This is a genomic window from Kitasatospora sp. NPDC090091 (assembly GCF_044747365.1).
GTDB lineage: Bacteria > Actinomycetota > Actinomycetes > Streptomycetales > Streptomycetaceae > Kitasatospora.
The window spans coordinates 1-56,780 of the sequence record NZ_JBIVDY010000028.1; the positions used below are offsets into that span (position 1 = coordinate 1).

At 75.4% G+C, this 56,780-nt stretch carries 51 protein-coding genes (1 of these 51 running past the window's edge); 27 read left to right on the forward strand and 24 right to left on the reverse strand.

Translation table 11 applies throughout. The features are described from left to right. From ACIPSC_RS33835 to ACIPSC_RS33860, 6 genes are all read left to right on the forward strand, one after another. Nucleotides 1-324, forward strand: a 324-nt coding sequence (locus tag ACIPSC_RS33835) for an electron transfer flavoprotein subunit beta/FixA family protein (RefSeq protein WP_400831999.1), incomplete at its 5' end; no start/stop codon positions are given. A 45-nt stretch (nt 325-369) separates the two neighbouring features. After that, a complete protein-coding gene (locus tag ACIPSC_RS33840) occupies nt 370-1,332 on the forward strand; it encodes an electron transfer flavoprotein subunit alpha/FixB family protein (RefSeq protein ID WP_400832001.1) in 963 nt (320 codons plus the stop codon). A 188-nt stretch (nt 1,333-1,520) separates the two neighbouring features. Next, nucleotides 1,521-2,939, forward strand: coding sequence for an acyl-CoA synthetase (locus tag ACIPSC_RS33845; protein ID WP_400832003.1), 1,419 nt, complete (start codon nt 1,521-1,523; stop codon nt 2,937-2,939). 253 nt (nt 2,940-3,192) lie between these two features. Next, nucleotides 3,193-4,083, forward strand: coding sequence for a C40 family peptidase (locus ACIPSC_RS33850; RefSeq protein ID WP_400832005.1), 891 nt, complete (start codon nt 3,193-3,195; stop codon nt 4,081-4,083). Nucleotides 4,084-4,516: 433 nt separating this feature from the next. Further along, the gene (locus tag ACIPSC_RS33855; protein ID WP_400832007.1) at nt 4,517-5,584 is read left to right on the forward strand and encodes an NUDIX domain-containing protein; all 1,068 of its coding nucleotides are present in this window, start codon (nt 4,517-4,519) and stop codon (nt 5,582-5,584) included. Nucleotides 5,585-5,703: 119 nt separating this feature from the next. Then, the gene (locus ACIPSC_RS33860) at nt 5,704-6,549 is read left to right on the forward strand and encodes a DUF4184 family protein (RefSeq protein ID WP_400832010.1); all 846 of its coding nucleotides are present in this window, start codon (nt 5,704-5,706) and stop codon (nt 6,547-6,549) included. A gap of 70 nt (nt 6,550-6,619) precedes the next feature. Here ACIPSC_RS33860 and ACIPSC_RS33865 read toward each other — a convergent pair whose 3' ends face one another. Continuing rightward, nucleotides 6,620-7,987, reverse strand: coding sequence for a dipeptidase (locus ACIPSC_RS33865; RefSeq protein ID WP_400832015.1), 1,368 nt, complete (start codon nt 7,985-7,987; stop codon nt 6,620-6,622). Nucleotides 7,988-8,158: 171 nt separating this feature from the next. Here ACIPSC_RS33865 and ACIPSC_RS33870 point away from each other — a divergent pair, with 171 nt between their 5' ends. After that, nucleotides 8,159-9,436, forward strand: a complete 1,278-nt coding sequence (locus tag ACIPSC_RS33870) for a geranylgeranyl reductase family protein (RefSeq protein ID WP_400832017.1) — start codon at nt 8,159-8,161, stop codon at nt 9,434-9,436. A 197-nt stretch (nt 9,437-9,633) separates the two neighbouring features. Here the strand turns inward: ACIPSC_RS33870 and ACIPSC_RS33875 are convergent, their stop codons facing one another. Further along, a complete protein-coding gene (locus tag ACIPSC_RS33875; RefSeq protein ID WP_400832020.1) occupies nt 9,634-10,626 on the reverse strand; it encodes an ArsR/SmtB family transcription factor in 993 nt (330 codons plus the stop codon). Nucleotides 10,627-10,735: 109 nt separating this feature from the next. Here ACIPSC_RS33875 and ACIPSC_RS33880 point away from each other — a divergent pair, with 109 nt between their 5' ends. Further along, complete coding sequence (locus ACIPSC_RS33880; protein WP_400832022.1) at nt 10,736-12,163, forward strand: MFS transporter; 1,428 nt, start codon at nt 10,736-10,738, stop codon at nt 12,161-12,163. Between the two features lie 49 nt (nt 12,164-12,212). Here ACIPSC_RS33880 and ACIPSC_RS33885 read toward each other — a convergent pair whose 3' ends face one another. Then, nucleotides 12,213-12,644: a RidA family protein gene (locus ACIPSC_RS33885; RefSeq protein ID WP_400832025.1), complete on the reverse strand. Its 432-nt coding sequence runs from the start codon at nt 12,642-12,644 to the stop codon at nt 12,213-12,215. 113 nt (nt 12,645-12,757) lie between these two features. Beyond that, nucleotides 12,758-13,555, reverse strand: coding sequence for an ATP-grasp domain-containing protein (locus ACIPSC_RS33890; protein ID WP_400832026.1), 798 nt, complete (start codon nt 13,553-13,555; stop codon nt 12,758-12,760). 190 nt (nt 13,556-13,745) lie between these two features. Between ACIPSC_RS33890 and ACIPSC_RS33895 the strand changes: the two genes are divergently transcribed. Further along, nucleotides 13,746-14,519, forward strand: coding sequence for an enoyl-CoA hydratase family protein (locus ACIPSC_RS33895; protein ID WP_400832028.1), 774 nt, complete (start codon nt 13,746-13,748; stop codon nt 14,517-14,519). Between the two features lie 107 nt (nt 14,520-14,626). On the opposite strand, the gene ACIPSC_RS33900 is transcribed toward ACIPSC_RS33895, so the two are convergent. Then, a complete protein-coding gene (locus tag ACIPSC_RS33900; RefSeq protein WP_400832030.1) occupies nt 14,627-15,424 on the reverse strand; it encodes a maleylpyruvate isomerase family mycothiol-dependent enzyme in 798 nt (265 codons plus the stop codon). A 154-nt stretch (nt 15,425-15,578) separates the two neighbouring features. On the opposite strand from ACIPSC_RS33900, the gene ACIPSC_RS33905 reads away from it, so the two are divergent. Further along, a complete protein-coding gene (locus ACIPSC_RS33905) occupies nt 15,579-16,337 on the forward strand; it encodes an acyltransferase (RefSeq protein ID WP_400832032.1) in 759 nt (252 codons plus the stop codon). Between the two features lie 38 nt (nt 16,338-16,375). Here ACIPSC_RS33905 and ACIPSC_RS33910 read toward each other — a convergent pair whose 3' ends face one another. Continuing rightward, nucleotides 16,376-17,653 carry a PucR family transcriptional regulator gene (locus tag ACIPSC_RS33910; protein WP_400832034.1) on the reverse strand — a complete coding sequence of 426 codons (1,278 nt, stop codon included), beginning with the start codon at nt 17,651-17,653 and terminating at the stop codon, nt 16,376-16,378. A gap of 201 nt (nt 17,654-17,854) precedes the next feature. Here ACIPSC_RS33910 and ACIPSC_RS33915 point away from each other — a divergent pair, with 201 nt between their 5' ends. Further along, nucleotides 17,855-18,736 (forward strand): esterase/lipase family protein, encoded by an 882-nt coding sequence (locus ACIPSC_RS33915; RefSeq protein ID WP_400832220.1) that lies wholly within the window; start codon nt 17,855-17,857, stop codon nt 18,734-18,736. Nucleotides 18,737-18,822: 86 nt separating this feature from the next. Here ACIPSC_RS33915 and ACIPSC_RS33920 read toward each other — a convergent pair whose 3' ends face one another. After that, nucleotides 18,823-19,434: a HutD family protein gene (locus tag ACIPSC_RS33920; RefSeq protein ID WP_400832037.1), complete on the reverse strand. Its 612-nt coding sequence runs from the start codon at nt 19,432-19,434 to the stop codon at nt 18,823-18,825. A 170-nt stretch (nt 19,435-19,604) separates the two neighbouring features. Continuing rightward, nucleotides 19,605-20,843, reverse strand: coding sequence for an MFS transporter (locus tag ACIPSC_RS33925; protein WP_400832042.1), 1,239 nt, complete (start codon nt 20,841-20,843; stop codon nt 19,605-19,607). An 83-nt stretch (nt 20,844-20,926) separates the two neighbouring features. On the opposite strand from ACIPSC_RS33925, the gene ACIPSC_RS33930 reads away from it, so the two are divergent. From ACIPSC_RS33930 to ACIPSC_RS33940, 3 genes are all read left to right on the forward strand, one after another. After that, nucleotides 20,927-22,225, forward strand: a complete 1,299-nt coding sequence (locus tag ACIPSC_RS33930; protein ID WP_400832044.1) for an ROK family protein — start codon at nt 20,927-20,929, stop codon at nt 22,223-22,225. A gap of 151 nt (nt 22,226-22,376) precedes the next feature. Further along, complete coding sequence (locus ACIPSC_RS33935; RefSeq protein ID WP_400832048.1) at nt 22,377-23,495, forward strand: PLP-dependent cysteine synthase family protein; 1,119 nt, start codon at nt 22,377-22,379, stop codon at nt 23,493-23,495. A gap of 259 nt (nt 23,496-23,754) precedes the next feature. Beyond that, the gene (locus tag ACIPSC_RS33940; RefSeq protein ID WP_400832050.1) at nt 23,755-24,345 is read left to right on the forward strand and encodes a TetR/AcrR family transcriptional regulator; all 591 of its coding nucleotides are present in this window, start codon (nt 23,755-23,757) and stop codon (nt 24,343-24,345) included. A gap of 85 nt (nt 24,346-24,430) precedes the next feature. Here ACIPSC_RS33940 and ACIPSC_RS33945 read toward each other — a convergent pair whose 3' ends face one another. The 11 genes from ACIPSC_RS33945 to ACIPSC_RS33995 form a co-directional block, all read right to left on the reverse strand. Further along, nucleotides 24,431-24,808, reverse strand: a complete 378-nt coding sequence (locus tag ACIPSC_RS33945) for a DUF6191 domain-containing protein (RefSeq protein ID WP_400832052.1) — start codon at nt 24,806-24,808, stop codon at nt 24,431-24,433. Between the two features lie 100 nt (nt 24,809-24,908). Beyond that, complete coding sequence (locus tag ACIPSC_RS33950; protein WP_400832055.1) at nt 24,909-27,338, reverse strand: right-handed parallel beta-helix repeat-containing protein; 2,430 nt, start codon at nt 27,336-27,338, stop codon at nt 24,909-24,911. Between the two features lie 272 nt (nt 27,339-27,610). Next, complete coding sequence (locus tag ACIPSC_RS33955; RefSeq protein WP_400832057.1) at nt 27,611-28,489, reverse strand: MOSC domain-containing protein; 879 nt, start codon at nt 28,487-28,489, stop codon at nt 27,611-27,613. 238 nt (nt 28,490-28,727) lie between these two features. Beyond that, nucleotides 28,728-29,543: a DUF6643 family protein gene (locus ACIPSC_RS33960; RefSeq protein ID WP_400832059.1), complete on the reverse strand. Its 816-nt coding sequence runs from the start codon at nt 29,541-29,543 to the stop codon at nt 28,728-28,730. Between the two features lie 453 nt (nt 29,544-29,996). Beyond that, nucleotides 29,997-30,455, reverse strand: a complete 459-nt coding sequence (gene mscL, locus ACIPSC_RS33965) for a large conductance mechanosensitive channel protein MscL (protein ID WP_400832061.1) — start codon at nt 30,453-30,455, stop codon at nt 29,997-29,999. A 130-nt stretch (nt 30,456-30,585) separates the two neighbouring features. Beyond that, entirely contained in the window at nt 30,586-31,779 is a 1,194-nt protein-coding gene (locus ACIPSC_RS33970; RefSeq protein ID WP_400832063.1) for a DegT/DnrJ/EryC1/StrS family aminotransferase, read from the reverse strand. After that, entirely contained in the window at nt 31,776-33,416 is a 1,641-nt protein-coding gene (locus tag ACIPSC_RS33975; protein WP_400832065.1) for a hypothetical protein, read from the reverse strand. The genes ACIPSC_RS33970 and ACIPSC_RS33975 overlap by 4 nt, the downstream gene beginning before the upstream one ends. Continuing rightward, nucleotides 33,416-34,474: a GNAT family N-acetyltransferase gene (locus ACIPSC_RS33980; RefSeq protein WP_400832067.1), complete on the reverse strand. Its 1,059-nt coding sequence runs from the start codon at nt 34,472-34,474 to the stop codon at nt 33,416-33,418. Before ACIPSC_RS33980 ends, ACIPSC_RS33975 begins: the two co-directional genes overlap by 1 nt. Before the next feature lie 58 nt (nt 34,475-34,532). Then, a complete protein-coding gene (locus tag ACIPSC_RS33985) occupies nt 34,533-35,678 on the reverse strand; it encodes a glycosyltransferase (protein ID WP_400832069.1) in 1,146 nt (381 codons plus the stop codon). Next, complete coding sequence (locus ACIPSC_RS33990) at nt 35,675-37,627, reverse strand: P-loop NTPase (protein WP_400832072.1); 1,953 nt, start codon at nt 37,625-37,627, stop codon at nt 35,675-35,677. Before ACIPSC_RS33990 ends, ACIPSC_RS33985 begins: the two co-directional genes overlap by 4 nt. Before the next feature lie 329 nt (nt 37,628-37,956). Continuing rightward, nucleotides 37,957-39,075 carry a glycosyltransferase family 4 protein gene (locus ACIPSC_RS33995; protein WP_400832074.1) on the reverse strand — a complete coding sequence of 373 codons (1,119 nt, stop codon included), beginning with the start codon at nt 39,073-39,075 and terminating at the stop codon, nt 37,957-37,959. A gap of 321 nt (nt 39,076-39,396) precedes the next feature. Between ACIPSC_RS33995 and ACIPSC_RS34000 the strand changes: the two genes are divergently transcribed. The 6 genes from ACIPSC_RS34000 to ACIPSC_RS34025 all read left to right on the forward strand — a co-directional run bounded on the left by ACIPSC_RS34000 (nt 39,397) and on the right by ACIPSC_RS34025 (nt 45,958). Next, nucleotides 39,397-40,527 (forward strand): glycosyltransferase family 4 protein, encoded by a 1,131-nt coding sequence (locus ACIPSC_RS34000; protein ID WP_400832078.1) that lies wholly within the window; start codon nt 39,397-39,399, stop codon nt 40,525-40,527. Between the two features lie 133 nt (nt 40,528-40,660). Then, complete coding sequence (locus tag ACIPSC_RS34005; RefSeq protein ID WP_400832081.1) at nt 40,661-41,566, forward strand: slipin family protein; 906 nt, start codon at nt 40,661-40,663, stop codon at nt 41,564-41,566. Between the two features lie 200 nt (nt 41,567-41,766). Further along, complete coding sequence (locus ACIPSC_RS34010; protein ID WP_400832083.1) at nt 41,767-42,453, forward strand: thiol:disulfide interchange protein DsbA/DsbL; 687 nt, start codon at nt 41,767-41,769, stop codon at nt 42,451-42,453. 204 nt (nt 42,454-42,657) lie between these two features. Further along, nucleotides 42,658-43,563 (forward strand): ABC transporter permease, encoded by a 906-nt coding sequence (locus ACIPSC_RS34015; protein WP_400832085.1) that lies wholly within the window; start codon nt 42,658-42,660, stop codon nt 43,561-43,563. Then, complete coding sequence (locus ACIPSC_RS34020; protein ID WP_400832087.1) at nt 43,553-44,752, forward strand: polysaccharide ABC transporter ATP-binding protein; 1,200 nt, start codon at nt 43,553-43,555, stop codon at nt 44,750-44,752. Before ACIPSC_RS34015 ends, ACIPSC_RS34020 begins: the two co-directional genes overlap by 11 nt. A 3-nt stretch (nt 44,753-44,755) precedes the next feature. Further along, a complete protein-coding gene (locus ACIPSC_RS34025; protein ID WP_400832089.1) occupies nt 44,756-45,958 on the forward strand; it encodes a glycosyltransferase family 4 protein in 1,203 nt (400 codons plus the stop codon). An 87-nt stretch (nt 45,959-46,045) separates the two neighbouring features. Here ACIPSC_RS34025 and ACIPSC_RS34030 read toward each other — a convergent pair whose 3' ends face one another. Both ACIPSC_RS34030 and ACIPSC_RS34035 read right to left on the reverse strand, forming a co-directional pair. Beyond that, the gene (locus ACIPSC_RS34030) at nt 46,046-46,792 is read right to left on the reverse strand and encodes an SAM-dependent methyltransferase (protein ID WP_400832091.1); all 747 of its coding nucleotides are present in this window, start codon (nt 46,790-46,792) and stop codon (nt 46,046-46,048) included. Between the two features lie 23 nt (nt 46,793-46,815). Further along, complete coding sequence (locus tag ACIPSC_RS34035) at nt 46,816-47,955, reverse strand: glycosyltransferase (RefSeq protein ID WP_400832094.1); 1,140 nt, start codon at nt 47,953-47,955, stop codon at nt 46,816-46,818. A gap of 57 nt (nt 47,956-48,012) precedes the next feature. On the opposite strand from ACIPSC_RS34035, the gene ACIPSC_RS34040 reads away from it, so the two are divergent. Next, nucleotides 48,013-48,789 (forward strand): glutamate racemase, encoded by a 777-nt coding sequence (locus ACIPSC_RS34040; RefSeq protein WP_400832096.1) that lies wholly within the window; start codon nt 48,013-48,015, stop codon nt 48,787-48,789. Nucleotides 48,790-48,898: 109 nt separating this feature from the next. Here the strand turns inward: ACIPSC_RS34040 and ACIPSC_RS34045 are convergent, their stop codons facing one another. Next, entirely contained in the window at nt 48,899-49,714 is an 816-nt protein-coding gene (locus ACIPSC_RS34045) for a polysaccharide deacetylase family protein (RefSeq protein WP_400832098.1), read from the reverse strand. A gap of 747 nt (nt 49,715-50,461) precedes the next feature. On the opposite strand from ACIPSC_RS34045, the gene ACIPSC_RS34050 reads away from it, so the two are divergent. From ACIPSC_RS34050 to ACIPSC_RS34075, 6 genes are all read left to right on the forward strand, one after another. After that, complete coding sequence (locus ACIPSC_RS34050; protein WP_400832101.1) at nt 50,462-50,734, forward strand: hypothetical protein; 273 nt, start codon at nt 50,462-50,464, stop codon at nt 50,732-50,734. A 331-nt stretch (nt 50,735-51,065) separates the two neighbouring features. Further along, nucleotides 51,066-51,917, forward strand: a complete 852-nt coding sequence (locus ACIPSC_RS34055) for a polysaccharide deacetylase family protein (RefSeq protein WP_400832104.1) — start codon at nt 51,066-51,068, stop codon at nt 51,915-51,917. Then, on the forward strand, nt 51,910-53,133 hold the full coding sequence (locus ACIPSC_RS34060) for a glycosyltransferase (protein ID WP_400832108.1): 1,224 nt from the start codon (nt 51,910-51,912) through the stop codon (nt 53,131-53,133). The genes ACIPSC_RS34055 and ACIPSC_RS34060 overlap by 8 nt, the downstream gene beginning before the upstream one ends. A 38-nt stretch (nt 53,134-53,171) precedes the next feature. Beyond that, entirely contained in the window at nt 53,172-53,960 is a 789-nt protein-coding gene (locus tag ACIPSC_RS34065; protein ID WP_400832110.1) for a sugar transferase, read from the forward strand. Nucleotides 53,961-53,986: 26 nt separating this feature from the next. After that, entirely contained in the window at nt 53,987-54,718 is a 732-nt protein-coding gene (locus ACIPSC_RS34070; RefSeq protein ID WP_400832114.1) for an acetyltransferase, read from the forward strand. 10 nt (nt 54,719-54,728) lie between these two features. Then, the gene (locus ACIPSC_RS34075; protein ID WP_400832118.1) at nt 54,729-55,217 is read left to right on the forward strand and encodes an NUDIX hydrolase; all 489 of its coding nucleotides are present in this window, start codon (nt 54,729-54,731) and stop codon (nt 55,215-55,217) included. A gap of 6 nt (nt 55,218-55,223) precedes the next feature. Here ACIPSC_RS34075 and ACIPSC_RS34080 read toward each other — a convergent pair whose 3' ends face one another. Beyond that, entirely contained in the window at nt 55,224-56,153 is a 930-nt protein-coding gene (locus ACIPSC_RS34080; RefSeq protein ID WP_400832122.1) for an NAD-dependent epimerase/dehydratase family protein, read from the reverse strand. 251 nt (nt 56,154-56,404) lie between these two features. Continuing rightward, on the reverse strand, nt 56,405-56,780 hold the 3' portion of the coding sequence (locus ACIPSC_RS34085; protein ID WP_400832124.1) for a PTS-dependent dihydroxyacetone kinase phosphotransferase subunit DhaM. Its footprint extends 164 nt past the window's final position; 376 of the gene's 540 nt are visible here — the last part of the coding sequence; its start codon lies off the right edge, out of view — the gene reads right to left on this strand; the stop codon is at nt 56,405-56,407.

Below are 56,780 nucleotides of genomic sequence, written 5' to 3' on the forward strand. Positions count from 1 at the left end.
GTGGTCAAGGGCCGTCGCGACGGTGACGCGGCGACGGAGCTGGTGGAGGCCGCGCTGCCGGCGGTGGTCTCGGTGACGGACCAGTCGGGTGAGGCCCGCTACCCGTCGTTCAAGGGGATCATGGCGGCGAAGAAGAAGCCGGTGCAGTCCCTGGACCTGGACGACCTGGGCATCGAGGCGGACGAGGTCGGCCTGGCAGGTGCGTGGACGGCGGTCGAGTCGGTGGCGGCGCGTCCGGCGCGCACCGCGGGCACGGTCGTCAAGGACGAGGGCGAGGGCGGCAAGCAGCTCGCCGCGTTCCTCGCCGACCAGAAGTTCATCTAATCCCACCCGTTCGCGATCCCAACGATCGATCAGGAGCAACGAATCATGGCTGAGATCCTGGTTCTCGTGGACCACGCCGACGGTGTGGTCCGCAAGCCGGCCCTGGAGCTGCTGACCCTGGCCCGCCGGATCGGCGAGCCGTCGGCCGTCGTCCTGGGTGCCGGTGCGGCCGCCGCCGACATCGCCGCCAAGGCCGCCGAGTTCGGCGCGGCGAAGGTGTACGTCGCCGACGGCGCCGAGTTCGCCGACCAGCTGGTCGTCCCCAAGGTGGACGCGCTGGCCCAGATCGCGAAGGCCGCCGAGGCCGCCGCGGTGCTGGTCACCTCCTCCGGTGAGGGCAAGGAGGTCGCCGCCCGCGTCGCGCTGCGGATCGGCTCCGGCATCATCACCGACGCCGTCGACCTGGAGGCCGGCGCGGACGGCCCGGTCGCCACCCAGTCGGTGTTCGCCGCCTCGTTCCAGGTGAAGTCCAAGGTGTCGCACGGCGCCCCGGTGATCACGGTCAAGCCGAACGCCGTCGCCCCCGAGGCCGCCCCGGCGGCCGGCGCGGTCGAGAACGTCACCGTCGCGTTCACCGGCAACGCCGCCAAGGTCACCTCGCGCACCCCGCGCGTCTCCACCGGCCGCCCCGAGCTGACCGAGGCCGCCATCGTGGTCTCCGGCGGCCGCGGCGTCGGTGCCGCCGAGGGCTTCGGCGTGGTCGAGGAGCTCGCGGACGCGCTCGGCGCGGCCGTCGGTGCCTCGCGTGCCGCCGTCGACGCCGGCTGGTACCCGCACACCAACCAGGTCGGCCAGACCGGCAAGCAGGTCTCCCCGCAGCTCTACATCGCGGCGGGCATCTCCGGCGCGATCCAGCACCGGGCCGGCATGCAGACCTCGAAGACCATCGTGGCCGTCAACAAGGACCCCGAGGCCCCGATCTTCGAGCTGGTCGACTACGGCGTGGTCGGCGACCTGTTCGCCGTGCTGCCGCAGCTCACCACCGAGGTGAAGGCCCGCAAGGGCTGATCCGCCGACAGGCGCATGCGCAGGGCGCGTCCGGGACTCCCCGGGCGCGCCCTGCGGCGTTCCGGGCGGTGCACCCGGCCCGCGGAGGCGGCCCGTAGAGTCGGCCCGGACCGGTGGCGACGCGACCGGTGGCGCCGGGCCGGCCGAGGCCGGGCGGCACACCCGCGAGCGAGGGCGAGGGCGAAGGCATGACACTCCTGACGGCACTTCAGGGCGACTACGGGGACTCCGGCGACGCACTGCGCGTCGACGGGCGGGCGCTCTCCCGCGAGGAGCTGCTCGGCGCGGCGACCGTGGTGGCCGACCGGGTGGCCGGCGCGCCCGGGCTCGCGGTGCTGGCCCGGCCTACGGTGGAGACCGTCGTCGCGGTGGTCGGCGGCCTGCTGGCGGGGGTGCCGGTGGTGCCGCTGCCGCCCGACTCCGGCCCCAAGGAGCGCGCGCACATCCTGCGGGACTCCGGTGCGGCCCTGCTCGCGCACGCCGCCGGGGACGCCGTGCCGGAGGACGCCGGGATCGCCGCGCTGCCGGTCGATCCGGCCGAGCGCTCGGCCACCACGTACACCGAGCCCGACGCGGCGGCGACCGCGTTCGTGCTCTACACCTCGGGCACCACCGGGGCGCCGAAGGGGGCGGTGCTGCGCCGCTCGGCCGTGGGCGCCGACCTCGACGCGCTGGCCGAGGCCTGGGGGTGGACCGCCGAGGACACCCTGGCGCACGGCCTGCCGCTGTTCCACGTGCACGGCCTGGTGCTCGGCGTGCTCGGCGCCCTGCGCACCGGCAGCCGGCTGGTCCACACCGGACGGCCCACCCCGGCGGGGTACGCGGCCTCGGGCGGCAGCCTCTTCTTCGGCGTGCCGACCGTCTGGTCCCGGCTGGCCGCGGACCCGGAGGCCGCCGGGCAGCTGGCCTCGGCCCGGCTGCTGGTCTCCGGCAGCGCGCCGCTGCCGGTGCCGGTCTTCGAGAAGCTGGCCGCGCTGACCGGCCACGCGCCGATCGAGCGCTACGGCATGACGGAGTCGCTGATCACCGTCTCCACCCGGGCGGACGGCGAGCGCCGCCCCGGCAGCGTCGGCCTGCCGCTGACGGGCGTGCGGACCCGGCTGGTCGGCGAGGGCGGCGAACCGGTGGCCCCCGACGGCGAGAGCGTCGGCGAGCTGCAGGTCGCCGGGCCGACGCTGTTCTCCGGCTACCTCAACCGGCCGGACGCCGACGCCGAGGCCTGGACCGCCGACGGCTGGTTCCGCACCGGCGACGTCGCGGTGATCGGGCCGGACGGCTTCCACCGGATCGTCGGCCGCGCATCGGTCGACCTGATCAAGAGCGGGGGCTACCGGATCGGCGCCGGCGAGGTGGAGGCCGCGCTGCGCGACCACCCTGCGGTCGCCGATGCGGCCGTGGTGGGCGCACCCGACGAGGACCTGGGCCAGGCGGTGGTCGCCTACGTCATCCCGGACGGCCCGGTGACGGGGGACCAGCTGGCGGCCTTCGTGGCGGAACGGCTCTCGGTGCACAAGCGGCCCCGGAAGGTGGTGCTGGTACCCGAACTGCCCAGGAACGCCATGGGGAAGGTGCTGAAGAAGCAGCTGCTCGCGGGGTCCGCGGGGTGATGGCACCCGAGTGACGGGCGGTCATCCGATGACGGTCGCTCACCTGATCGCCCGTCGGGGCGCTCACCAACCGTGAACCCTTCCTTTGGCGCACTCCACTGCGCGCTGTGAGCGGACGCGTGCTTAACGTGACACGCAGGCAGAAACCGAATAGCTGGACGACGTGCCGCGGCTTCCGGTCGCAGGACCGGAAGCCGCGGCACGTCGGCCGGAGCGGTTCTGCGGTTCCCGTTCAGCAAAGGAAGACAGCAGGATGACGACCGTCAACACCGGCGCACCGGGCGCCGCCGACGACCCGACCGGGCAGCACGCCGCCACCGACGGGCGGACCCGTCCCGCCCGTCCCACCCGGGGGGCGCGGATCCGCCGCGGGATAGCCATGGTGGCCGTGGTCGCGGCCGGAGCCGGCGTGATCGGCCTCGGCACCGGCGTGGGCACCGCTGCCGCCGAGGCCGCGCCCGCCCACGCCGGGTGGGACGGCTCGCGGTACTGGTTCAAGAACAGCAAGGGCGAGTGGCGCTGGACCACCCACTACGACATCTACAAGGCCCGGACCGGCGGCTCGGCCTCCGCGGCCACGTCCTCGACGTCCTCCTCGTCCTCGGGCGGGATCAAGCAGGGCTGGGACGGCTCGCGGTACTGGTTCAGGAACAGCAAGGGTGAGTGGCGCTGGACCACCCACTATGACATCTACCTGGACCGCACCGGCGGCGGCTCCTCCTCGTCCTCGTCGGGCTCCTCCACCTCGGCCTCGGCGGACTCCGCCGCGCCGGCGGCCGACGGGGACGTCGAGACGGCGGTGCAGTTCGCGCTGGCCCAGCTCGGCAAGCCGTTCCGGACGGCCGGCAACGGCCCGGACGGCTACGACTGCTCCGGCTTGGTGCAGCAGGCCTTCCGACGCGGCGGGATCGAGCTGCCGCGGGTGGCGAACGACCAGTACGCGGCGACCACGCCGATCCGCGCCAGCCAGCTCCGCCGCGGCGACCTGCTCTTCTGGTCGACCGACGGCACCGCCCGGGGCATCCAGCACGTGGCGATCTACCTGGGCAACAACCAGTACGTGGAGGCCGCCCGGCCCGGTACCAACATCCGCATCTCGGGCATCAGCAGCGGCTACTACCCCACCCACATGGGCCGGCCCTGAGGGCTGCGCACGGGTGGGACGACCCCGGGCCGGGCGGGAGGCACTGCCTCCCGCCCGGCCCGGGCGCCTCCAGGGCGTGCGCAGGAAGTCGGCCGGGCCGACTTCCTGATCCGGGGCTTCCGGGGGGTGACGCGGAGGTCGGGTACGGAGGGGGCGTGTGGGGTGTGGAAGGGGCGCGCACGGAGGGCTCGGACGCCGGTTTCCGGGGGCGCGTGAACCGGCGGTCACGCGGGCGCGCGGGTGCACCGGTAGGGCCCCTGGCCTGGGCACATGCCGCTGTCAAGAAGCGCACCACGGTTCGTCCGGCCGGAACGGATCGGAGGCATGGGGACCGGCGCGGCGGGGGTACCACCTCGGGTGGCGCTGGTTCGGCTGACGGGGGCGCCCGCCCGGTGTGAACGGCACCGGGGGAGGTCGAGGGGCAGGGGACACTGTGATCGTTTGGGTCAATGGCACGTTCGGCGCGGGCAAGACGAGCGCCTGCCGGGAACTGGTCGAGCTGCTGCCCGGGAGCATGCTGTTCGACCCGGAGGTGGTCGGGTTCGGGCTGAGAGGAATGCTCCCGGCCGACCGGATGGCGGCGGTGTCCGACTTCCAGGACCTGCCGGCCTGGCGCCGGCTCGTCCCCGAGACGGCGGCCGCGCTGCTCGGCGAGGTGCCGGGCCCGCTGGTCGTCCCGATGACGCTGCTCCGCGAGGACTACCGGGACGAGATCTTCGGTGCGCTCGCCTCGAACGGGATCACCGTGCACCACCTCGTCCTGGACCCTGAAGAAACGATCCTGCGGGAGCGGATCGCCCAGCGCGAGGAGTGCCCGGGCGATCCGGAGCGCAGCGCGCGCGTCCGCGAGTGGTGCCTGGACCACGTCCCCCGCTACCGGGCCGCCCGGCGCTGGCTCGGCCGGGACGCCCGGCTGGTCGACACCAGCGCGCTGACCCCGGGCGAGACCGCCGCCCGGCTCGCACAGCTCGTCCGGGACGGCTCGGCCCGCTGTCCCATCGTGCAGACCCCCGACCCGACCGGGGACACCGTGGCCTCGGCGGTGCTCCTCTTCGACGAGCAGGACCGGGTGCTGCTGGTCGACCCGGTCTACAAGCCGGACTGGGAGTTCCCCGGCGGCGTGGTCGAGCGGGGCGAGGCACCGACCGACGCGGCCCTGCGGGAGACCGCCGAGGAGCTCGGCCTGCGGCTCGATCCGGCCGCACTGCGCCTGCTCGCGGTCGACTGGGAGCCGCGCACCGGCCCGCGCCGCGGCGGCCTGCGGCTGGTCTACGACGGCGGCCTGCTGGACGCCACGGCCCGCCAGAACCTGCTGCTCCAGCAGGAGGAGCTGCGCGGCTGGCGCTTCGTCAGCCTGGAGGAGGCCGCCGGCCTGCTGCCGCCGGGGCGCTACCGCCGGCTCGCCGCCGCGCTGGACGCCCGGCGCAGCGGCGAGCTGCGCTACCTGGAGGCCGGCCGGCGGGCGGCGCTGGGGCTGACGCGCGTGGTCGACGCGGCGTAGCGGTCGACGCGGCGTGCGGGGAGCGCGCCGGTGGTCGCCCGGCGGGGCGGGCGTGACGGGAGGCGTGGGACGGGGTGGGTGGTGCGGCGGAGGCCGGGCGGGGGCGGCAGGATGAGGGCATGCCTTTCACACTGAGCCACCCGGCCGCCGTCCTGCCCCTGCTGCGTGCGGCGGGCCGGCGCGGGCCGCTGGTCGCCTCGGCGCTGGTCGCCGGCTCGATGGCGCCCGACGTGCCGTTCTTCGCGGAGTCGCTGCTGCCCGGGGTCTACGAGCAGGGCGGGCTGACCCACCGTTGGTGGGCGGTGCCGACGGTGGACGTGGCGATCGCCGGTGCGCTGGTCGCCGGGTGGCACGGGCTGCTGCGCGGACCGCTGGTCGGTCTGCTGCCCGAGCGGTGGGCGGGCGCGGCCGAGGCGCTGACGGTCCGCCGGGCCGGTGGTGCGGGGGCGGGCCCGGGTGGCGGCTCCGAGACCGGCGCGGCGGTCGCCTGGTTCGCCGCCTCGGCGGCGGTGGGTGCGGCGACCCACGTCGGCTGGGACGCCTTCACCCACGAGGGCCGGCTCGGTGTCGCCCTGCTGCCGGTGCTGGAGCGGAAGGTCGCCGGGCTGCCGCTGTACACGGTGCTGCAGTACGGGACGTCGGCGCTGGCGCTGGCCGCGCTGGCCGGGTGGGCGTCGCGCGCGGCCCGGGAGGTGGAGCCGGTACGGCCCGCAGTGGAGCTGCCGAGCGGGGTGCGGCGGGCCGCCGTGGCGGCGCTGGGCGCGGCCACGGCGGCCGGGGTGGTCCACCGGCTCGTGCCGCTGCGGCGGCACCTGATCCCGGAGTTCTGCTTCGGGGCCGGTGCGGGCCTGGCGGTCGGCGCGGCCGGGTACGCGCTGGTGCACGCGGCGGCGGCCCGGCTGGCCCGGCGGCCCCGGCCCCGCCCGGCCGACCGGGAGCGGGCGGTCGAGCGGGCCGGGGTCTGAGACGGCGCCCGGGAGTGCTGCCCGGGTGGTGCCGGGGCGCGGTGGTGCTGCGGTCCGGCACCCGGGGACGTCAGGCCGAGCGGAGCTCGGCGTAGCGGCGGAGGAAGAGCGCCTCGGTGAGCGCCATCCGCTCCAGCTCCAGCGGGTCGACGCTCTCGTTGACGGCGTGGATCTGGGTGGTCGGCTCCTCGACACCGATCAGCACGATCTCGGCCTGCGGGTAGAGCGTCTGCAGGGTGTTGCAGAGCGGGATCGAGCCGCCCTCGCCGGAGGCGACCATCGGCGTGCCGAAGGCCTCGGCCATGGCCTCGCCCATCGCCTCGTACGCCGGGCCGGAGGTGTCCGCGCTGAACGGCGCGCCGTTGCCCTGGCGCTCGATCCGGACCTGCGCGCCGAACGGCACCTGAGCCTCCAGGTGGGCGACCAGGGCGTCCTGGGCGGCGGCGGTGTCGGTGCCCGGCGGCACCCGCAGGCTGACCAGGGCCTTGGCGGAGGACTGCACGGAGGAGGTGGCGCCGACCACCGGCGGGGCGTCGATCCCCAGGACGGTGACGGACGGGCGGGCCCAGAGCCGGTCGGCGACGGTGCCGGTGCCGGTCAGCTCGACGCCGTCGAGCACCTTGGCGTCGGCGCGGAACTGCTCGTCGGCGTACTCCACGCCGGGCCACGTCTGGTCGCTGGTCAGACCGGCCACGGCGACGTCGCCGTGCTCGTCGTGCAGCGAGGCCAGCACCTTCACCATCGCCTGCAGGGCGTCCGGGGCGGCGCCGCCGAAGGCGCCCGAGTGCAGGTTGCCGGCCAGCGTGGTGATCGACACCTCGACCACGGTCATGCCGCGCAGCGAGGCGGTGACGGTGGGCAGGCCGGGGGCGAAGTTGCCGGTGTCGCCGATCACGATGGCGTCGGCGGCGAGCAGCTCGGGGTGGGCCTCGGCGTAGCGCTCCAGGCCGCCGGTGCCCTGCTCCTCGGAGCCCTCGACGATGATCTTCAGCCCGACCGGGTAGGCGTCCCCGTGGACCTGGCGCAGCGCCCGAAGGGCCGTCAGGTGCATCAGGATGTTGCCCTTGCAGTCGGCGGCGCCGCGGCCGTACCAACGGCCGTCGCGCTCGGTCAGCTCGAACGCGGGGCTCAGCCAGGCGCTCTCGTCGAGCGGGGGCTGGACGTCGTAGTGGGAGTAGAGGAGCACGGTCGGCGCGCCGGCCGGGCCGGGCAGCTCGGCGTAGACGGACTGGGTGCCGTCGGGGGTGTCCAGCAGCTGCACGTTCGTCAGGCCCTCGGCGGCGAAGGCGTCGGCCACCCACCGGGCGGCCTTGCGGCACTCCTCGACCGGGAACTGGCGCGGGTCGGCCACCGAGGGGAAGGCGACCAGCTCGGCGAGGTCGGTGCGGGCACGGTCCATCAGGGACCGGACGGCGTCGGCCAGGGGCTGCTGCGGCATCGGGATGCTCCGGGAGGGTCGGTCCGGCCGGGGGGGATGGTCCGGGCGGACACGTCGACTGGGGGGTGTACCGATCATAGGCCGAGTCGAACGGGAAGCCGCCGGGATCGACCGGATGTTCGGGGCGCCGTGGCGGCGAGTGGATCACCGGGCCGCATAGGATTGCTCGACGTGACTGACTCCGGAAGCTCCGATTCCCGTAGCCCGCTCGACGCCGCGGCGTCCGGACAGCCGTCCGAGCCGCAGCCCGACCAGCCGGCGGCCGGGCCGGACCGCCTCGACGGTGTCTGGGACGTCGTCGTGGTCGGTGCCGGACCGGCCGGGGCGTCGGCCGCACACGCGGCCGCGGTCCAGGGCCGCCGCGTGCTGCTGCTCGACAAGGCCGAGCACCCCCGTTACAAGACCTGCGGCGGCGGCATCATCGGCCCGTCGCGCGACAGCCTGCCGCCGGACTTCAAGCTGCCGCTGCAGGACCGGGTCCACGCCGTCACCTTCGCGTACAACGGCCGGTTCACCCGGACGCGGCGCTCCGACCGGATGCTGTTCGGTCTGGTCAACCGCGACGAGTTCGACCTGCGCCTCGTCCAGGCGGCGAAGCAGGCGGGCGCGGTCCTGGTCACCGGAGTGACCGTCACCGGGGTGGAGCAGCGCGGCGGCGAGCACCGGACGGCCCTGGTCACAGCCTCCGACGGGCGCAGCTTCGAGGCGCGCGCGGTCGTCGGCGCGGACGGCAGTGCCAGCCGGATCGGCCGGCACGTCGGGGTCTCCTTCGACCAGATCGACCTGGGCCTGGAGGCGGAGATCCCCGTCCCGCCCTCCGTGGCCGCCGACTGGGCCGGCCGGATCCACCTCGACTGGGGCCCGCTGCCGGGCAGCTACGGCTGGGTGTTCCCGAAGACCGAGTCCGCAAGCCTGACCGTCGGGGTGATCTCGGCCCGCGGCGACGGCGAGCGGACCAAGCAGTACCTGGCCGACTACGTCCGCCGGCTCGGGCTGGCCGGCTTCGAGCCGAGCGTCGAGTCCGGGCACCTGACCCGCTGCCGGGCCGAGGACTCGCCGCTCTCGCGCGGCCGGGTCCTGGTGGCCGGTGACGCGGCCGGTCTGCTGGAGCCGTGGACTCGCGAGGGCATCTCGTACGCGCTGCGCTCGGGCCGGCTGGCCGGGGAGTGGGCGGTCAAGGTGGCCGAGGCGGGGACGGCGGCCGAGGTGCGGCGCGAGGCGCTGAACTACGCGTTCGCGATCAAGGCCGGGCTGGGCGTGGAGATGCGGGCGGGCAAGCGGATGCTGGCCGCCTTCGAGCGCCGGCCGTACCTGTTCCACGCGGCGGTCTGCCTGGTGAAGCCGGCCTGGCGGGCCTTCGCCCGGACCACCCAGGGGCACACCACCTTCGCCCAGGTGCTGCGGCAGTACCGGTCGGCGCGCCGGCTGGCCTCGCTCGCCTCGCGGTAGCGCGAGCGGCAACGGTAACGGCGGCGGTAGCGGCGGCGGTCGGGGCTCGGCTCCCCGGTTCGGTTCGGTTCCGGGGCGGGGCCCGGGCTTCCGGGCCGCGCGGATCTGTGGAGGGCTCCCAGGGCTCCCCGGGCTCCCCGGTGGTGGACCCCGGGGAGCCCGCCCGGCGCTCACCGCCCACGGCGCCGGCCGGCCGGTCAGGGCCGGCGCGGGCCGCCGGTCAGCTCGTCGCCGAGCGGGCTGCGGCTGTAGAGCACCGAGCGGCCGTTCCGCGCCCGGGTGACCAGGCCGGTCCGGTGCAGCACGGCCAGGTGCTGGCTGACGGCGCCCGGGGTGACGCCCAGCCGGTAGGCCAGATCCGTGGTCGAGGCCGGTTCGGCCAGCAGCGCCAGCAGCCGGGCCTTCGGTGCGCCGACCAGCAGCTCCAGCGCCCGGGTGGTCACCGGCGCCGGCGGGCCGGCCATCGCGCCCTGGCCCCGCGCCGGGTAACTGAGCTGAGGCGCCCGGTCGTTGCCGATCATCGTGACCACGCCGTGGGCGAAGAAGGTCGGTGTCAGCACCAGCCCGCGGCCGTCCACGGTGATGTCGCGGTCCTGCGCAGTCCATCGGCGGTCGATCGACAGCACCCCGTCCTCCCAGCGCAGCCGGTGGCACAGGTCGGCGAAGAGCGCCGCCGCGCCGTGCTGGGCCAGCACCCGCGCCCGGTAGACCAGGTCGGCCTCCAGCACCGCCCGGGCCTGCGGCCACCAGGCCGGCGCCAGGCAGACCTCCCAGTACTCCTCCAGGGCGTCCGCGATCCGGGCCAGCAGCCGGGCCGGATCGGCCAGCCCGGCCGCCAGCGGGGGCGGCAGCGGCTGCCCGTGCGGCCGGAAGGTCTGCTCCAGCTCCGGGCGCAGCCGCTCCGGCGGCAGGGCCCGGACCAGCGCCAGCTCGGCGCGGAAGTCGGGAGCGGGCCCGGTCGGGCGGGGCGTCAGGAAGTCCGGGATCCAGCGGACCTCGGAGACCAGTGAGCGCAGCAGCACCGTGTCCAGCCGCTCGAAGGCCGGCCGCAGCCGCTCGAAGGCGGGCATCTGCAGCGCGTAGTGGCCCGGGTGGGTCCACATCCGCAGGCTGAGCGCCGCCTCCTGGATCGGCGAACAGGCGAACCAGGTGGTCGCGAGATCGGCGAGGCCCAGCCTGAACCGGTGCACGGACGGCCCTCCCTCCCCGGCCGCCGTTCCGGCCGGCCGCACTGCCCGTGGTTTCAGGCAGAGCCTAAATCAGTACTGCCCGGCCGGGGGCTGGGGGTGGGATCGGGGCATGACCACCCCATCGGCGGAGACCTCCGCGGCCACCTCCGGCCTGCCCGCATCCGGCCCGTCCGGGCCAGGCCCGTCCGAGTCCGGCCGTCCTGCGGCCGGCCTGCCCGAGCCCGGTCGGACCGGCCGGGCCGCCCGGCTGCTGCACCCCGACCCGACGGTGCGCCGGCTCGCGGCGATCACCCTCGTCAACACCGTCGGCAGCGGGCTCTCGCTCTCCGTCGGGGTGCTCTTCTTCACCCGCGTCCTCGGGCTCACCGCCACCCAGCTCGGCCTCGGACTCACCGCCGCCGGCCTCTGCGGGGTCGCCGCCAGCGTGCCGGCCGGCCGGGCCGCCGACCGGTGGGGAGCCCGTCCGGTCCTGGTGGTGCTGGTGACGGTGAACGCGCTCGGCACCGCGGGCTACGCGCTGGTGCACAGCTACGCGGCCTTCCTGCCGCTGGCCTGCGTGGTGGCTGCCGTCGACCGCGGCTCGGCCGCCGTGCGCAACGCCCTCTACGCCCAGGTGCTGCCGGCCGACCGGCGGGTCGCGGGCCGCGCCTACCTGCGCGTGGTGACCAACATCGGCATCTGCCTCGGCACGGCGCTCGGCGCGATCGCGCTGCAGGCGGACACCCGGGGGGCCTATCTGGCGGCGATCCTGGCCGACGCCGTCTCCTACCTGGCGGTCGCGGTGCTGTTCCGGCGGCTGCCGGTGCCCGGGGTGCGGCGGCGGGGCGCAGCCGGGGCCGGGGACGCCGGTGGGAGCGGCGCCGGGAGTGTGGACGCGGAGGGGCGTGCGGCGGGGGAGCGGCGGCGCAACCCGGCGCTGCGGGACGCGCCGTTCCTGGTCGTGACGGTGCTGAACGCGCTGCTCTGTCTGCAGTTCGCGGTGCTGGAGGTCGGCGTGCCGCTCTGGGTCGTCCAGCAGACCGACGCCCCCCGGATCACCGTGGCCGGCACCCTGATCGTCAACACCGTGCTGGTGATCGCCCTGCAGGTCCGGGCCACCCGGGGCACCGAGGACCCGGCCGTCGCCGCCCGGGTCTGCGGCCGGGCCGGGCTCGTCCTGGCGGCGTCCTGCCTGGTCATTGCCCTCGCCCACGGTCTGCCGGCCACCGTCGCGGCGGCCGTGGTGCTCGGCGGTGTGGCGCTCCAGGCCATCGGCGAGGTGCTGGCCCAGGCCGGTGGCTGGGCGCTCAGCTACGACCTCGCCGGCGAGCGCGACCACGGCGCCTACCAGGGCGTCTACAACGCGGGCACGGCCGCCGCGCTGATGATCGGACCGGCGGTGGTCTCCACCGCCGTCATCGGGTACGGCCTGCTCGGCTGGGCCGCGCTCGGCGCGCTGCTCGCCGGGGCCGGGCTGGCCATGGGCCCCGCCGTCCGGTGGGCCCGGCGGCGGGGCGTCGAGGCGGCGGAGCGGGGCTTCGAGATGGCCGGGCGCTGAGCCCGGCCGGGGCGGCTCCGGGCCGCCGCGGCCGGGGCGCCGGACGCGGCTATGCCTGGTCGTGGACCAGGGCGAGCGCCTCGATCTCGATCAGCACCTCGGGCAGGAACAACGCGGCGACCTGCATCGCCGAACTGGCCGGGAGCGGCGTGTCGCCGAAGTACTCGTTCCGGGCCTCGCGGACGGCGGCCAGATGCCCGATGTCGGTGAGGAAGTAGGTGAGCTTGACGACGTCCCCGAAGCCGGCCCCGGCGGCGGCCAGGCAGCGGCGCAGGTTCTCGAAGATCTGGAGGGCCTGGGCCTTGGGGTCGCCGGCCCCGACCAGCTGCCGCTGCTCGTCGAAGGCGACCTGGCCGGAGACGACCACCAGACGGCCGGTCCCGGTGACGACCTGGGTGTAGCCGGTGCCGGGGGCGACCCCGGGCGGCTCGGCGATGTGGGTGAGGTGCTGGGAGGCGGGGTGCCGGGAGTCGGAAGTCATGGGCCTCATCGTTGCTGATGGGCGATCAGCGCACCACCGGCTTTCGGCCCTGCCCCGCCGGCCCCGTCCGGCCCCGTCCCGGCCGGGACGGTCCGGGCCTGCGGCCCGAGGGGTCAGCCGACCACCGAGGCCGACGCGCGGCAGTACCGCCGGTCCGCCTCCGCAAGCTGCTCCGCCGGTCCGCCCGCGCGCAGCACCACGTCCAGCACGGCGTCCGGGTCGCACGCGTAGCCGCCGCTCGCCCAGGCCGTGTTCGCCTCGACCGCCGCCCAGCCGCCGCCCTCCAGCAGGCCGACGTCGACGACCACGGCGCTCGGCAGCCTCCCCACCGAGGCGGCCAGCACGTCGGCGGCGAAGGCGGACACCTCCGCCCGGTACGGGTCCTCGGCCAGCGGCGCCTCGGCCAGGTCGCCGTCCAGTGCGTAGCGCGAGGCGGTGCGCACCTCGCCGTCCAGCACGAACAGCCGGTACTCGCGGAGGAACCGGACCACCTCGCTGACCTGCACCGGGCTGTCGTCCTCCAGCGCGTCCGGTCCGGGCAGGCCGGAGCCGTCCCGGTACACCTTGGCCGGGAACAGCTTGTCCCCCGGCGGCTTGAGGAAGGCCGGGCTGCGCAGCGCGCGTGCCTCGGCCAGCGTGGTGAGCTCGACGCGCCGGCCCGTCAGCTCCCGCGGCAGGACGGTCAGCCAGTCGTGCGGCGGCTGCGTCAGCGCCAGGCCGAGCACGCTGCCGACCGCGTCCGCGAACAGCGGCCCGCCGTAGACGTGTACGGGTGTTCCGATCAGCTCGGCAGGAGCGCGCCACGCGGTCGCGGTGTGCGACCGCAGGCCGCGCCGGCCGGCGGCCGCGCGCAGCTGCAGGCCGGTGTCGTTGATCCGGGGCGAGAGGAGGAGGACGGCGTCGGTGGTCACGTGCACCGATGCTGCCGTCCCCGGGCGCGGCCCACCACCCCTTTTCCCGGTCGGGCCGGCGCGCGGATTCCCCGCGGGTGGCTCTGGCCGAGCGGAGGGTGGGCATGTCAGAGTCGTCCGGGCGCCGTCCGAGCAGGACGGACGCCGCCGCAGTCCGACCCACCCTCAGCCGGAAAGCAGGCCCGCACCGATGACCCGCGAAGTGCCCCTCGTCCGCGTCAGCACCGCCGACGCCGTCACCACCCTCACCCTCGACTCGCCGCACAACCGGAACGCGCTGTCGACCCGGCTGATGGCCGAGCTCACCGCCGGCCTGGCCGCCGCGGCGGCCGACCCCGAGGTCCGCGCCGTGGTGCTCGGCCACGCCGGCAAGGTGTTCTGCGCGGGCGCGGACCTCTCGGAGGCGACGGGGGCGGACCCGACGGTCGGCCCGCGCGGCCTGGTGGACCTCCAGCGCGCGATCGTCGACTGCACGAAGCCGGTCATCGCGGTGATCGACGGGCACGTCCGGGCGGGCGGCCTCGGCCTGGTCGGCGCGGCCGACCTCGCCCTGGCCGGACCGGCCGCGACCTTCGCGTTCACCGAGGTCCGGCTCGGCCTCGCGCCCGCCGTCATCTCGCTGCCGCTGCGCCCCAAGCTGGAGCCGCGCGCCGCCTCCCGCTACTACCTGACCGGCGAGGTCTTCGACGCCGCCGAAGCCGCGCGGATCGGCCTCGTCACGGAGGCGACCGACTCCGCGGAGTCCACCGCCACCGCGCTCAAGGGCCTGCTGGACGCCCTGCGGCTCGGGTCGCCGCAGGGCCTCGCGCAGTCCAAGCGGCTCGCCAACGCCGAGGTCGTGCGCTCCTTCGAGCGGGACGCCGACGAGCTGGTCGCGCTCTCCGCCCGGCTCTTCGGCTCGGACGAGGCCCAGGAGGGCATGCGCTCCTTCCTGGAGAAGCGCCCGGCGGCCTGGGTGCGCTGAGGGCGGGTCGCCGCGCTCGCGTCCTGAGCCGCCGTCGGGGCGGGAGCCGGGCCGTGCCCGGGTGTGGAGGCACTCCCGGGCACGGTGGGCGTGCCCCGGTGGGGCGGTCAGCTCCAGCGGACCACGGCCGTCTCGCGCCACAGGTCGAGCAGCGACTCGTCGCCGGTCCGCTCGACCCGGGCGGCCGGCAGGCGGTTCCAGAGCAGCAGGTAGAGGTCGCGGGCCCGGCCCGCGAGGGTGAGGTCGGCCGAGGGGAGGTCGGCCGGTGCGCCGGTGTCGTCCGCCTGCCCGGCCCGGTCGGCGGTGGTGACGGTGAGCGGCTCCGGGCTGATGGTCAGCAGCCAGGAGACCGTGCCGTCGGTGGGCCGGACCAGCACCGTCCGCGGCTTCTCGCTGCGCACCCGGGCCCGGCTGCGGGCCATGAACCCCTGCAGCAGCTCGGCGATCCCGTCCAGCGCCAGGTCGGTGGCCGTCTCCGGTCCGGCCGACCCGGCGGCCGCGTCGGCGTCGAAGCGGTGCACGGCCGTCTCGTGCGCCTGGCGGCGGGCCCAGAACGCCAACGGGCTCGGCGCCGGCAGGAAGCTCCAGCAGTCGAGGTCGGCCGGCGCCGCGGCGAGCGCCTCGACCAGTGCGGTGTGGCCCGTGCGGAACCAGTCCACCAGCTCGCCGTCCGACGGCTCCGGACCCCAGGCGGCACGCTCGCCGTCGGCGTCGAGCGGCTGCCGGTGGCCGTCCCGCACGTAGGCGGTGGCCCAGCGGTGCACCTGACCGGTGTGCAGCACGAGGTCGCGCAGCTGCCAGTCGGGGCAGGTCGGGACCGGGGCGCCGGGGTCGGTGCGGGCGGCGGCGTCGGCGAGGAGGGCGCCCTCACGGCGCACCGCGTCGATGTGCTCGGTGATGTCCACGATCGAGGAGTCTGGCAGCTCGGACGGCGATCGGTCGCGGAAATCGGACGGGTGGCGATCCGTGCTCGGCGGCCACGGAGTGCGGGCCGCGGCACGGATGTGACGTTGGCCGCCTCCCGGCCGGCGGTGGTGCGGTGACCGGTAGCGTGGCCGCATGTCGATCACGCGTTCCCTGTACTCCGCCGTCCGGACCGGCAGCCGGCGCGCCGCCGGCCGCCTCGTCCACCGGGGCTGGCAGTGGGTGCAGCGGGCCGGTGCGGTCTCCAGCGAGAGCCCCGGACCGTACCGGTTCGGTGAGCTGGGCGCCGGGACGAAGCTGACCTTCCCGCTCGGGGCGGTCTTCAACGAGCAGTGGATCACCATCGGCCCGTTCTCGATCATCGGTGAGCGCGTCACCATCAGCGCGGGCTTCCTGCCCGGCCTCGACCTCGGGCCCGAGCCGATCGTGCGGATCGGCGGCGGTTGCGTGATCGGCCGGGACAGCCACATCGTCGGCCACCAGTCCATCGTGCTCGGCGACGACGTGTGGACCGGCCCCGGCGTCTACATATCCGACCAGGCCCACGAGTACCGCGCCACCGACCTGCCGATCGGCAAGCAGTGGCCGCGCAACGAGCCGGTGGAGATCGGCGCCGGCAGCTGGATCGGCACCGGCGCGGTGATCCTCCCCGGTGCCAGGCTGGGCCGCAACGTGGTGGTCGCGGCCGGCTCGGTGGTGCGCGGCGAGGTGCCCGACCACAGCGTGGTCGCGGGCGCCCCGGCGAAGATCGTCCGCCGCTTCACCCCGGAGGACGGCTGGCAGCCGCCGTTCCGCAACGACCCGCCGAGTCCGCTCCCCGACGGCATCACCGCCGAGCAGCTCCGTGCGCTCGCCGGCTGGGACCTCCGCCTCCCGGGCGAGACGGGAGTCTGAGGGGTCGCCGGACGCGGGGGCCGGGCAGGACCAGGGCCCTACGCCGGTTCCGGGGCGGGGCCGGCGTCGCGGGCGGCGATGGCGGCGGTGATGCGCAGGAGGTCGGCCGGGCGGGTCGGATCGAGGCCGGTGAGGACGGCGATCCGGCGCAGCCGGTAGTCGACGGTGTTGGGGTGGAGGTGGAGCGCACGGGCCGTGTGGCGGCGGTTGAGGCCGCCGGCCAGGTGGGTGCGGAGGGTGACGAGCAGTTCGCCGCCGTCCTCCAGCGGCTCGATCAGTGAGGCGAGCCGGGATCTGGCCTCGCTGGGCCGGCTGAGCTGGTACTCCAGCAGCACGTCGTCGAGGCGGTGCAGCCCGGGCGGCCGGCCGAAGGCCTGGGCGACCTCCAGGACCTCCCGCGCGAGCACGGCCGCACCCGGTACGGCGGCCGGCGCGGCCGCCGCCGCGCCGGCCTGGACGGCGGCGCCCGCGGCGCGTGCCGCGCGGGTGACGGTGTCCGTGAGGAGCCGCCAGGTGGCGGCGGGGACGGCGTCCGGCCGGCAGTCCAGCGGGACGAGCGCCACGCCGCCGGAGGGTGAGAGCTCGGTGAGGACCGACTGCCGTGTGCGGTGGTCGAGTTCGGTGCGCAGCCGGCGGAGCTTGCGCCGGCCGGCCACCGAGGTGTCGACCTCGGGCGCCTGTTCGTCCGGGTGGGCGGCGACGGCCAGACGGAGGACGGCGTAGGCGGGCGGCAGCCGGACCCCGGCGCGGTGGGCCGCCTCCTCGGCGGGGGCGCCGTCCAGCAGGGCGGCGAGCAGGGCGTGCCGGGCGGGGCCACGGTCGTCGGACGGGAGCCGCCGTTCGTCGAAGTAGCCGGCCCCGGCCGCGGCGGTGGCCTGGCGGAGCTGGTCGAGCAGGAGGCGGTTGAGGACGAGCAGGTCGGCGGCGTCCCCGTCGCCGGCCTGCCGGGTGACCAGCTCCCAGCAGACCTCCATCCCGAGGTGGTGGGCGAGCAGGACGGCGTCCAGCGGCAGCCCCTCCTCCGCGCGGCGGGCCGCGGCCTCCCGGACGGCGGCGAACTCGGCCTCGGGGGCCGGCAGTCCGGTGCGGACGGCCTGGGCGAGGGCGCGGATCCGGCGTTCGGTGACCTGGGCCAGCTCGCCGGCGATCTGCTCGCGGGGGAGCCGGCGGTACGTCGGCACGCGCTCCAGCAGGGCCGCGATGACGGTCTCGACCAACTCCGGTACCGCGCCGAGCAACCGCTGGTCGGCGGGTACGCCGCCGATCACCGGGATCCGCCAACCGGGGGCGCAAACGGGTGAATTGTGACCGGTCACAGAAAACACCGTCCAGGTCTGGGGGACGCCCAAGGGCCGGGTCGGAGGGGCGACCGCATGATGGAGGCACTCGGGTTACCTGTTGGTAACAAACTTCCGCTGTGGAGGCAACAGTTGGGAACCCCACTTCTCCGCTTCTCCGCAAGACCGGTTCGGCGCAGGCTGATCGGCGTACTCGGCTCGGCCCTGCTGGCCGGAGCGCTGCTCGTCGGTGGCCCGGCGGCCGCCGCCGCAGCTGCCGACGGGGCGGACGCGACCCCCACCGCGTCCGCCCCGTCGGCTCAACTCCCGCCGGACGGTGACACGGTGGCCTCGCCGCCGGGTGCCAACGACTGGAGCTGCCGGCCCTCCGCCGCGCACCCCAATCCGGTGGTCCTGGTGCACGGCACCTTCGCCAACCGCTACGAGAACTGGCTCGCCCTCTCACCGCTGCTGAAGAGCCAGGGCTACTGCGTCTTCGCCCTGGACTACGGCATGGTGCCGGGGATCACCTCGTCCGGCAGCGGCCTGCTGCTGCCGATCGGGGGCCTAGGCCCGATCGACGAGTCGGCGGCCCAACTCGGCCGCTTCGTCGACCTGGTGCGCACCGCGACCGGCGCCGCCAAGGTCGACCTGGTCGGTCACTCGCAGGGCGGCATGCTGCCCAACTACTACGTGAAGTTCCTCGGCGGCGCGGCCAAGGTGGACAGGCTGATCGGCCTGGCCCCGTCCAACCACGGCACCACGCTGGACGGCATCGCCAACCTGGCGCCGTACTTCCCGAGGGTCGCCGAGCTGATCTACACGGCGTGCAAGGCGTGCCGGGACCAGGTGGTGGACTCGGCGTTCAACCGGAAGATGGCCTCCGTCCCGGACACCGTGCCGGGCGTCCGCTACACGGTGATCTCGACCGTGTACGACGAGGTGGTCACGCCGTACCGCAGCCAGTTCCTCAACGGCCCGAACGTGGACAACGTCGTCCTCCAGGACCGCTGCCCGATCTCGCTCGCCGAGCACGTGGCGATCGCCTTCTCGCCGACCGCGCTGCACCTGGTCGGCAACGCGCTCGACCCGGCGCACGCGACACCGGTGCTCTGCGGCTGATCCGCGGGGCATCGCCCACCAGGTGCACAGGAAGTCGGCCCGGCCGACTTCCTGTGCACCTGTGTTCGGGGCGGGAGCCCCGTGGGTCAGCGCGCGGTGCGGACGACGACGACGGCGGTGACGCCGTCGGGCCGCAGCTCGACCGTACCGGGGCCGTCGAGCAGCGCGGCGTCGAAGCGGGCGAGGGCCGTGCTGCTCCCGGTGTCGGTAGCGGTGCCACCGGTGTCGGTAGCGGTGAGAGTGGCCGTGCCGGCGAGGCAGACCAGCAGGGCGGTGGCGTCGGCCGGGACGTCGACGGTGCGCGGGGCGGTGGCCAGGTCGAGGCCGGCGGTGGTGCGGCCGCGCCGGGTCATCACGTTGAAGTCGACCACCGGCCCGCCGAGCAGGCGGCAGTCGGTGGCCGCGTCGCCGGAGAAGGCGAAGGGCCGGAAGGGCGCGTCGACGAGGTGCTCGGTGCCGTCGACGGTCAGGGCCATGCCCGCGCCGTCGACCAGCGTGATCACCCGGTCGATGCCGGTGAACTCCGAGAACGGCCCGGCGGAGGCCACGTCCGCGAGGCTGACCCGCCAGTCGAAGGCGGCCGCCCCGGCCCCGGCCGGGAACCCCGCGACCTCCCGGGTCACCCCGCCGCCGTTGAGCCACGCCGTCGCCGGCCGGTCGGCCGCCCGCAGTACCTGGATCCGTTCGGAGCTCGTCATGGCGCGATCCTCGCACGGCAGGTCGGGGCGGCGGACCGCAGGTCGGGCGGCGGGTCGGGCGGCAGGGCGGGCCACAGGTCGGCGGCGGAGTGGTGCGGGGGGTCTTCGAGGGCGGCGGGTTCTCGGGGCATCGGCGCGGGCGCCCCGGCCCGGCCGTCGGGCCGGGCGGGTCAGCGGCTCCGGGCGGCCAGGGGGAGGAGCGCGGCGACGGTGGCCGCGGCGGCCACGGTGGTCAGCGCGAGCGGGAGGCCGGCGGCATCGGCGAGGAAGCCGATGACCGGCGGGCCGATCAGCATGCCGCCGTAGCCGAGGGTGGAGGCCAGGGCGACGCCCTGCGGGCCGCCGGTGGCGCCGGCCCGTGCGATGGCGAGCGGGAAGATGTTGGCCAGGCCGAGCCCGACCAGCACGAACCCGGCCAGCGCGAACGGCACCGACGGCGCCAGGGCGGCGAGCAGCATGCCGGCCGCGGCGGTGAGGCCGCCGAGGAGCATCACCCGGGTCTGGCCGAGCCTGATGGAGAGCCAGGTGCCGCCGAGCCGGCCGCTCGTCATCGCGAAGGCGTAGGCGGCGTATCCGGCCGCTGCCGTGCCGGCGCTCGCGTGGACGTCGTCCGTGAGGTGCAGGGTGGTCCAGTCGGCGATCGCGCCCTCGCCGTACGCGGTGCAGAACGCGGTGAGGCCGAGCAGCAGGACGAGCAGCCGTGCGTGCGGGAGGCGACCCGCCTTCGCCCCGCCGCCGGGGCTGCCGGCGCGGGCGGGGGCGACCGGCGCCGTCTCCGGACTGCGGAGCAGGACGGTGCCCGCGGCCACGGTGACGGCCGCGCCCAGCAGCCCGCTGAGCGCGAGTGCCCAGGAGGCGCTGAGGGTGCCGGCCAGCAGGCCGCCGATGCCCGCACCGAGCAGGCCGCCGAGACTGTAGCCGGCGTGGAAGCTCGGCATCACCGGGCGCCGCAGCTGGGCCACCAGGTCGACCGCGGCGCTGTTCATGGCGACGTTCGCCCCGCCGTACCCGGCGCCGAAGAGCAGCAGGACCGCGCCGAGTGCTGCCACCGAGTGGGTGTGTGCGGGCAGCGGCACGGCCAGGCTGAGCAGGGCGAGCGAGGCGACCGTGACCGGCCTCGAGCCGTACCGCAGGCAGAGCCGCCCGACCAGGGGCATGGTGGCGACGGCGCCGGCCGAGACGCAGAGCAGGGCGAGCCCGAGGCCGCTGTGCGAGGCGCTCACCTGGCTCCGGACGTCCGGGATGCGGACCACCCAGGCCGCGAAGAGGAAGCCGTCGACGGCGAAGAAGGCGGTGAGGGCGAGCCGGGCCGCACTCCACGGGTTGTCGGGCGCGGCGGGTGTGCTGCGAGACTGGGAGGACGGTCGGTTGACGGGGTCATGGACACGGATTTTGTTTCGGAGCGGCACAAAGTAACAATAGGAGCGTGCAGCCCACTCCTTCAAGTCCGCAGCCGTCAGGTCCGAGGCCGTCGAGCGCGCAGCCGTCGAGCGTGCAGTCGTCGAACGCTGCGCCGGCGGGCGTGCGGCCGTCGGGCCCCGGGCCCGGCTCCGGGGCCGACCACGACGCGCAGCGCGAGGCCCAGCGCCGAGCAGCACCCGACCGCGGCCGGACGCTGCTCGGCCCCGCGCTCTCGCTCATCCACACCGGACAGGCCCCCACCCGCTCGGCGCTCACCCGCGCGCTGGACGTCACCCGGGCCACGGCCGGTGCGGTCACCGCGGAGCTGGAGGCGCTCGGCCTGATCACCGTCGACTCGCGCCCGGCCGGCGGCGGCCGCGGCCGCCCGTCGCACCGGCTGGCCGTCGACCCGGACGGCCCGGTGGTGATCGCCGGCCAGATCCACGTCGACGGGCTGAGCGTCGCCCTCGCCGGGCTCGGCGGACTGCTCGACCCGCCCGTGCAGCGGCCGCTGCCCGCCGCCACCGACCCGGTGCGGATGCTGCGCGCCGTCGCCCAGGCCGGCGCCGAGCTGGCCCGCGCCTCCTCCCGCCGCTGTCTCGGCGCCGCGCTCGCCCTGCCCAACCCGGTCACCGAGCCGGACGGCACCGCCCTCGCCGCGCTGCACTTCGCCTGGCCCAGCGGCACGCCCGTCGCCGACCTGTACGACGTCGAGGTCGGCCGCGCCGACCACGGTCCGCTCGCGCTCGACCCGCTGCCCGCCTCCATCGCCAACGACGCCAACCTCGGCGCGCTCGCCGAGTACCGGCACGGCGCCGGGCGCGGTGCCCGCCACCTGCTGCTGGTCACCTCCGGGCACCGGGGCGTCGGCGGGGCGCTGGTGATCGACGGCCGGCTGCACACCGGCAGCGCGGGCCTCGCGCTGGAGGTCGGGCACCTGACCGTCGACCCGCTGGGCCGCCCCTGTCAGTGCGGCAACCGGGGCTGCCTCAACGCGGAGACCGACCCGGACGCGCTGTTCGCCGCCGCCGGGCTCACGCCCGACCCGGACCGCCCGCTGCTGGACCAGGCCCGTGAGCTCTGCCGTGCCGCCGCCACCGACGAGCGGGCGCGGGCAGCCGTGGAGCACGTGATCGACCGGCTCGGCCTCGGGCTGGCCGGTGTCGCGAACATCCTCAACCCCGACCGGGTGGTGCTCAGCGGCCTTCACCTCGACCTGCTGGAGGCCGCGCCCGAGCGGCTGCGCGCGGTGGTGGCCGAGCGCTGCCTCTGGGGGCGCAGCGGCCGGGTGCCGATCGTGGGGGCGGAGCTGGCGCACAGCGCACTGGTCGGTGCGGCGGAGCTGGCCTGGCGCCCGTACCTGGCGGATCCGCAGTCGGTGGCCGTCTGACGGGCGGTGCCGCGGGGGCGGTGTCGCGGGGGCGCCGACGCCCGGCGGGCGACGGGATAAGCGGAACCTGGGGTGCCGGAAACGGTTACTTATCGTGACGCTCGTACACTCGTAGTGAGCAACCGGGGGGTTCGAGCGAGGAGAGTGACGGATGAGCACCCAGCTGAGTGCCGAGCGGACCGACGACGTGGACCGCTCCGACCCCGCGTACCGCAGCTGGCTCAAGGACGCCGTGCGCAAGGTCCAGGCGGACGCCAACCGCTCGGCCGACACCCACCTGCTCCGGTTCCCGCTCCCCGCCGAGTGGGGAATCGACCTCTACCTCAAGGACGAGTCGACCCACCCCACCGGCTCGCTCAAGCACCGGCTGGCCCGCTCGCTCTTCCTCTACGGGCTCTGCAACGGCTGGATCCGGCCCGGCAAGCCGGTGATCGAGGCCTCCAGCGGCTCGACCGCCGTCTCGGAGGCGTACTTCGCCCAGCTCATCGGGGTGCCGTTCATCGCGGTGATGGCCAAGTCCACCAGTCAGGCCAAGATCGACCTGATCCAGTTCCACGGCGGCGAGTGCCACCTCGTGGAGCGCTCCGACGAGGTGTACGAGGCCTCGGCCCGGCTCGCCGAGGAGACCGGCGGGCACTACATGGACCAGTTCACCTACGCCGAGCGGGCCACCGACTGGCGGGGCAACAACAACATCGCCGAGTCGGTCTTCGCCCAGCTGCGCCTGGAGCCGCACCCCGAGCCGGCCTGGATCGTCGCGACCGCCGGGACGGGCGGCACCTCGGCGACCATCGCCAGGTACGTCCACTACATGCAGTACGACACCCGGATCTGCGTCGCGGACCCGGAGAACTCCTGCTTCTTCGACGGCTGGGTCCACCACGACCCGGACGCCGTCTGCGGCAGCGGTTCGCGGATCGAGGGGATCGGCCGGCCCCGGATGGAGCCGAGTTTCGTGCCCGGGGCGGTCGACCGGATGATGAAGGTCCCGGACGCCGCCTCCATCGCCGCGGTGCGGGTGCTGGAGCAGGTGCTCGGCAAGAAGGCCGGCGCCTCCACCGGGACCGGGCTGTGGAGCGCGCTGCGGATCGTCGCGCAGATGCGGGAGGCGGGGGAGCGCGGCAGCGTGGTCACCCTGATCTGTGACCCGGGTGACCGCTACCTCGACAAGTACTACTCGGACGACTGGCTGGCCGGCGAGCGGATCGACATCGCGCCGCACCGGGACCGGCTTGAGTCCTTCCTGGCCGGCGGCGCCTGGACGGGCTGAGGCCGGGGGCGGGGCCGGCGGGGCCGCTCGGGCGGGCGGGTCGGGCGGCTCCGCTCGTGCGTACGGCGCCGGCGGTGCGGGTCGCGGCCGGGGTGATGGCGGCACTGGCGGCGGTGGCGGTGGACATGGTGGATCCCCCTCGTGGGTGCGGGTGAGTGAGCCGTTGGCCTGCGCCGCAAGGGGTGCCGGCGCCGCCAGGAACTGAAACGAAGTCGGCCCGTTCGGCGCTCCCCTGTCTAGCGCTGCTAGGATCTCTGTCATGTCAATCCAGGAGCGCCGCGAGCGCGAACGCGCCGAGCGGCATCAGCTGATCATCCGAATCGCCCGCGAACTGGCCGAGGCCGAGGGCTGGGAGGCGGTGACGACCCGTCGGCTCGCCGAGCGGATCGAGTACAGCCAGCCCGTGCTGTACAGCCACTTCGCCAACAAGGACGCGATCGTGGCCGCCGTCGCGCTGGAGGGCTTCGCGGAGCTCGCCGCGCAGCTTCGGGACGTCGCGCGGAAGGCGGACGGGCCGGTTGCGGTCTTCACCGCGGTCGCCGGCGCCTACCTCGCCTTCGGTGCGGCCAATCCGGCGCTCTACGACGCCATGTTCACCATGGCCTCCGAGCTGCCGTTCGGCCGCCCGGACTCGCCGACCGCGCTCAAGGAGGCGTTCGCGGCCCTCGCCGGGCCGATCGCCGAGGTGGCCGGCGGCGAGGACCCGGAGCCCTTCACGGAGGTGGTCTGGTCGGCCCTGCACGGTCTGGTCACCCTGGACCGGGGCGGCCGGCTGCGCCCGGACTTCGCGGAGCGCCGACTGGAGTTGCTGGTCGGGCGGATGCTCGGCGGCGCGACCGACGAGGACTGACGAGGACTGACGAGGACGGACCGGGACGCACCGGACCGGCGACGACGGGTGCCCGGTCGGGGCGAGCGGCCGGGCGGTGCGGAGCTCAGCTCCCGCTGTCCGCCGCCCGGCGCCTGATGAGCGCGGTGCCGCCCGCGAGATCGATACCGGTTCGCTTCGGCGCGCCGTCGTGTTCGTCGTCCCGCAGCACCAGTTCGACCCGGCGCTGCTCCAACTGTGCGCGCTTGCCCGGGTACAGCAGGGCGTGCAGTTCTTCGGTGGCCGTCGCGCCCGCTCCGCGTCGGCCGGCCCCGTGCGGACCGGCCCCGTGCCGGCCGACCGTGGCCCCGGGGGGACCGGTGACCGGTCGGCCGGGCACCCGGTGCGCGAACGTCCGGCGGGCGACCGCGGCGAGGAAGAACAGCACGACCAGGGCGGCCGGCAGCAGGAGCCCGCCGGCCGCACCGCTGAGAAGCAGCTCCATGCCAGGTTCAACGCGGGCCCGGCTCGACCGAGTTCCCGCACATCCGAGTCCCCGGCGCCGGGAGGCACCCGGGGCGAAGGGCTCCCCTCCGCCACGGGGATCAGGGGAGACGGGCTGTCGGCAGGTCGGCCGGTACGAGCAGCTGGAGTTCCTCGGTGGACGGGTCGGCGAGCTGGGCGACGCGCATGGCATGGCGCTCGACCATGGTCTCGAAAACCTGCCGCGCGGTGCGCCCGTTGCCGAAGCTGGGGCCGCGCTCCAGCGTCGCGAAGTGGTCCAGCAGCGCGCCTTCGGTGGCCTCGGACAACGCGTACTCGTGCTCGGCGCACTGCGCGCGGGCGATCTCCAGCAGCTCGTCCGCGGAGTAGTCGGGGAAGGTGATGGTCCGGGAGAACCGCGACGACACACCCGGGTTGGCCGACAGGAAGCGCTCCATCTCGGCGGTGTAGCCGGCCACGATGACGACCACCTCGTCCCGGTGGTCCTCCATCAGCTTGACCAGCGTGTCGATCGCCTCCCGGCCGAAGTCGCGGGCGCCGTCCTCGGGCGCCAGCGCGTACGCCTCGTCGATGAACAGCACGCCGCCGCGGGCCCGGTCGAAGGCGGCGGCGGTGCGGATCGCGGTGGAGCCGATGTGCTCGCCGACCAGGTCGACCCGGGCCACCTCGACCAGGTGGCCGCGCTGGAGCACCCCGAGCGAGGCCAGGATCTCGCCGTAGAGCCGGGCCACCGTCGTCTTCCCGGTGCCGGGGGCGCCGGTGAAGACCAGGTGGCGGCGGAGCGAGGGCGCCTTGAGCCCGGCCTGGCGCCGGCGGCGGCCGACCGAGATCAGGTCGATCAGCGTCCGGACCTCCTGCTTCACGGTGGCCAGGCCGACCAGCGCGTCCAGCTCGGCCAGCGCCTCCTCGGCGGGCCGGCAGTCCGGGATCGGGCCGATCGCGGCCGTGCCCGCCGCCCCGCCCGCGACGGAGGACGCGAGCGTCGTGGCGGTCAACGGCTGGGCCGCGCCGAGCGGCGGGACGCCCCGCGGGGCGGGCACCTCGGCGGCCGCGGCCGGCGCGACGTCGTCGGAGGTGCAGCCCTCCACCACCGGGCCCGGTTCGGAGAACTCGAAGCCGGCCCGCCCGTTCTGCTCGGCCCGGCAGCGGGTGAGCACCGTCCGGCAGCCGTCGATGATGTGGAAGCCGAAGCCCTTGCCGTGCGAGACCCGGCAGTCCTCGAAGGTGCCCCGGCCCTGCGCCGAGACGTAGACGCCGGCGTCCGAGCTGGCCCGGACGGTGCAGTCGCGCAGGACGGGGTCGGCGCCCTTGGTGACGATGACGCCGGTGGCCACGTCGGAGATCTCGCAGTCGGTGAGCAGGCCGCCGCTGCCGTGGTCGCGGAACCAGAGCCCGGTGCCGGCCTCCTGCACCCGGCAGCCGGTGAGCGTCACGCCGGCGCCGCTGCTGACCGAGACGGCCGAGCTGCGGATCCGGCTGAACGAGCAGCCGTCGGCGGTCGCGGAGGAGTCCCGGTCCAGGACGAAGAGCGCGTCCGGCAGGTCGTGCAGCGAGCAGTCGGTCAGGGTGAGCCGGGCGCCGTCGCTGACCCAGAGCGCCGGGTACTCCCCGCTGGAGCCGTGCAGTTCGCAGGACTCGGCGACGGCCTCGGTGCCCTGGTCCCAGACCGAGAGCGCGCCGCGGCCGAAGTCCCGCACGGTGCTGTTGGACAGGGTGAGCCGGGCCCGGCCGCGCAGGTCGGCGCCGTTCTCCGGCAGGTCGTGCACCCGGCAGCCGGTCAGCACGAGTTCGGCCTCGCCGTCCAGGGTCAGGCCGTTGCCGGTGACGCGGTGGATCTCGCAGTCGACGAGCCGTCCGCCGGCCTGCGCCTCGGCCTGCACACCGCTGCCGCGGATCTCGTAGATCTCGCAGCCGGTCAGTTCGGCGGCGCTGCCCGGGTCGGTGAGCAGCACGCCGGCGCCGGACGCGTGGTGGACCTTGCAGCGGTCCAGTGCGGCGGTCGCACCGCCGAGGACGGCGATCCCGGCCTGGCCGGCGGCGGCCACCTCGCAGTCCTCGAACACGGCCGCGGTGCCCTCGCCGCGCAGCCGCAGGCCGAGGCCGGCCGGGTTGGCGACCATGCAGCCGCGCAGGGTGGGCCGTGCGCCGCCGGTGACCTCGACGCCGGTGGCCGATCGGGTCTCGACCCGGCAGCCGCTGAGCGCGGGCCGCGCGTCGGGGCCGGTGACCAGCACGGCCGGGACGGAGCTGTCGCTGCCCTCGATCACCAGGTCGCGGACGGTCGCGGCGGCCGTGACGGTCAGCGGCACGCCGCTCGGCGGATCGATCCGGACGGAGCCGGGGCCCTGGGCGGGGACGATCGTGACCGGCTTGTCCAGGACGACGTTCTCCCGGAAGGTGCCGGGGCGGACGGTGACGGTGTCGCCCGGTTCGGCGGCCGCGAGGGCCTCCGCGAGCGTGTCGTACTCGCCGGCGCGGCGCCGCCAGCGGGATGCGCTGTCCTGGGTGACCCGGACCCTGTGCTCAGCCATGACGGTCTGTCGTCCCCACCTTCGTCGAGCCGGCGATCAACGGTCGGTACGCGCGGGGGCGCACCGGCCGTCCGCCCACCGTAGCGCGCCCGCGGGGGTGGTCCGGTCGCCCCGGCGCCGGGTGGGCCGGGGACCGTTTCCGCTTCACCACATGTTTCAACGAGCGCGCACAGTTCCGGTTCCGGAACGCCCGATGTGACACCGGCAGACGGGCAGGTGGGGCAGGTGGGCAGGCCGGCAGGTGGGCAGGCACGCCCTCCGCCCGGCGGGCGTCAGACGAGCGCGTTCTCCGGCCAGTTCGCCCCGTCCTCCAGCACCTCGACCTCGTCGCCGATCCGCAGCGTGCCGAGCGCGTCGCCCTCGACGCCGGCGGGGCGCTCGGGGATCAGGTTCTGCCCGAACGCGGCCTTCTTCAGCAGCCGGTGGTGCTTTGCCAGGGTGCGCAGCGGTTCGGGACCGCGGCGCTCGCCGGTCTCCTGGTCGGTGGTGGTGACCACGCAGCGGCCGCAGGGCTTGACCACCTTGAAGGTCAGCTCGCCGATCCGGATCCGGCGCCAGCCGTCCTCGGCCCAGGCCTCGGCGCCGCCGACCACCACGTTGGGGCGGAACCGCTCCATCGGGAGGGTCTCGTGGCCGTCCGGGTCCGCCTGGGCGATCAGCGTGTTGAGCGTGTCCAGCGAGGCGGTGGTGGCGAGCAGCAGCGGGAACCCGTCGGCCATCGAGACGGTGTCGCCGGGGGCGCTGAACTCCGGGTCGACCGGGCGGGCGCGCGGGTCGTCCAGGTGCACCAGCCGGTAGTCGCCGAGGTGTTCGGCGATCCAGAGGTGGGCCTCCTTGGCCGCCTCGGCGGCGCGGAAGCGGGTGCCCCAGACCTCGACGTCGGCCAGCGGGTCGCCGGCGGCGACGGAAGGGGCCGGGACCTCGATCCGGGAACCGCCGGGGGCGGTGAGCAGCAGTGTGCCGTCGGCGGCGAGTTCGGTGCGGATCTGGCCGAGGGCGGCGTTCTCGCGCTGGCTGACGAAGCGTCCGGACGCGTCGGCGAGCATCCACCGGCGGTCTCCGGCGAGGCCCCACGGTTCGACGCGGGCGCTCTCGGGGCTCAGGCGGTACATGGACTTGACGGGGTAGACGTGGAGTCCGGTGAGCAGCATTCCCCCATCCTGCCAGTACAGGAGGGGTGACCGGCACCCCTGCCGGGTGATCGCGGGCCTCGCCCGGCCCGGTGGGCGGGGGCCCGTACGCGCACGGACCGCCCGGACGCCGTGGGGTGGCGGTCCGGGCGGTCCGTGGATGACCCGTTTCTCCGTACGCCCGGCGCGGGGGCGCCGGGTGGTGCTCAGGTGGTGCGGGTTCGGGCCGGGTGGGGCCGGCCCGGAGGTGGCGGTTCGCTCAGTAGCCCTGGCCCTGGGGCTGGTAGGCCTGCTGGAACTGCGGCTCGCCGTAGGGGCCGGGCCGCTGCGGCTGCATCGGGCGGAGCGGCGCGACCGGGGAGACGGCCGGGCGGAGCGGGGCGCCGCCGAAGCTCTGGTCGCCGGACGGGCCCGCGAAGCCGGGGCCGCCCGCGCCGGGGCCGCCGGCGAAGGACTGCTGGCCGCCGAAGCTCTGCGGGCCGCCCTGCGGCTGGCCACCCGGCTGCGGCTGGCCGCCGAACCCGGCGGGGCCGCCGAGCGGCTGGGCGCCGAAGGACTGCGGGCCGCCCTGGCCGGCGCCGACGAAGGTGTTCTGGCCGCCGAAGCTCTGGCCGCCGCTGGGCTGGTAGGCGCCGCCGCCGGTGGCCTGGGAGAAGCCGGGGGCGGGGGCCTGCGGGCGCTGGCCGGGCACGTACGGCTGGGGGCCGCCGTAGCCGGGGACGGGCGGCTGGGGCGCTGCGGCGTACGCCGGCGCGGGCTGCACCGGGACGTAGGCCGTGGCGGGGCCGGCGGAGGGGCCGCTGCTCGGGCCGGGGCCCAGGGCGAGGCGGGCGGGGGGCAGCGCGGGGAGGTTGCTGCCGGGGGTGTCGTACCCGGTGCCGTACCGGTTGTCGTAGGACTGGCCGAGGCCGGATCCGTAACCGGAGGACAGCGCCGGCGGCAGGGCGGCCGGCACGTTGATGGGTGCGATCTGCGGGACACCGCGCTCTGCGACGAGGCTGTCGTAGATGGGCGTGCCGGAGGAGAAGGACGGAGAGGGGTAGCCGACTCCGTCGTAGGAGCGGGGCGAGGTCATGGGGCATACGGTAAGCCCACAATGCGCCTGCTGAGGAGAGTGGGAGGCCGAGCAGTTCGAGTGTTTACACAGTCTTCGCTCGAACAAAAGCTTCGAAAGTAGGAAGAACGGACATTCTGGCGTCGACTTCCGGCCAGCCCGGGAGGGGCATGTGCCCTCGAACGGGGCTCGGGCGGCGTCCGCGAAGGCCCGCTCGGTGAAGGCCTGGTGGACGGTTGGGGTACTGCCGAAGAAACTTCTGCGGTCGGGGCGTGCGCTGGCGCATTCGAGCCCCCGCCTGCGGTCCGGCGGGAGCTCGTGAATGTTTCGGGGATATGGTCCGCGTGAGGTTCGGCCGCGAGGTCCGGCCGGGCGGTGCGCCGGAGTGCGGAACCCGAGGTCAGCGGTGTGCCGGGCCGGGGGAGGGGAGCCGCTCGGCGCGGCTCGACGTGCCTCGCCGGGGCTGAGCGGGCCTCAGCGGGTGGGCAGCGGCTGGGTCGGCGCGGCCTGGGTGGGGAAGCCCGGCCGGCCGGCCACCTCGGAGGTGCAGAAGGAGCAGCGCAGCGCCGCCGCCGGGATCTTGCTGAGGCACTCGGGGCAGTCCGCCTTGGCCACCGGGGCGGGCTTGGCGCCCTCCAGCTTCGCCTGCAGCCTGCCCACCGGGACCACCACGACGAAGTAGATGACCGCGGCCACCAGCACGAAGCTGATCAGGGCGTTGACGAAGACCCCGTACGGGAAGCGGGTGCCGGCGACGTCGAAGGTCTTCTGGGTGAAGTCGCCGACGGCGCCGGTGGCCACGCCGACGAGCGGGGTGAGGAAGGCCGAGACGAACCCGGTGACGACGGCGGTGAAGGCCGCGCCGATGACGATGCCGACGGCCAGGTCGACGACGTTGCCGCGCAGCAGGAAGCTGCGGAATCCCTTGAGCACCGGGTGACTCCAAATCCGTACGGGGGGAGGGTGGGACGAGGCCGCGGGCCCCGGCCGGACATCCTGCCGACCGGGTGCGCCCGCGGTCCAACCGGCGTTCACCCGAACCGCGTAACCGGCGCCGGCCGGATCAGGCGTCGCGCAGGCGCTCCGCGTACGGCTGGATCCGGACCACCGCGTCGGCGATCCGGCGCACGGTGGCGGCGTCCATCTGGGACCAGAGCGGCACGGTCAGCACGGAGGCGGCGAGCCGGTCGGTGCGGGGCAGCGCCTCGGCCTGGCCGAGGTGGGCGTAGGCGCGCTGGCGGTGCACCGGCGGGTGGAAGTAGCGGCGCGAGTCGATGCCCTCGGCCCGCAGGGCGTCGGCGAGTTGGGGCGCCGAGAGCCCGAAGGCGCCGGCGTCCAGCAGCAGCGTGAGGTCCTTGAAGGTCGAGGTGTCGCCCTCCTCCGGCAGGGCGAGCCGCAGGCCGGGCAGGCCGGCCGTGGCGGCGGCGAACTCGGCGGCGAGGGCCCCCCGGTGGGCCACCCGCTCGGGCAGGTCGGCCAGCCAGTTGAGGCCGGTGGCGGCGTGGAGCTCGCTCATCCGGGCGTTGAGGCCGGGGAAGAGCGTGTCGTAGTCGCCCGGGTTGCCGTAGTCGCGGGCGTGCCGCAGCCGCTGGGCGAGCTCGGCGTCGCGGGTGGCGACCAGACCGCCCTCGCCGGCCACCGCGACCTTGGTCGGGCTCATCGAGAACACCTCGGCGTAGCCGAAGTTGCCGACCGGCACCCCGCGGCGGACGCTGCCGAAGCCGTGCGCGGAGTCGTACACCAGCGGGACGCCGGCCGCGTCGGCAACCTCCTGCAGCCGCTCGACCTGGCAGGGCGTGCCGTAGACGTGGGTGGCCATCAGGGCGGCCGGGCGGTCCGCGGCGGCGAGCTTGGCGGCGGCGTCCTCGGGGTCGAGGGTGACGTCCTGCTCGCGGGCCTCGGCGAACAGCGGGGTGCCGCCGGCCCAGTGGGCGGCGTGGGCGGTGGCGGAGAAGGTGAATCCGGGCATCACCACCGGCCGGCCCTCGCCGACCCCGGCGGCCTGCAGCACCAGCATCAGGCCGGCGGTGCAGTTGGAGACGGCCACCACGAACGGCACGTCGAGCAGCTTGGCGGCGGCCTCCTCCAGTTCGGCGACGGTCCGGCCGTTGGTGAGCTGCCCGCTGTCGAGCACGGTGCCGAGCCGCTCCAGCAGCGCGGCGCGGTCGGGGACGCGCACCCGGGTGAGCGGGAGTCCGTCGGGGAAGGCGGGCGTTCCGCCGAGGGCTGCGGGCAGGGTGTGGGTGTCGGTGGTCATGGCGCGGTCGATCCCCCCTGGGACGGTGACTGGGATTCGGAGTGGCTCGGAGACGGCGAGGGCGAGGTGAACGGCGGTGCGGCGTAAGGCCGTTCGGTATGCGGTGGTGAGGCGCAGGGCAGCTCGGCGTACTGCGGTGCGGCGCCCGGCGGTGAGGCTTCCGGCGGTGCGGCGTACGCAGGTGGGCCGGCCGGCGGCGGGCCGGCCGGTCGCCGCTCCCGCCACTGGCCCGGCGCGACCCGCCAGACCGGTGGCGGCCGGCGCTTGGCCGGCCCCCGGGTGGCGGAGGCGGCCGGCACGACCAGCAGGACCAGCACCAGCGGCAGCACCTGGACCCGTTCGCGGGACAGGATGCCCATGTTGTTGATGGTCGAGAACGCCCAGCAGAACAGCAGCGTGTACACGGCGGTGAAGGCGACGTACGAGCGCTGCACGAAGAGCCGGGGCAGCCGGCTCAGCCGGGGCCAGCCGCGGATGAACATCACCAGCAGCGCGAAGCACTCCACCGACTGGATCAGGTTCTGGATGTTGGAGGCCTCGAACGGGAACGGCCGGAACAGCACGCTGACCACGGCGACCGGCAGACCCGCCGGATTGAGGCTGAACTTGGGCGCGGTGTCCTCGGGTGCGGTCGCGTTGATCATCGAGCTGCCCTGGCTGGTGCGCCGCGAGGTCTCCGAGAGCACCTGGTTGACGGCGTCGCCGCCGGTGCCGTCGGTGCCGAAGAAGGTGGAGACCTGCTGCAGCATCAGCACCGCCATCGCGCCCAGCACCACGGCGGTCAGGATTGTCCGAAGCGGCCCGAGCGCGCTCGCCTGTTGCGGCCGCTTGCGCAGCACGTACGCGACCATCAGCCCGGCCCCGGCGAGGGCGGTGACGTGCGGGCGGACCATCGCGGTGCCGAGCGAGCCGAGGGCGATGCAGGCGAACGCCCCGAACCGGCGGTCCAGCAGCCGCGCGGTGCCGTAGGTGGTCAGGCCCAGGCAGAACATCATCCAGGCGTCCTTGCCGATGCTGGACGGCCAGAACAGCAGCGAGGGCAGGAAGAACACCAGCTTGGCGTACTTGCGGGTGTCCGCCTCCGGGAAGGCGATCTGCAGCGCCCGCCAGAACAGCAGCAGCCCCCAGAAGCCCAGCCAGGAGAAGACCAGGAAGCCGCCGATCAGCGACGGGCCGGTGATCGCGTAGACCACGCCGGTGACGACGATGATGAAGCCGGTGCCGGCGACCTTCATCCCGAGGTCGTACTGGATCCCGCCGAACAGGTCGGCCTGGTCCAGGTAGGCGGCCAGCTCGCTGCCCTTCTGGTGGTACATCTTGGAGTCGGCGGCGCCGCCGTACAGCACGAAGGCCATCAGGTAGCGGGGGAAGGCGCAGAGCAGCTTGGCCGTCATGGCCAGCAACAGCAGCCGGAAGACGTCCCGCTCCGGGTTGGCGGCGGCGATCCGGGCCAGGATCGGGGTGCCGATCCCCATCAGCACCGGCAGGATCAGCAGCGCGCCCCAGGTGTCGTACGAGGTGTGCACCATCGCCACGACGAAGAGCGCGACGTAGCCCGTGACCAGCGCGGCCGCAACGGCGGAGGGCCACGGCACCCGGGTCGCGGCGGCCCGGGCCGCCGGGGCCGGCCAGGGCATCAGAAGACCTCCAGGTCGCCGAGGGCGAACCGCCAGTCGGCCAGGGTCCGTCGGGTCGGTCCGGCCGGGGTGCGGGCGGCCAGCGTCATCCCCGTACGCGGGGCGCGCAGGTAGCCGGCCCGCAGCGCGGCCGCGGCGGCCTCGGTGCCGGGGGAGAGGTGGGTGGCGACGTGGTCGCAGCCGGACTCGCGGGCGGCGGAGCGCAGCAGCCGCGCGGCGCTGTCCCGGTCGCCGGGGCGGACCAGCACGTCGGCGAGGGTGAACTCGGCCAGCGGGCCGCGCCGTCGGGGCCGGCCGACGGCCAGGCCGGTGAGCTCGCCGCCGCGGTGGCAGGTGAGCACCCGGTAGTCCAGGCCGGGGGCGCGCCCGTAGCGCCAGCGCAGGAACTCCGGGGTGCGGCGGACGGCCAGGCGCGGGTCGGCGGCGTCGGCGGCGATGCGCTCGCGCAGCAGCTCGGCCAGCGGGCCGTCCGCCGACCGCTCCTCGAACCAGTCCTCGGCGACGGGGAGTCGGCAGTCGGGCGGGGCGGCGGGGCCGGCCGGCCGGCGGGCCAGCGCGGCGCGCACCCCGCGGGCGAACGCGGTCGGGCGGACCGGGCGCAGCGCCACCGGGACCTGCCCGAGCTCCTGCCAGCCCATCTTCCGGTATCCCGGCAGACTGTTGCCGTTGGGTGTGTTGAACACCAACTCGGCCTGATCGCCGACCTGTTCGAGCAGATCGAGGGTGAGCCGACGGAAGACGCCGCGGCCCTGGAAGTCCGGGTGGGTGGCGGTGTCCACCGGCCGGACGGCGGTGACGGTGCGGCCGGTGGCGCCCTCGTGCCACTGCCAGCGCAGGAAGAGCCGGACGCCGGCGAGCCGCCCGTCCGGGGTCTCGGCGAGCAGGCCGGGGCTGGCGCCGAACGGGTTCAGCCGGTGCTTCCAGCGGAAGAACTCGGCGGTGCGGGTGCCGGTCGGGCCGCCCGCCAGGGAGGCGGTCAGCAGGTCGAGGACGGCCGGGAGGTCGGGCTCCGCGAGCGGGCGGAAGGTCAGCTCGGCTGTGGCGGGCAGGGCACTCACGTCCGGACTCGCACTCTTCTCGGTGGTAGGGGCCTTCGGTGGCTGCGGGGAGCGGGCCTCAGCGCCGCAGGACCTGCTCGTACACCGCCTCGACGGCCCGCTGCGCGCCGGCCACGTCGAAGCGCTCGGCGCGTTCCCGGGCCGCCGCGCCGAGGCGCTCCCGCAGCGGCGGGTCGCCGGCCAGCCGGCCGAGGGCCGCGGCCAGGGCGGCCGGGTCGCCCGGCGGGACGAGCAGGCCCTGCTCGCCGTCGTCCAGCACCTCCGGCATGCCGCCGACCCGGGTGACCACGGACGGCAGGCCGCTGGTCATCGCCTCCATCAGGGCGACCGGCAGCCCCTCCTGACGGGAGCTCAGGGTGAAGACGTCCAGGCCGGGCAGCAGCGCGGGCACGTCGGAGCGCGAGCCGGCGAACAGCACGCTGTCGGCGACGCCCAGTTCGGCCGCGCGGGTGCGCAATTGCCCCTCCAGCGGCCCGGATCCGATCAGCACCAGGCGGGCGCCGGGGTGGTGGCGGTGAAGTTCGGCGTGCGCGGCGAGCAGGGTGAACTGGTCCTTCTTCGGCGTCAGGTTGCCGACCGTGCCGACCACCAACGCGTCCTGCGGCAGGCCGAGTTCGGTCCGGGCGTCGGCGCGGGCGGCCGGCCCCTCGGGGGCGCCGGAGAGGTCCGGCCCGTGGTGCACCACGGTGACCCAGGCGCCCGGGCGGCGCCGGGCGGCCGGGATACCCCGCTCGACGGCGTGCGAGACGGCGATCACCGCATCGTTGCGCCGGTAGGTGAGCGCGTTGGCCCAGCGGGTGGCCGTGCGGTAGCGGTCCCAGACGTTGTGCTCGGTGTGCACCAGGCGGGGCGAGCCGGCGGTGGGGGCCAGCAGCCGGGCGGCGGCGGCCGGGACCGGCATGTGGGTGTGCACCAGGCCGTAGCGGCGCGCGGCGAGCAGCCGGCGCAGCCGCAGCGGCCAGCGCGGGTCGGCCCGGCCGGGCGTACCGGTGGCGGCACCGCCGCCCGGGGCGCCGAGGCAGTGCACCCGCACCCCGGCCTCGGTGAGTGCCGGGGCGAGCGCGTCCTTCCACGGCAGGACGTACGCGACCTCGATCTCGTAGCGTGAAGTGTCGGCGTGGCGGGCGCAGTTGAGCAGCAGCTGTTCGGCGCCGCCGCGGCCGAGGCCCTTGGCCAGCCAGAGCACCCTGATCCGTGCGCTCACCGCTCCTCCGCCTCGCGCAGCAGGGCCGGCCCGCCGTGCTCGCCGTCCCCGGCCGGGCCCTGGGCGCGGCCCCGGCCGTTGACGCCCGCGGCGCCCTTGGCCGGCCCGGACGGGGCGGGGTCGTCCGGGTGGTGGCGGTCGTCCGGGTGCCGGCCGTACGGCTCGGCGGCGCCGGCCCGGGAGCCGTCCGCCCCGGCGTCGAGGGCCGCGGCGGGGCCGCGCCGGGCCCAGCTGGGCGCCGGCCGCTGCCCGGCCGCCCGTTCGGCGGCCCGTTCGGCGGCCCGCTCGGCGGTCCGCTCCGCTCCGCGCTCGGCCGGCCGCTCCGCCGCCCGCGGCAGCGCGGGCTGGGCCGAACGGGCGGCCGGGGCCGACGGGCCGCCGCCCGCCGCGGTGCGCCGCCGCCGTCCGGCCGGCCCGACGGTGCCGAGCAGCGCCACCCCGGCCACCGGCACACCGGTGCGGCAGAGCAACTCGGCGACCCGGTCGGCCTGTTCCGGGGTCACATTGCCGCTGCGCACGGTCACCAGCACCGCGTCCGCGTGCTGGACCAGGTCGAACGCGTCGTTGGCGTGCAGCAGCGGGGAGGTGTCGACCAGGATCACGTCCGCGTACCGGCGGGCCCGGCGCAGCACCTCGGCGGCGCGCAGCACCAGCGCGGCCGGGTACGCGGTGGTGTTCCCGCCGGTGATCAGCGAGACGCCCTCCACGTTGGTCGGCCGGATCAGTTCGTCCAGCTCGCCGAGCTGCTCGCCGCTGAGCAGCTCGGCCATGCCCGGCCCGCCGCCCACGCCGAGGTGGGAGTGGAGCTGCGGGTGGCGGAAGTCGCAGTCCAGCACCAGGACTTCGCGCCCCGTCTCGGCCAGGGCGGCGGCCAGGTTGGCGACCGTGGTGGTCCGGCCGTCTCCGCTGCTGCCGGAGGCGACCAGCACCACCGGCGCGGGGTTGGCCAGCCGGCGCGAGAGCGCCTCGGCCGGATCCCACGCGGTGTGCGCCTGGACCGGCAGCGCGAGCGCGTCCGGGCCGGTGAGCAGCAGCGTGGAGCGCAGCGAGCGGTACGCCTCCGCGGCCGGGTCGGAGGGCCGGGCCCGCACCAGCGGCTCGCGCAACCGCCGCAGCCGACGCGAGAGTTGGGGCACCTCGCCGATGACCGGGAGGTTGAACGCCTCCTCGACCGGGTTGCGGGTGCGCAGCCGGGTGTCCATCCGGCTGAGCATCAGCGCCGCCACCACCCCGAGGGCGAGGCCGAGCGACACGGCCAGGCCGAGGCGCACGCTCCGGCTGGGGGAGGAGAGCAGGTTCCCGGCGCTCTGCCGGGCGTCGATGCTGCCCCACTGCTGGATGGCGTCGGTCTGCGCGCCGTTCTGCAGCTTGCTGATCGCGGTGAGCGTCGAGGTCAGCGAGGTGGACGCGGCGGTCAGCTTCGGCTGCAGCTTGGGCTGGTCGCCGGCCGAGGAGCGGTTGAACTGCTGCTGGATGTCGTCGAGCGCCTTCTGCTGGGCGTCCGCCTGGGCCTGCAGCTTCTTGATCGTCTCGGCGGCGCTCTTCGCGGACTCCTCGCCGAAGCCCTTGATGATCGCGGCCGAGTACGCGGCCGCCAGGTCGGAACAGGACTGCTGGGTGGGGCCGATCGTCGCTATCGACAGCATCTGCGCGCTGTCGGCCGTCACCGTCCGGCGGGCGATCACCGCGGCGACGTCGGCGATGCCGAGCTGTTGGGCCGCCGCCGTCGCGACGTCCGCGCCCTGGGCGTACGAGAGCACCTGGTCGGCCCGCACCGTGTCGCCGGCCCCCGCGACCGGCGTGATGGCGACCTTGCACTTCCATTTGGCGTTGTCCACCGTGTCACCGGCGGGGGTCAGCAGCCAGCCGACGACGAGCGCGGCGAGCGTGCAGCCGACGAGCAGCCGCCAGTACCGCCGCAGGACGGTGAAGTGGTTTGCCGGTTCCACCGGTTGGATCCCCTCGCGTTCGTGGTGCGGTGGTGCTGTGGAACTCCCGCCCGGGGGCGGCCCGTTCGGGAGCGCGGCGGTCCGGGTGCTGCTACCTGTGCCGGATCCGCGGCGCGGTGGAATCCCTCGGCCGGTGCAACTCGCCCCCCTGACGATTGCGCTACCCCCGTAGCCCCGCGTCCGGCGTCCCGGAGCAGGCCCGTGCTCGGCCCGCCGCCCCCGCCGGTCCCCCTGCGATGCTTGCCGAGCCGCGACGTGCGGCGCAACCGCTTTGGCGATACTGGGACCGGCCGATTCCCGACGAACTGTTCGCAGGTGGCCGGATCCCGTCAGACCGCGCGCAGCCGCAGCGAGCGCTCGTAGAACTCGACCATCTGCGCCGACACCTGGTGCAGGGTGAACGCGGTCAGGAAGCGGGCCCGCGCCGCCTTCGCCCGGACCCGCGCCGACGCGCGGTCGTCCAGGGTGTCGGTGAGCGCCGCCGCCAGCTCGGCCGGCCGCTCCGGCGGCACCAGCCGGGCGTAGTCCTCCGACCCCACCGTCTCGCGCAGCGCCGGCACGTCCGCGCAGACCAGCGGCACGCCGACGCCCATCGCCTCCATCGCCGCACTGCCCAGCCCCTCCCAGCGGGACGGCACGGCGAACGCGTCGGAGGCGGCCATCAGGTCGAACACGTCGTCGCGCGGCCCCAGGAAGCGCACCCTGCCGGCGGCCCCGGCGAGCGCGGCCAGCCGCGGCGTCTCGCCGCCCTCGCTGCCGGCCAGCAGCAGCACCGCCTCCGGCTCGGCGCGCAGCACCGCCGGCCAGGCCTCCAGCAGCACGTCCAGGCCCTTCTGGTACTGCTGGCGCGCGGCCGCGAGCACCACCGGGGCGTCCTGCGGCAGGTCCAGCGCCGCCCGCACCGCCGCCCGCCGGTCCGGGGTGACGGTGCCCAACAGCTCCGGGTCGCGCCCGCGCGGCACGACGTCGATCCGCTCCCGCGGCACCCGCAGCCGCTGCGCCATCGCCCCCGCCACGTAGCGGGTCAGCGCGTGGAACCGGCGGGTGCCCTGTGCCGTGGCGGCGTCCACCGCCTGCGCCGCCCGCACCTTCCACGGGCTGAGCCCGCGGGCGTTCAGGTGCTCCGGCCCGTACGCCGAGTTGACCAGGCTGGAGACCACCGGGGTGCGCGCCGAGAGCGCGGCCGCCCGGCCGAGCACGTCCGACTCGTAGAGCGTGGTGTGCACGAGGTCCGGCCGGCGCTCGCGGACCAGCCGGTGCAGCGCGGCGGCGGAGCGGCCCCGGGTGGCCCGGCCCACTCCGAAGACGTCGGCCCCGGCCGCGGTCAGCTCGGGCTGGAACCCGCCGGGCGAGTCCTTGAGGTACGCGACGTCCAGCTTCACGCCGGCACGCACCAGTTGGGGGGCCATCGCCACCAGGCCCTGCTCGGCCCCGCCGACCCTGCTCACGCTGTCGATCACATAGAGCACATGCACAGGCCAACCCCCGCCCTCCTGGGCGCGTCCGGTCTCCCATGCCGGCCGGCACCCTGACTGGCGATCAGCATTGCAGGTGGCGGCCACCGCCCGCCAGGGAATCGGTCAGGAGGCACCGGCCCGCGGGGGCGGTCGGGGGCGGCCGAGGGCGCACGCCCGGGCGCACGTACGGCGCAGCCGGCGGGCGGGGGCGGCGAGCAGAGCCCGCCCGGAGTGCCCGCGCCCGCGCACGGGCCACCACCGGCCGGTGCGAAGGGGCTGTACCGCGCCGGGGGCTGTGCCAAGGTCGTTCCCATGCCCGAACCGACGCCGGCGACGCCGAACGGAACCCGCCCCCGCATCCTGCACCTGATCACCGACCCGCGCCGCCGCGGCGCCCAGAACCTCGCGCGGGACCTCCACCGGGAACTGCGCGGCCGCGGCCGGGCCTCCGCCCTGCGCGCCCTCGCCCCGCACCCCGACGCCCACCCGGACGCGCCCGACACCCGCGCCACCGTCGTCCTCGGCCCCGGCCGGCTGCACCCGGCCACCCTGCTCGCCCTGCGCTCCGCCGCCCGCACCGCCGACCTGGTCGTCGCCCACGGCTCGTCCACCCTCCCCGCCTGCGCCCTCGCCCTGGCCGGCACCCGCACGCCCTTCGTCTACGTCTCCATCGGCGACCCCCGGCACTGGACGGCGAGCCCGCTGCGCCGACTTCGCACCGGCGCCCTGCTGCACCGTGCCGCCGCCGTCACCGCCCTCGCCGACGAGGCCCGGGCCGTGCTGCAGGAGCGGTTCCGGCTGCCCGCCGCCAAGCTCCGCACGATCCCCAACGCCCGCGCCGCCGACCGGTACCCGCCCGCCGCGGACGAGGCCGACCGGCGCGCGGCCCGGCAGGCCCTCGGCCTGCCCGCGGACGGCCTGCTGGTCGCCTGGCTCGGCGCGATCGCCCCCGAGAAGCGGCTCGACCTCGCCCTCGACGCCCTCGACCGGCTGCCCGACGTCCGGCTCGCGGTCGCCGGCGACGGCCCGCAGCGGGCCGCCCTCGAACACCACCCGGCCGCCGCCCGGGCCCACTTCCTCGGCACCCTCGGCGACCCGGCACCGCTCTACCGCGCCGCCGACGCGGTCCTGCTCACCAGCGAAAGCGAGGGCGTCCCCGGCGTCCTGATCGAGGCCGCGCTGGCCGGGCTGCCCGCCGTCGCCACCGACGTCGGCTGGGTCGGCGCGGTCGTGCGCGACGGCGCCACCGGCGCACTGGTCGCCCCGGGCGACCCGCTCGCCCTCGCCGAGGCGCTGGCCAAGGTGCTGGCCGGCGACCGCGCCGCACTCGGCGCCGCGGCCCGCGAGCACGCACTCGCCCGCTTCGAGCTGGGCGTGGTCGCGGACGCCTGGATGGAGCTCTTCACCGAGCTCTGGCGGCCACGGGCGGGCGGACCCCGATAACAAAGCGTCAAGATCGGTTGGTGCTCTGGGCGCCGCTGCCCCGCGGGCGGATACTTCCCTGCGCGGCGCGCTCGTCCGACGGAGCCATCAGGGACTCCGCCCGGGTGCGCCGGCACGGGGAAGGATCACCGACATGGTGGTACTCGCGGGCCTCGCGGCCCTGGCAGTTCTCTGGCTCGCCACCGGGGTGCGGGTGGTGCAGCAGTACGAGCGGGGTGTGGTCTTCCGGCTGGGCCGGGTGCGCAGGGCGGTTCGCCAGCCCGGCCTTACCCTGCTGGTGCCGGTCGTCGACCGGATGCGCAAGGTGAACGTGCAGGTCATCACCATGCCCGTCCCGGCGCAGGAGGGCATCACCCGGGACAACGTCTCGGTGCGGGTCGACGCGGTCGTCTACTTCCGGGTGGTCGACCCGGTGCTCGCCACCGTCGACGTGCAGAACTACGCCTTCGCCATGTCGCAGGTCGCGCAGACGTCGCTGCGCTCGATCATCGGCAAGAGCGAGCTCGACGACCTGCTGTCCGGCCGGGAGAACCTGCACCGCGGACTGGAGCTGATGCTGGAGAGCCCGGCCGTCGGCTGGGGCGTGCACATCGACCGGGTCGAGATCAAGGACGTCGCGCTGCCCGACTCGATGAAGCGCTCGATGGCCCGGCAGGCCGAGGCCGACCGTGAGCGGCGCGCCCGCATCATCACCGCCGACGGCGAGTTCCAGGCCGCGGAGAAGCTCGCCCAGGCGGCCGAGATGATGGACAGCACCCCGTCCGCGCTCCAGCTGCGCCTGCTCCAGACCGTGGTCGAGGTGGCCGCGGAGAAGAACTCCACGCTCGTGCTGCCGTTCCCGGTCGAGCTGCTCCGCTTCTTCGAGGGCGCGACCCCGAAGAAGGATGCCGTCCCGCGACAGCCGGCCGGATCGGCGGGGGAGTCGGCGGCGGCCGTGGAACCGGGGGCGGGCGAGCCGCCCGCGCTGGCGAAGGCGGAGCCCGCACCGGCCGCCGTGGTGGTCCCGCCCCGGCCGGGGCACGCGCCGCGCGCGGAGTGACGCCCGGCGCGGAGTGACGCCGGGTCGGTGGCGCCGGACCTGCTGTGCGGGGTCCGGCGCCGCGGGCTTCACAGGCCGAGGAGCCGCGCCGCCAGACCCGCGCCGCCGGTTCCACGGCGCTGGGCCGAACGGGCGAAACCGGCTCGTGCCGCCGGGCAGGAGCTGGCCGGTCGCCGGCCGTGACGGACACACTGCCCGGTGTGAAGTCGCTGCTGAGGTCCACCGTCCTGCTCGCCGTCGCCACCGGGATCGCCGCATCCCCCGTCCAGGCCGGCGCCGCCACCACCCACCAACCCGCCACTGACGGCGCGCAGTCCGTCCTCGCCGAGCGCCTCCAGCCGGTGCGCGAGGGCGCCCGCACCGAGGCGCTCGAATTCTTCTGGTACGACTGCGGCCACTCCCAGCAGCTGGAGCAGCCGCTCCAGGCCTGGGCCGAGAAGCACCGCGCCGACGTCGACCTGCGCCGGGTGCCCGCGATCTGGCCGGGCAGCCGCGAGGAGGGCGTGCAGCGCGGACACGCGCGCCTGTACTACACGTTGGAGCGCCTGAGCCTCGTCGAGCGCCTGCAGGCCGGTGCCTTCCGCGCCATCCACACCAACGACCAGGACCTCACCACCGAGTCCGCCGCCGTCGACTGGGCGGTGCGCCAGGGCGTCGACGCGGGCACCTTCCGCGACGCCTACCGCTCCGAGCAGGTCCGGCGGAACGTCGACGAGGCCGCCGCGATGTTCGTCCGGTACCGCATCAACGAGCTGCCCACCGTGGTGGTCCAGGGCGACGCCCGCACCACGCCGACCCAGGCCGGCGGCGTCGACGCCATGCCCGCCGTCATGGACCGCCTGGTCGCCGACGACCAGCAGCGGCAGCAGGAGCAGTCCCGCCACTGAGGCCCCCGAGCCGTCCCGTCCCCCTGCCGACCCCGCTCCGCGCCACGCCCGTCCCCCCGGTGTTCCGATCACCTTCACGGAACCGACCCCCGGCGACCACACTCTGTGCCATGGTGGACGCCGGGCCGCACCGTCGCGGGGGAGAACTGCCGTGGCGGCGGGCCCACTTCTCGATACCGCCGGTACCGGAGAGGGCAGGGGTCCGTGGGGGGACAACGCGCGCAGCTCGTCGACGAGCGCGACAGCCAGACATCGGCCGCTCCACGGCGGCCCGCGGCCGCCGACGGGCCGCCGCCCGAACTGATCTTCAAACGCCGGCTGCGCCCCGCCCAGGTCGCCCGGGAGCTCTGGGGCGCCCGTGAACTGGTCCGCGCGCTGGCCGAACGCGACCTGCGCGCCCGCTACAAGCAGGCCGTGCTCGGCTTCGCCTGGGCGGTCCTCACCCCGCTCGCGCTCTGCGCCATCTTCACCCTGGTCTTCCACCGCGCGGTGAAGATCGACACCGGCACGGCGGAGTACCCGCTCTTCGCCTACGTCGGCCTGATCGTCTGGCAGTTCTTCAGCAACACCATGAACCAGGGCGCGCTGAGCCTGGCCAACAACCTCAGCCTGCTCAACAAGGTCTACTGCCCGCGCGAGGTCTTCCCGCTGGCCACCATGCTGGTCGCCGGCGTCGACATGCTGATCGGCATCGGCGTCCTCGGCCTGCTCTTCCTGCTGTTCTGGACCGCCCCCGCCGCCACCTTCCTCTGGGTGCTGCCGCTGCTGCTGATCCAGTTCGCCTTCACCTACGGCGTGGCGCTGATCCTCTCGGTCGCCGTGGTCTACCTGCGCGACGTCCGCCACCTGCTGCCGATCATCACGCAGATGGGCGTCTTCGCCACCCCCGTCGCCTACCCGCTGGCGCAGATCCCGCAGCGCCTCCAGGAGATCTACGTCGGCTTCAACCCGCTGGGCGCCGTCATCGAGGGCTACCGCGGTGCCCTGCTGTACGGTGACGCGCCCGACCTCGCGCTCACCTCGATCGCCGCGGTCTCCTCGCTGGTGTTCCTGGTCGGCGGCTACCTGCTGTTCAAGAAGCTGGAGACGGGGATCGCCGATGTCGCCTAGCCGGACCCACCCCCTGGGCACCATCCGCACCGAGCAGGTGTGGAAGCGCTTCAAGGCCGACCAGCAGCGGATGCTGCTGCGCGACAAGGTCGAGTCGATGGCCCGCCGGCTGCGCGGCGAGAAGGGCGAGGACTGGCGCTGGGCGCTGCGGGACATCAACCTGCACATCGACCCGGGCGAGTCCGTCGGCCTGATCGGTTCGAACGGTTCCGGCAAGTCCACCCTGCTGAAGATGCTGACCCGGGTGATGTACCCCTACGGCGGCGTGATCGACGTCCGCGGCCGGATCGGCGCCCTGATCGAGATCCGGGCCGGCATCCACCCGGACCTGACGGGCCGCGAGAACATCTACCTGTTCGGCGCGCTGCTCGGCCTGCGGCGGCGCGAGGTGGCCACCCGCTTCGACGACATCGTGGAGTTCGCCCGGCTCGGCGGCGCCATCGACCGGCAGGTGAAGTTCTACTCCTCCGGCATGCAGATGCGCCTCGGCTTCGCCGTGGCCGCCTACCTGGAACCCCATGTCCTGCTGGTGGACGAGGTGTTGGCGGTCGGCGACGCGGTCTTCCAGCAGCGCTGCCTGGACCGGATGCGCGAGGTCGCGGAGCAGGGCACCACGATCGTCTTCGTCTCCCACGACCTGCCCGCCGTGGAGTCCATCTGCCGGCGCGGCGTCTGGCTGGAACAGGGCTCGGTCCGGGTGGACGCGGGCATCAAGGACGCGATGGCCGGCTACCGCGACTCCATCGAGGCCCAGTCCGAGGCCGGCGGCCGTACCGGCGAGCCGCTGCAACTGCTGAAGCACGCCGTCCGGGGCGAGGACCGGGAGAGCCTGACCACCGACGAGCCGATGACCGTCGAGCTCACCCTCGGCGGCGACTACCGCGGCGACGCCACCTTGCACCTGGGCGTCAGCGAGGGCACCTCCAGCCCCATCTTCCAGATCAGCCACGAGGTCCGACTCACCGGCGACGACCACCAAGTCGCCTGCGTGATCCCCCGGTTGCCGCTTCCGCGCGGCCGCTACACGCTCTGGGCCGGCGTGTACAGCATCGGCCGGACCGACGGCGGGACGCTGATGAGCTGGCATTCGGTCGGCCAGTTCGACGTGTTCGGCCCGATGCTGGACACCCCGCCGCGCGCGGTCGTGCTGGCCGCCCCGGTCTTCGTCCCGCACCACTGGGAGGAGTGACCCTTGAGACCTGTCCGGGTGCTGGTCCATCTCAACAACCTTGCCCTGGGCGGCGCCCAGCTCAACGCGGTCGACATCGCCCGTACCCTGCGCGACCGCGGCCACGACCCGGTGCTCTTCGCGCAGGGGGTGGACGGTCCCGCCCCGCTGGTCGAGGTCGCCGCCCGGCACGGCCTCGACGTCGTGGTCGCCGGCGGACCGGACTCCCCGCACGCCGAGGTCCGCCGCCGCCTCGGCCGCCTCGCCGCCGAGCACGGCAGCCAGCTGCTGCACGCCTGGGAGGTCCGGGCGGCCCGCAACTCCTACTTCGGGCCCGGGCGTTACGGACGGCTGCCGGTGATCACCACCTTCTACGGCATCCGGATGCTGCGCGGTCTGCCCCGGCACCAGCCGCTCGTCCTCGGCCTCGGCGCGCTGATGGGCGAGGGAAAGGCCTTCGGCCACCAGGACGTCAGCCTGATCGAACCACCGGTGAACACTGCCACCGACGCACCCGGACTGGTCGACGGCGCCGCCTTCCGGCGCGAACACGGCATCGGCGACGACGAGTTGCTGCTCGTCATCGTCACCCGGCTGGTGCCCGCGCTGGAGAAGGACGCCGGCGCCGAGCTCACCGTCGACGCCGTCCGGCACCTCGACGACCCGCGGGTCCGGCTGGTCGTGGTCGGCGCCGGGCCGAGTCTGGAGCCGCTGCGCACCCGCGCGGCCGCGGCCAACACCGCCCTCGGCCGCCGAGCCGTCCTGGTGCCGGGCCAGTTGGCCGACCCGCGGCCCGCCTACCAGGCCGCCGACATCGTGCTCGGCATGGGCGGGTCGGCCCTGCGCGGCCTCGCCTTCGGAAAGCCCGTGGTGGTGCACGGCGCGGCCGGCTACACCGCCGTGCACGAGCCAGGCCCGCTGGTCGAACCGCACGCCTCGCGCTGCATGTACGGCTTCGGCAACGGCTCGCGCGAGCCCGCGTCGCGGGCCGGCCAGCTCCGTGGACTCCTCGACGACCCGGGTCGTCGCACCGAGTTGGGCGCCTGGGGGCGGGAGTGGGTGGTCGGGCGGTTCTCGCTGGAGTGCGTGACCACGGCCTTCGAGGAGCTCTACGCCCGCGTCCTGGCCCGCCCGGCCCGGGCGGCCCGCTGGCTGCGCGACCTGGAGCAGATGACCAGGTACGAGTTCACCAAGCCGGCGGCCCTGCGCCTGCTGGGCCGCCTCTGACAGGCCCGCTGTCCGGTGGAACGGCCCGCTGTCCGGGGCCGAGCCTGCTTTCCGACGGACCGGGCCGCCGTCCGACGGACCGGCCGGTCAGTCCCGGCGCAGCAGGTACGTGACGAAGCCGAGGGTGCCGCGGTACCCGTGCAGCCACTCGCTCCGGTGCCGGTCCGCCGCCTCGCGGGCCGCCGCCGCGTCCGGGTGGTCCGGGTGGTCCAGCGCCCACGCGGCCAGCGAGCCCGTCCAGGAGAACTCGTAGTCGTCCCACTCCTGCGGGGTGCTCACATGGCCGTACACCGGCGTCCAGCCGTCCGCGATCACCCGGTCGGTCGTGGTCGCCAGGTCCGCGAAGTCCTCCCGGTCCGCGCCCAGCCCGTCCAGCGCGGCCCGCCCGGGCTCCCGCTCCCAGAACCCCTCGCCGACCATGACCAGACCGCCCGGCGCCAGGTGCCCCCGGGCCGCCGCGAGGGTGGGCAGCAGCCCGCCGAAGGCGTGCGTCGCCCCCACGTTCAGCACCAGGTCGAACGGCTCGACGGCCTTGAACTCCCGGGCGTCCAGGTGGTGCAGGCCGAACCGCCGCTCCACCCCGAGCGCCAGGGCGACCTCCCGGGCCCGGGTCAGCGCCGCCGCGTCCAGGTCCACCCCGACCGCCTGCCACCGCGGCCGCGCCGCCAGTGCCCGGACCAGCCAGCCGCCCTCGCCGCAGCCGAGGTCGAGCACCCGGCCGGTCTCGGTGTGCCCGGTGGCCCGGGTCAGCAGCCGGGCCACCGACTCGTCGGCGATCGGCGCGGCGATCGGGTGGTGGGCATGGGCGAGGCGGGAGATCGCTTGGCGGTCCATCCGAACAGTGTGGACCAGGCGGCTCAGTACGTGCGGCCTTTCCACGAAGCTCCGCGGCCGCGCCAGTGCTGCACCGCCGAGTCCACCGTCATCAGCAGGTAGAGCGCCGCAGTGAACGGCAGGAGCAGTGCGGCCGGCGCGGGCTGCCGGTAGTAGTGCAGCATCGGCAGGAACGTCCCCGCCATCAGCGCCCAGGCCGCCCCGCCCGCGGCGGCCGTCGCCCACTGCCCGGCGGCCGTCCCGGCCACGGTCGCCACCGGCGGCACCAGGTAGACCAGCGCCAGCCCGAGCACCGTGCCCGCCAGCAGCAGGACCGAGTGCCGCAGCTGGGCGTACGCGCTGCGCGAGACCATCCGCCAGAGCTGCGCCAGCCGCGGGTACGGGCGGACGCTGTCCACCTGGTCCGCCAGGCCGAGCCAGGTCCGGCCGCCCGCGGCCTTCACCGCGCGGGCCAGCGAGACGTCGTCGATCACCGCCCCGCGGATCGCCGCCACCCCGCCCACCCGCTCCAGCGCCTCGCGCCGCACCAGCGAGCAGCCGCCCGCGGCCGCGGCCGTCCGGGCCCCGGGCCGGTTGGACCGGCGGAACGGGTACAGCTGGGCGAAGAAGTAGACGAAGGCGGGCACGATCAGCCGCTCCCACCCGGTCTCCACCCGCAGCCGGGCCATCTGCGAGACCAGGTCGAGCCGATTGCTCTCGGCCGCGGCCACCAGCTCGGCGAGCGAGTCCGGCCCGTGGGCGATGTCCGCATCGGTCAGCAGCAGGTACTCCGCGTCCGGACCGGCCAGCTCCACGCCGTGCCGCAGCGCCCAGAGCTTGCCGGTCCACCCCGGCGGCAGCGGGGGAGGGGTGGTGACGGTCAGCTCCAGCCCCTCGGGGGCGGCGAGCGAGGCCGCGAGCGCGCCCGTGCCGTCCGAGCTGTGGTCGTCCACCAGGACCACCCGGGCCCGCCCCGGGTACTTCTGGGCGAGCAGGCGCGGCAGGCTGAGCGGCAGCACCTCGGCCTCGTCCCGGGCCGGGACCACCACCACGACCTGCGGCCAGCGCGCCGGCGGGCGGCGCGGCGGCAGCCGCACGTCGGTGCGCCAGAAGAACCCGTGGCAGCACACCAGCCAGAGCCAGACCAGCAGGGAGAGCAGGGCGATCCACAGCAGGACGGTCACCCGGGCAGTCTGCCGCACCGAAGGCCGGCAGCGGGGTATCGACTAAAGTCTTGGTCCGTGAAGATCGCACTGATGGACTCGGGAATCGGCCTGCTGGCCGCGGCTGCCGCCCTTCGGACCCTGCGCCCGGACGTCGATCTGGTGCTCTCCTCCAACCCCGCCTCGATGCCCTGGGGCCCGCGCACGCCCGAGGAGGTCGCGGCGCTCGCCCTGGACTGCGCGCGCGCCGCGGCGGCCCTCGAACCGGACGCGCTGGTGGTCGCCTGCAACACCGCCTCGGTCCACGCGCTGGCCGCGCTGCGGGCCGAGCTGGAGCCCGCGCTGCCGGTCATCGGCACGGTCCCGGCCATCAAGCCGGCCGCCGCGCTCGGCGGCCCGGTCGCGATCTGGGCCACCCCGATCACCACGGGCAGCGCCTACCAGCGCGGCCTGATCCGGGACTTCGCCGGGACGGCCGCCGTCACCGAGGTCGCCTGCCCGGGCCTGGCGGACGCCGTCGAGCACGGCGACGACGCGGCGATCGAGGCGGCCATCGCGGACGCGGCGGCCCGGACCCCGGCCGGTACGGCGGCCATCGTGCTCGGCTGCACGCACTACGAGCTGGTGGCCGACCGGATCCGCGCGGCCGTCGCCTCCATCGCCGCCCCCGGGTTGACGCTGCACGGGTCTGCCGACGCGGTCGCCGCCCAGGCGCTGCGCCGCGTCGCCGACCCCAGCCGTACCGGGGAGGCCACGGTGACCGTGCTCCACGCCGGCACCCCGGCCCAGTTCCCCCCGGCCGCCCTGCTCTACCCCCAGGGCCTCACCCTCGCCACCCCCGCCCCCACCGCCTGACCACCCCCGCCCGCACAGGAAGTCGGCCCGGCCGACTTCCTGTGCGTACCCTGGCCGGCGCGCCCCGGTGTGCGGGAAGCCGGCCGGGCCGACTTCCCACACACCGGGGTCAGGCCACGGCGTGGCCGCGCCAGCGGCGGTAGGCCGGTTCCAGGCCCGAGAGGATGGTGTCGAACCGCCGGGTGCTGGTGGTGGAGTCCACCTGCAGCCGGCTGATCTGCAGCGGGTGGTGGGGCAGGCGCGGGCCCAGCCGGTGGTCCGAGAGGAATCCGAGGCGGTAGCCGAGCTCCTGCAGGACGGCTTCCGCACGCGGGTCGTGGCCGCCGTCGGGGTAGGCGAACGCGGCCGGCGGCTCGCCCAGCCAGTGGGTGAGCGCCTCGTGCGCACCGGTGATCTCGGCCCGGACGGTGTCGTCGTCGCAGCGCCCGAGGCACGGGTGCCCCTGGGTGTGGTTGCCGATGGCGACGCCGCCGTCGCGCAGGGCGAGCAGGTCGGCCGGGGTGAGCTGCTCCTGCCCGGGCGGACGCCGGTCCGCGCTGACCCGGAGCTCGTGCAGGCTGCGCCGCCGGTCCGGGTCGGGCATCGCCTTGAGCCGCCGGAGCAGCTGCGAGGGGTGTGGGCAGTCCAGGGAGCGGGCGCGCCCGCCGTGCCGGGCCAGGAAGTCGGCCTCGTGCCACCAGAACGGCCGTTCGGTCCCGATCAGTTCCGAGATCACGAACGCGGCGGCCGGGATCCCGCGGTCGTTGAGGGCGGGCAGGGCGTGGGTGAGGACGCTGCGGTCGGCGTCGTCGAAGGTCACCAGGACGCTGCGCGGAGGCAGCGGCCGGCGCTCGGTGACGGCCTGCTGGACGGCCTCCAGGGAGACGGGTGTGGCGAGTCTTCGCAGCCGGTCCAGCTGGGCGCCGAAGGAGCGCGGGTCGGTCACGCCGTGGTAGGCGAGTACGGCGAGCCGCTGCGCGGCCCGGGCCCGGAACAGCGGTTGGACGGGGGCGAAGCGCAGCCACTCACCCCGTCCGTCCGGCCGGCAAGGATCGACCGCCGGGGTCGGTCGCCCGGCGGCCGGCTGGTGGCCCCCCGGGCTCGTCGGCACGGCCGGTGCCGGCGGGCTCGCCGGCACCGCCGGCGCCCCGGAGTAGGCCACGGGTGCCGGCCTCGACGGCCGGAGGACGGGTTGCGGGAGCATGGGTTGCGGGCGGACGGCGGGCTGCTGCCGGGCGGCCGGCTGCCCGACAGCCGCCTGCGGCAGCGAGCGCACGGTCACGCTCGGCAGGGTGCGGACCACGGACCTGGCCCTGGCCCTGGAGGTCGACGTGGTGGACTGGGAATGCGGCACGGTTCCCCCTCGGTCGCCTGTGCGGCGTGGCGGTACCGCCGGAGGACGGAGCCCTGCCTCCGACACCAGGGCACGGCGGCTCCGCCCCCTGGGTAATTCCGGTCCTCGGCGGGGACTCCCAACCCGCACCGCGGACGGCTCCTGGATCGCTCAATGTAGTGGAGACAGCTACTACGCGTAGATGGTTGTACCGGACAGCCGAGGATTTTTCGCGGGCCCGGAACATATGCCTTCGGGGCGTGCGCCGGAGCGCCGAACCGGCCCGTTTCGTCGCCGAGCGTGCCCGGTCGATCACTCCTGCGGGCTGCCGGTCCCGGCTCCTCGCGGTACCTTGGGCTCATGGCAGACGCGGAACGTGAGCACCCCCGCCCGCACGGTGCGACCCGGATGCAGCACCTGTGGCGCGGTGGCGCGCTGGTCACCCACCAGATCCCGCTCGCGGTGGTCGGCCTGGCCTGCCTGGCGGTGGGCATCGTGGTGGCCGTGGCGGTTCCGGACAGTGACGGTCCGGCCTGGGCGATGGCCGTGGCCGGTTCGCTGGCGGCCGGCGTACTGCTGCTCGGCCGGATCGCGTTCGCCATCGTGCGCTACCGGCGCGGCGCGACGCTCTGACCCCCGCGCCCGTCGGGCCCCGGCCCGCCGCGCGTCCCGAACCGCCCGCCGCTGCCGCGACTCCCGGGGCGCCCGTGACTCCTGCGACGCCCGCGCCGTCGGTGTGTCCGATATGTCCGCGCGGTGACTGAACTCCCGATCGATTCCGGCCGGTCCGATCGGCCGGTTTTCAGCCCATCTGCCAACTCCTTCTCGCTTCTTTCACAAATCCGGGGCAGCAGCCCCACATCTCCCCCTACTGTGATTTCGTCCGGCCGGCCCGGGGCAGCCAACTGCGCCGGATGAAAGGCCACTTGACGGCACCGGGGAGGGTGCCGCAGAGGGGGGAGCGATGAGCGGCAACGCCGCGTCCGGGGCAGCCGAGGCGGCAGGAACGGGTGGGGGCATTCGTGCCCAGGTCAAGCGCGGGCTGGCACGCCGCGTCGGGGCCAGGCCCGGCGAGGGCGCCACCGTCCTGATCTACCACCGCGTGGGCGGCGGCAGCCCCGACGAGCTGGACATCACCACCGCGGACTTCACCGCTCAGGCCGACCTGCTCGCCGAGCTGCCGCCCGGCCGGGTGGTCGCGCTGGACGAGGCCGTCGACCGGATCGAGGCCGGCCGCCGCACCCCCGGCATCGTGCTCACCTTCGACGACGGTTTCGCCGACGTCTACGACCACGCCTGGCCCCTGCTGCGCGAGCGCGGACTCCCGTTCACGATCTACCTCGCCAGCGGCCACGTCGGCGGCGAGATGCGCTGGGAGGGCTCGACCGCGAAGACCGCCGGTGCCCCCGCGCTCAGCTGGGAGCAGCTGCGCGAGATGACTGCCTCCGGCCTGTGCACCGTCGCCAACCACACCCGCAGCCACGCCCGCCCGGAACTGCTCAGCACCGCCGAGCTGGACGCCTGCAACGACGACGTCGAGCAGCACCTCGGCGTCCGGCCCCGGCACTACGCCTACACCTGGGGCGTGCCCGTGCCGCACATGGAGCCGGCGCTGCGGGCCCGGTTCCGGACGGCGGCCACCGGCGAGGTCGGCCGCAACACCCCCGGGACGGACCCGGTCCGGTTGCGCCGGGTGCCGGTGCGCCGCACCGACCCGATCGACTTCTTCCGCGCCAAGCTCTACGGCCGGCTGATCCCCGAGCGCGCCTACGCCCGGATCGTCGCCACCGCCAAGGCGGTGGGCGCCCGTGCCTGAGCCCACCGCGCACATACCCGGGCCCACGCCGCCCGAACGCACCGCGCCGCCGGCCCGGCTGCGCGGCCCGGGCGGCCGACCACTGCGCGTCGCCCACCTCACCACCGTCGACATGAGCCTCCACCTCCTCCTCGCCACCGAGCTCAAGGTGGACCTGGAGGCCGGCTTCGAGACCTACGGCATCAGCGCGCCCGGCCCGTACGTCCCCGCGATCGAGGCGATCGGCGTCCAGCACGAGCCGCTCTCCGCGCTCACCCGCGCCTGGCAGCCTCGCGCGGACGCCGCCGCCGCCCGCGAACTGCTGGCCGTGCTCGACCGGATCCGTCCGGACGTGCTGCACACGCACAACCCCAAGACCGGCGTGCTCGGCCGGGTCCTCGGCCGGCTGGCCCGGGTGCCGGTGGTGGTCAACACCTGCCACGGCCTCTGGGCGCAGGCCCACGACCCGTTCGCCAAGCGGGCGTTCGTACTCGGGGCGGAGGCCTTCGCGGCGCGCTTCTCGCACGCCGAGCTGTACCAGAACGGCGAGGACCGCCGGACCCTGGCCCGCGCCGTCCCGTCCCGCCGCTCGCGGGTGGTCGGCAACGGCGTCGACCTCACCCGGTTCGTCACCGACCCCGGCGAGTGCGACCGCCGCCGCGTCCGGCTCCGCGCCGAACTCGGCGTCGGGCCGGGGGAGCTGCTGGTCGGCGGGGTCGGCCGGCGGGTCGCCGAGAAGGGCATCCGCGAGTACGCCGAGGCGGCCCGGGCACTGGCCGGCAAGGCCCGGTTCGTCTGGATCGGCCCGGACGACCCGGACAAGCCCGACGCCCACGGCGCCGAGTCCGGCGTGGAGTTCCTCGGCCCGCGCAGCGACATGCCCGAGGTGTACGCGGCCCTCGACGTCTTCGTACTCCCCTCCTACCGGGAGGGGTTCTCCCGTTCCGCCATGGAGGCCGCCGCCGGCGGCCTGCCGATGGTGCTCAGCGACATCCGCGGCTGCCGCGAGATCGGCACCCACGACGAGCACCTGCTTCTCGCACCGCCCGGCGACGCCCGGGCCCTCACCAGCGCGCTGGACCGGCTTCTCACCGAGCCCGGCCTGCGCGACCGGCTCGGCGCCGCAGCACGGCGCCGCGCCTCGGCGCACTTCGACCAGCGCGCCGTCGCCAGGGTCTCGCTGGAGACCTACGCGGCCGTCGCCCGCGCCAAGGCCCTGCCCTGGACGGTCGGCTGAGCCCACCCACCACATCAGACTCAGGGGGAAGGACCGTCATGAAGCGAGGGGGGGACCTCGCGGTCACCGTCCTGGCCGGGATCGTCGCGATTCCGCTCGGCCTGGTGATCGCCCTGCTGATCCGCTGCACGATGGGCGGACCGGTGCTCTTCCGCCAGACCAGGACAGGCCGGCACGGCGAGGAGTTCGAGATCCTCAAGTTCCGCACCATGCGGGACAAACGCCACGCCGACGAGCCGGATGCGCCCCGCATCACCCGGCTCGGCGACCTGCTCCGCAAGACCAGCCTGGACGAGCTGCCGCAGCTCTGGAACGTCGCCCGCGGCGAGATGGGCGTGGTCGGGCCCCGGCCCACCCTGCCCGAGCAGGTGGTCCACTACTCCCGCCGCCAGCGCGGCCGGCTCGACGTCCGCCCCGGCCTCACCGGCTGGGCACAGGTCCAGGGCCGCAACTCCATCGGCTGGCCCGAGCGGATCGAGCTCGACCTCTGGTACGTCGAGCACCGTTCGCTCGTGCTGGACCTGCGCATCCTCGTCCGCACTGTCGGGGTGCTGCTGCGGCCGAGCGGCATCACGGCGGCCGGCGGCGTCAACCCCGGCTTCCCGGCGCCCACCGAATCTGCCGAGACCCCGGCCGGTCACCCCGCACCCGCTGCCCAGCCGGTGCCCGACCGCGCCGTGCCCGACCACGTCGGGTCCGCCGCCGGGCCCGCGCCGGTCGTCCCGTTCCCGACCATCAGCCTGCCCCGGCAGGCGACCGGGTCGCGGCAGGCCACCGGGTCGCGGCTGGCGCAGCCCGTCCGCGCCGCCGTCGAGGAGGCGTCCTGAACCCGGAACCGGGCAGGATGACCGCCATGTCCACCACCGACAGCCCGACCACCCCACCGGCACCGGCCGACCGGCCCGACCCGTCGGGGGCCGCCGACCGGCCCGACCACTGGGAGCTCTGGATCGCCGGCGCCGGCGGCGTCGGCCGGGAGGCGCTGGACACGGCGCTCGCGGCCGGCGTCCCGGTCGCGGGCTTCCTCGACGACGGTCAGCACGGCGCCACCGTCCGCGGCCTTCCGGTCCGGCGGCCCGCCGACGTCCCGCCCGGCGCCCGCTACCTGGTCGGCATCGCCGACCCGGCCGTCCGGCAGCGGCTCGCCGCCCTGCTGGACGGCCGGGGCGCGGTCCCGGCCATCCTCGTCCACCCCCGGGCCCTGATCGCCCCCGACACCGTGCTCGGCCCCGGCTGCCTGGTGATGGGCGGGGCGTACGTGTCCAGCAGCGTGCGCCTCGGCGCCCACAGCCAGGTCCACTACAACGCGACCGTGGGCCACGACACCGTGCTCGGCGAGCGGGTGACGGTCTACCCGGGCGGCAACGTCTCCGGAGCCGTGCACCTCGCGGACGGCGCCACCGTGGGCAGCAACGCCGTGGTGCTGCAGGGCCGCAAGATCGGCGCGGACGCGTTCGTCGGCGCGGCCGCCGTCGTGACCAGGGACGTCCCGCCGGGCGAGGTGGTGGTGGGCTCCCCGGCCAGACCACTGCGCCGACAGCCGCCCGGCGGCCGCGCGCCCCGGAGGCACCCGGACAGGCCCTAGGCTCGGGGCCATGGCCATTCCCGCGTTCCTCGCCGAACTCCGCTCCGTCGTGGGCACCCGCAAGCTCTGGCTGAGCGCCGCCGTCACCGTCGTCCTGGACGACCGCGACCGGGTGCTGCTGCTCCAGCGCGCCGACGACGGCCGCTGGGCGCTCCCCGGGGGGATCCTCGAACCCGGGGAGCAGCCGGCCGACGGCGCGGTGCGCGAGTGCCTGGAGGAGACCGGCGTGGCGGTCGTCCCCGAGCTGCTGGCCGCCGTCAGCGTCTCGCCCGAAGTCACCTACCCCAACGGCGATGTGACCCAGTACCTGATCACCGTCTTCCGCTGCCGCGCGGTCGGCGGGGAGGCCCGGGTCAACGACGACGAGTCGCTCGCGGTCGGCTGGTACGGCCTGGACGAGCTGCCGCCGATGATCGAGCAGGAGCACGAGTGGCTGCGCCAGGCGCGCGAGTCCACGGGGGCGGCCTTCTTCGCCTGGGAGGGCGTGCAGCGCCCCTGACAGGCCCTACAGCGTCCGGAACCACTCCGTCGTGCGCTCCAGCCCCTCCCGCAGGGGCACCGGCCGGACGTCCGGGAACAGCTCGCGCAGCCGGGAGTTGTCGGCCTGCGAGTCCCGGACGTCGCCCGGCCGCGGCTCGGTGTGGGCGACCTCGACGGGGTGGCCGAGGACCTGCTCCAGCTCGCCGACCAGCTCCAGCAGCGAGGTGCGGGTGCCGAAGGCCAGGTTCACCGGGTCGGCGTGCACCACCCGGCGCACCACCGCCTCGGTGATCACCTGGGTCACCGTGCCGACGTAGGTGAAGTCCCGGCTCTGGCCGCCGTCCCCGTGGACGGTCAGCGGCCGCCCGGCCAGCGCGGCGTCGAGGAAGGCCGGCACCACCGCGGCGTACGCGTGCCCGGCCGGCTGCAGCGGGCCGAAGACGTTGAAGAAGCGCAGCGGCAGCACGCCGAGGCCGTAGCAGTGGTGGTAGGCGGCCAGATAGGCCTCGGTGGCCAGCTTGGAGACGGCGTACGGGCTCATCGGCGCGGTGCGCATGGTCTCGCGCTTGGGCAGTTCGCGGTTGGCGCCGTAGACCGAGGACGAGGAGGCCGCGGCGACGTACAGCCCGCCGGCGCGGCGGGCGGCCTGGAGCACCTCCAGCGTGCCGGTCGCGTTGGCGTGGTGGCTGGCCAGGGGGTCCGCGACCGAGCGCGGGACGGAGGGCAGCGCGGCCAGGTGGACCACCGCGTCGGCGCCCGCGAAGGCCTCGTCCAGCAGCGCCGGGTCGAGGATGCTGCCCTCGTGGAGCACGGCGTCGACGCCGGCCAGGTTGGCCTTGGAGCCGGTGGAGAAGTTGTCCACCACCCGCACCTGGTCGACCTCGGGGCGGGCCAGCAGGGCCCGGACCAGATTGGCTCCGATGAATCCGGCCCCGCCGGTGACGACCACGCGCATGGCTGAGGTTCCCCCCTCCGACCACCCGGCCCGCTCGGCCGGTCCTGCGCCGATGGTAGCCGGGCGGTCACCCCGGGTGGGGTGGAACGGTGAGAAGTGCCGGGGCCAGTCCCAGGGGCCGCACGGCGGCGGACCGGGCCGGCGGAACATCCTGTGAACCCCGGCCGAAGGCCGGGTGCCGCCCCGGGCCGGTCGTCGGGCCGGCCCGTCGTCGGCCCGGCCGGTTCTCGCGCCCGGACGGCGGCCCCGGGTCAGTCCTTGCGCTGGCGGTAGGCCTCCTCGGCCGCGTCGAGCACCGCCGAGAGGTCCCCGCCCGCGGTGGCGGTGGCGACGGCGGCGACCGCCCCCTCCACGAACGGCGCGTCGGCGAAGCGGACCGGGAACGGCAGGCCGTGCTCGTCCGCCTCCGAGAGCAGCGCGCGGACGGTGGACACCGCGCTCCCGAGGTCGGCGAGCACCACCACGCCGTGCCCCTGGTCGACCCTGCGGGTGGCCGCGGCGACCAGGACGGCGCTGATCCCGGGCTCGGAGTGCAGATCGCCCCCGGTGCCGGCGACCGGGGCGGGGGAGTCGGAGGGCACCAGCGCGAGGGCGAGGGCCCGGACGGCGTTGGCGAGTTCCTGGCTG

Coding starts and splice junctions, on each gene's coding strand:
- ACIPSC_RS33840 (WP_400832001.1), top strand. CDS start 370: ATGGCTGAGATCCTGGTTCTCGTGGACCACGCCGACGGTGTGGTCCGC.
- ACIPSC_RS33845 (WP_400832003.1), top strand. CDS start 1,521: ATGACACTCCTGACGGCACTTCAGGGCGACTACGGGGACTCCGGCGAC.
- ACIPSC_RS33850 (WP_400832005.1), top strand. CDS start 3,193: ATGACGACCGTCAACACCGGCGCACCGGGCGCCGCCGACGACCCGACC.
- ACIPSC_RS33860 (WP_400832010.1), top strand. CDS start 5,704: ATGCCTTTCACACTGAGCCACCCGGCCGCCGTCCTGCCCCTGCTGCGT.
- ACIPSC_RS33865 (WP_400832015.1), bottom strand. CDS start 7,987: ATGCCGCAGCAGCCCCTGGCCGACGCCGTCCGGTCCCTGATGGACCGT.
- ACIPSC_RS33880 (WP_400832022.1), top strand. CDS start 10,736: ATGACCACCCCATCGGCGGAGACCTCCGCGGCCACCTCCGGCCTGCCC.
- ACIPSC_RS33885 (WP_400832025.1), bottom strand. CDS start 12,644: ATGACTTCCGACTCCCGGCACCCCGCCTCCCAGCACCTCACCCACATC.
- ACIPSC_RS33895 (WP_400832028.1), top strand. CDS start 13,746: ATGACCCGCGAAGTGCCCCTCGTCCGCGTCAGCACCGCCGACGCCGTC.
- ACIPSC_RS33905 (WP_400832032.1), top strand. CDS start 15,579: ATGTCGATCACGCGTTCCCTGTACTCCGCCGTCCGGACCGGCAGCCGG.
- ACIPSC_RS33920 (WP_400832037.1), bottom strand. CDS start 19,434: ATGACGAGCTCCGAACGGATCCAGGTACTGCGGGCGGCCGACCGGCCG.
- ACIPSC_RS33935 (WP_400832048.1), top strand. CDS start 22,377: ATGAGCACCCAGCTGAGTGCCGAGCGGACCGACGACGTGGACCGCTCC.
- ACIPSC_RS33940 (WP_400832050.1), top strand. CDS start 23,755: ATGTCAATCCAGGAGCGCCGCGAGCGCGAACGCGCCGAGCGGCATCAG.
- ACIPSC_RS33945 (WP_400832052.1), bottom strand. CDS start 24,808: ATGGAGCTGCTTCTCAGCGGTGCGGCCGGCGGGCTCCTGCTGCCGGCC.
- ACIPSC_RS33950 (WP_400832055.1), bottom strand. CDS start 27,338: ATGGCTGAGCACAGGGTCCGGGTCACCCAGGACAGCGCATCCCGCTGG.
- ACIPSC_RS33955 (WP_400832057.1), bottom strand. CDS start 28,489: ATGCTGCTCACCGGACTCCACGTCTACCCCGTCAAGTCCATGTACCGC.
- ACIPSC_RS33960 (WP_400832059.1), bottom strand. CDS start 29,543: ATGACCTCGCCCCGCTCCTACGACGGAGTCGGCTACCCCTCTCCGTCC.
- ACIPSC_RS33970 (WP_400832063.1), bottom strand. CDS start 31,779: ATGACCACCGACACCCACACCCTGCCCGCAGCCCTCGGCGGAACGCCC.
- ACIPSC_RS33975 (WP_400832065.1), bottom strand. CDS start 33,416: ATGCCCTGGCCGGCCCCGGCGGCCCGGGCCGCCGCGACCCGGGTGCCG.
- ACIPSC_RS34000 (WP_400832078.1), top strand. CDS start 39,397: ATGCCCGAACCGACGCCGGCGACGCCGAACGGAACCCGCCCCCGCATC.
- ACIPSC_RS34005 (WP_400832081.1), top strand. CDS start 40,661: ATGGTGGTACTCGCGGGCCTCGCGGCCCTGGCAGTTCTCTGGCTCGCC.
- ACIPSC_RS34020 (WP_400832087.1), top strand. CDS start 43,553: ATGTCGCCTAGCCGGACCCACCCCCTGGGCACCATCCGCACCGAGCAG.
- ACIPSC_RS34030 (WP_400832091.1), bottom strand. CDS start 46,792: ATGGACCGCCAAGCGATCTCCCGCCTCGCCCATGCCCACCACCCGATC.
- ACIPSC_RS34050 (WP_400832101.1), top strand. CDS start 50,462: ATGGCAGACGCGGAACGTGAGCACCCCCGCCCGCACGGTGCGACCCGG.
- ACIPSC_RS34055 (WP_400832104.1), top strand. CDS start 51,066: ATGAGCGGCAACGCCGCGTCCGGGGCAGCCGAGGCGGCAGGAACGGGT.
- ACIPSC_RS34065 (WP_400832110.1), top strand. CDS start 53,172: ATGAAGCGAGGGGGGGACCTCGCGGTCACCGTCCTGGCCGGGATCGTC.
- ACIPSC_RS34070 (WP_400832114.1), top strand. CDS start 53,987: ATGTCCACCACCGACAGCCCGACCACCCCACCGGCACCGGCCGACCGG.
- ACIPSC_RS34075 (WP_400832118.1), top strand. CDS start 54,729: ATGGCCATTCCCGCGTTCCTCGCCGAACTCCGCTCCGTCGTGGGCACC.
- ACIPSC_RS34080 (WP_400832122.1), bottom strand. CDS start 56,153: ATGCGCGTGGTCGTCACCGGCGGGGCCGGATTCATCGGAGCCAATCTG.